This is a genomic window from Peterkaempfera griseoplana, assembly GCF_001418575.1.
Lineage (GTDB): Bacteria > Actinomycetota > Actinomycetes > Streptomycetales > Streptomycetaceae > Peterkaempfera > Peterkaempfera griseoplana.
The window spans coordinates 1-43,251 of sequence record NZ_LIQR01000259.1 but is presented as its reverse complement, the minus strand read 5'-3'; the positions used below and the strand labels follow the sequence as shown (position 1 = coordinate 43,251).

Here is a 43,251-nt window from a genome sequence, read left to right as displayed (position 1 = left end):
TCCCCCCACAAGCCCCCCGACAAGCCCGACGAGTGACAAGAGAGAGCACCCCATGAGCGAGCAGTATCCGAACTACGAGGACGTCTTCAAGGCGGCCGACAACCGCTACGAATCCCTGCCCTACCGCCGCACCGGGCGGTCCGGGCTCGACCTGCCGGCCATCTCCCTCGGTCTGTGGCAGAAGTTCGGCGCCGACTACGCCTACGACACCCAGCGTGACATCATCCTGCACGCGTTCGACCTGGGCATCACCCACATCGACAACGCCAACCGCTACGGCCCGCCGCACCGTGCCGCCGAGCAGACCTTCGGTCGTGTGCTGCGCCGGGAGCTGGCGCCCTACCGCCACGAGCTGATCCTGTCCAGCAAGGCCGGTGGCATCTTCGGGCCCAACCCGAACCTGCGCGGCGGCAGTCGCAAGGCGCTGCTGACCTCGCTGGAGCTGAGCCTGCGCGACCTCGGCACCGACTACATCGACATCTTCTACCACCACACCCCGGACGAGACGACGCCGCTGGAGGAGACCGCCGGCGCGCTCGCCACGGCCGTCAAGACGGGCAAGGCCCTGTACGTCGGCATCTCCAACTACAAGACCGACCGCGCCGAGGCCATCGCCCAGCTGCTCAGGGCCGAGGGCGTACCACTGCTCATCCACCAGCCGCGCTACTCCGTCTACGACCGCAGCATCGACCGGAACGGCCTCGCCGACCTGGCCGTCAAGGAAGGTTTTGGTCTCATCGTCTACTCGCCGCTGGCCCAGGGCCTGCTCACCAACAAGTACCTCGAGACCATCCCGGACGGCGCCCGCGCCCAGAACAGCGACTTCCTCAAGCCCGACCAGATCGACGAGACCTACCGGCAGCGCACGGCGCAGCTGAACAAGCTCGCCGAGAACCGCGGCCAGTCGCTGGCCCAGCTCGCCCTCCAGTGGGTGCTGCGCAACCCCGCCGTGACCTCGGCGCTGATAGGCGCCAGCTCCACGGAGCAGCTCGACCACAACGTGCGTGCCCTGAACGGCCCGGAGTTCACCGACGAGGATCTCGCCCTCATCGACGAGTACGGCGTGCACGGAACGGGTCAGCGCAGCTGACACCGCCGGGGAGATCGCCGCCGGGGTGGAGGGCGGCCGGCCGTTTCGGCTGCACTTCCTCCTCCGTCTCGACGACGATCTCCCGCCGGGGGCTGCCTCGCCAGGGATCCCTGTCCGATCCGGGGCGGCTCTGAACATCCGCACGGGAGCCCGGGAGGCGTCTCAGCCCCGGGCTCCCGCAGGGCGCAGGGCCAGGAACTACAGCACCGTCAGGTCGCGGGGACACCGCGCCTCCGCAGCCCGGTGTCAACCGTCGTGAGTGAGCACGTCGGGATTCCCGTTCACAGAACAGTTGAGGCACGATGAAGCCACGTGACCCGTCCCCGTCTGCCATGGTCGTGGGAGCCGCTCGGCTGCTGGTGCGCGGATGAGCGTGCGCACGGCCCGCGAGGCCCAGCGGCAGGCCCTCCGTCCCGACAAGCCGGACGGCCGGCGGCTCGTGATCATCTTCGCGGTCACCCAGACCCTGGGCTACGGGTGTCTCTCGCAGGGCTTCTCGGTGCTTCTGATTCCGATGTCCCACGACCTGCACAGCTCGCGCACCGCCATCGCGGTGGCCTCGACCCTCTCCACGCTCATCGGCGCCTTCGCGGCCTACCCGGTGGGGCGGGTCATGGACCGGTACGGCGGACGGGCCCTGATGACCGCCGGTTCCGCGAGCGGCGCGATGGGCGTCTTCCTGTGGTCGCGGTCAACCGGACTGCCCGGACTGTACGCGGCGTTCGTGCTCATCGGCCTGGCTCTCGCCATGTCCACGTACGATGCCGCGTTCGCCGTCCTGGTGGTCGCGACCGGGAAGGACCGCCGCGACGGCGCCATCGTGACCATCACCATGATCACGGGTTTTCTGACGAGCTTCTTCTATCCGCTCATCGGGTGGCTGCAGGGCGGGCTCGGGTGGCGCACCACACTCGGCGTGCTGGCGGTCGCCATGGTGCTCATCGTCGTTCCCGCGCACCTGTGGGCCGTACCGGGGCGCGCCACGCACCACAGCCGGATCACCAGGCGCACCGGGTTCCAGCTGGGCGACGCGATCAGGACAGTGCGATTCTGGCTGCTGCTGGTCTCATTCGTCGCTCAGGCCGGCACCACGTCCGGCTTCCTGGTCATGATGGTGACCTACTTCCAGAACGTCGGTTTCAGCGCGCACACCGCCTCGACACTGCCGCTTGCCGTCGGTGTCCTGCAGCTCACCTCACGCCTGGCGCTGGCGCCCCTGTCAGCGCGATTCGGCATGCTGCCCGTGACGACGTTCTCCTTCGCCGCGCAAGCACTCGGGTTGCTCCTCCTGCCGCTTGCGGGTGTGTCCGTCCTGCCCACGGTGCTGTGCATCATGGCCTTCGGACTCGGCTACGGGATCAGTGTGGTGGCTCGGCCGTCGGTCGTGGCCGGTACCTTCGGGGTCACCCGGTTCGCGAGCATCATGGCGGTCACCGCGGTGCCGATGGCATTCGCCCGTGCCGGGACGCCGCTGGCTGCCGCATGGCTGGAGAACTGGCGGTTCCTGATCCTGCTGGGCTCGATCACCGCTGTCGCGGCCGTCGCGCTCCTGCCGCTCGTGCGCTATCAACGCCGAGCGGCTGAGGGCCCCGCGTAGGGCGGCACGGCCGAACTCGGCCGGACGACTCGGCGGGCGTCCGTGCGGCCTTTGCATCCTCCTCGTCGAAGGTCGGAAGCAGTGCACTCGCAGGGTTTCTGAGCACCCACCGGGCGCCCTGTCTCGGCGGTCGCTTGCCACTGACCAAGCGCTACGGTCGTCGAAGTCCTCACGTCGAAAGATCAAGGGTTGCGGACGAACGTCGCGCATTCCAGGCACTCCTCGAGGTACCGATGGCGACACTCGAGGGTGTGCTGGAGGAAGGTGATGGCTTGCTGTCTGCTGTGGACCTCCGCTTCGAGCGCAGCGATCTTCGCGCGCACGACCTCCTGCGCTGCGGACTTCTTCGGGGACATCGCGGCGGTGACCTCCGGCAGCGAGAGCCCTATGTGCCGCAGTTTCAGCACGGTTCGTGCCTGCTCCAGGACGTCGCGGTCGTAGAGGCGGTAACCGTTCGCGTCCCGGGGCACCGTGAGTGCCCCGACGTGCTCCCAGTGCCGTAGCACATGCGCCTCGACTCCAAGCTGCGCAGCCGCCTCGCCGATCGTTATCGCCATTCCGCCCTTGCCTTGATGTCGACCTGAACCTTTAGCGTCGTCAGCATGCCTGACAGTTCTCCCACCCCGCCTACTCCCGCTTGTTCCCGATCGGTCCTGGTCACCGGCGCGACGGGCAACCTCGGCCGTGAGCTCCTCGCCAGGCTGCACGGGCGCGCAACCTCTGTGCGGTGCCTTGACCGTCGCCGCGTCGGCCCGCGACCCGGCGTCGCATCGGTGCGCGGTGACCTGACCGATGCCGACTCCGTCCGTGCGGCGCTTGACGACATCGACACCGTCTTCCTCCTATGGCCGCTGCTGGACTCCGCACCCGCCGAACCACTCATCGCAGAACTCGCCGCAGCAGCGCCGCGCGTCGTCTACCTCTCCTCAACCGCGGTCGATGACGCCTCTGTTCGCCAGAGCGACCCGATCGTGCAGGTACACGCGGACATGGAACGCCGGCTCCGCGACGCCGGCCTGCATCCCACCGTGCTGCGCAGTGACACGCTGGCGTCCAACACCCGGGGCTGGGCGGCACAACTGCGCGCAGGCGACGTGGTCGAAGGCCCGGACACAGCGCGTACAGCAGTCGTGGACGAGCGTGATGTCGCGGCCTCGGCTGCGGAGGTGCTTCTTCGACGCCGGAACGATACGGATCGCACCTACCTGCTGACCGGGCCCGAGCCGCTCAGCAGGGCCGACCAGGTCGGAATCCTCGGTGCCGCGCTCGGCCGAAACCTGCGCTTCGAGCCGGTTCCCGGGGAAGTCGCCCGCGCACGGATGCTCGCGGACGGCCGCCCCGAACAGCTGGTCGATGCCCTCCTCGCGGCTTCAGCGCGGCGACCGGAATCACGCCTTGTCACCGATGACGTGGAGCGCCTGACCGGTCTGCCGGCCCGCTCCTTCGCACAGTGGGCCATCGACCACAGCCCCGAGTTCAGCCGACAGCCGTAACCGCACACATCTGCCGGTCTCCAGCCGGTGTGACGGCCATCGAACCGGAACGGCGAACCGAACCGGGAGCCCCGCAGGATCAACGTCAGGTGGCCAGGTCACATGGTCCACGTCGATGTGAAGAAGGCCGGCCGGATCCCCGAGGATCGTCACGGACCACGAGGCGTGTTACCGCGCCGATGCATTCACCCGAGCACTACTCGAGTCACGCCACCAGCGCATCACGCGTGGAGCGCCACAACCGGATCTCGGCAGAGGAGTTCCCCCACGCCCGCGAGTGGAACTTGGAAGACGAACGGGCCACCGCCCTTGGCGTGGGGAACAACCACGTCGACCACCACCGGCCCCACGGCACTGCTGGAGGCCGGACACCAGCACTGCGCCTCCAAAGCGTTGTCACCGATGTGCCGGCCTCCCACAGCCACTATCCGCGCCCGACTGCTCGCCAGAGACGGCCGACGTAGAACTGCAGGAACGGATCCTCGGTGCTGTCGTCCGGCGTCTTTCCAGCAGCGGATGCCGGCGGCAGCGTTGCGTCTTCGGCGAACAAGGCTGCGCCGACCGCATCGACGAGCCGCGGGATGCCGGTTGGCAGCGACTGCGTATCGCCGACGGGTATGCCGAAGCTCATGGCGGCGCCGGCCGAGAACACATGGATGCGGGTCACCCACGGAGCCGTGCCCGGCTCACGCTCCTGGAACTCGTAACCGTCGCCCAGGTACGGCCAGCGGCCCAGGCCGACGTTCTCCAGTTCGGCCGGCGGCTGGTAACGGTGCTCCCAGAGGGCGACCTGGTCGGCTATCGGCGCGAGTTCGGGCTGGGTGTTCGGGTCGTACTGGTAGCCCGTACCGGCGATCAGGAAGTCGAACCGGTGGGTGCCGTCGTCGGCCTCGACCTGCACGCCGTCCGCGGTGGCGACGGCCTTGTTCCAGCCGGCCGAGAGGTGCACCGCGAAGCCGTCGAACGCGGCCGCCCGCCTGACTGAGGCCAAGGTGCAACTGCGGCCTGCACGAGCCGCGGTGACCTTGAGCTTCCATCGCTCGGCGTCGGAGCGCCGGTGGAAGTTCTCGCGGGCGCCGACATTCGCAGGGCCCTGGGGAGCTTCGCCCTGAATGAGCAGCTTCTCGTGCCGGGTGAACACGTGTGCCTCAGCGGCGCCGGCCTCCAGCGCGGTGGCCGCGGCATCCAGTGCGGATGCGCCCGCGCCGAGGACACCGATCTTCCTGCCGATGAGGTTCTTGAACTCGATGGGCTCGCCGGTGTGGGCGTACAGCTCGCGCGGCAGACCCTCGAAGGCATCGGGGAAGAAGAAGCCGCCGGTTCCCTCGACGCCGTTGGCGAAGATCAGTCGGCGGGTGACCTCGGTGCGGCGTTCCTGGCTGCCGTCCTCATCGGTGACGACGAGTTCCAGGGCGAGTCCGTGCTCGTGCGGCGCGACGCTCATCAGGCGGGTGCGGTGCCGTACGGGTACCCGCAGGGTCTGCTCGATCCAGTCGATGTAGGCCGCCCACGGAAGGCGCGGGATGCGGTCGAGCGCCTCGTAGGCAGCCAGCCCGTGGCGTTCCTCGTACCAAGCGCGGAAGCTCAGCTCCGGGTGACCGAACTCGGGCTCCGGCCAGATCTTCGGCGTCCGTAGCGTGTGCATGCGAGCGACGGTCTTCCAGACGCCGGTCTCACCCGGGGGCGCCGCGTCGATCACGGCTACGCGGCCGATGCCGGCGCGCCGCAGGGCGAAGCCGATGCCCAGTCCGGCCTGCCCGCCGCCCACGACGACGACGTCATGATCGGCCCCGGTGTTGCGCACCCAGTTCACCGGGTCGGGTCCGAAGTGTCTCAGGAAGCGGTCGCCACGAGACTCCAGCGCTCGCGTGGCTCTCTCGCCGCCTTCCTCCAGCCGACGCCGCTTGTCTGCGCCCGTCCTGGTGATGGCTTCTTCCAGGTCCGGTGAGTCCGGCGTGGGCAGACGCCTGAGTACCGGGTTTTCACGACCTTCGGCCGCAGCCACAGCGCCCGGCTCGATCGGGGGCGCATCGGAAGAGCTGCTCATCTCTCGCTCCTTGGTCTCGTCATGCCGTCGTCCGGTGCGGCGGGGTCCATCCGGACGTGGCCTTGTCATCGCTGTGCGGGCCCCTCCGACGCTCTGTTCACCACTGGCGGTCTGAGCGCGCCAGTGAGCGTCGCGGTGCTGGGATCGGCTCTGTCCTGAAGAGCCGGTTGCCGGATTGTCCGGCCGTCTGCGCTGGTGAGCGGGCGCAGACGGCCGGACAATCCGGCTCCTGACCGGTCCGCATGACCGAGGGACTGTGCGTGGGTGCCAGTCAGCTCCAAGGTTCCGGGGCGCCGGCCAGGCTTGAGGGGGCGACTGTCCGGCTCCGGCCGGAGCTTGGCTGCGCCATCGGCGTTGAGTACGACGGCGCCGTACGCCTGGTGGCTCGACTTGGAGCAGCCGTTGTACGAGGTCGGTCCAGGCCGAGGTGGCTCGGAGAATCACGACGTCGCGCTGTGATGCTCAGGACCGAGGAGCTGGCACCGCCGAACGGGACGTTGAGCCTGGCAGGACCAGAGCTCTGCAGGAGAGGCCGGCTGCAGAGCCGGCCGCGGTCGCCGGCAACGCCGTTGACCGGGCCGGCCCGGGGAATCAGGCGGCGGCGAGGATGCGGTGGCGGGCGGTGAGCGCGGCGGAGAAGGCGTCGGAGACCCGGTAGACCTCGCGGGCGGTCTCCTCCTGGACGGTGACGGTGCCGTCCAGGGCGACGGTGATGTGCTTGTCGACCACGAACCAGCCGGGCAGCACATGGTCGGCTCCCATGGAGGTGAGCACCGGCCGCAGTGCGTAGTCCACGGAGAGGACATGGGCGGGGCTGCCGCCGGTGGCCAGTGGGAGCACCGCCTTGCCGGCGAGGGCGTACTGGGGCAGCAGGTCCAGGAGGGTCTTGAGCAGACCGGAGTAGGCGGCCTTGTAGACGGGTGTCCCTATCACTATGCCGTCGGCCTTCTCGAACAGTCGGGCCGCGTCCTGGATCGCGGGGTGCCCGGGGTCGGCCCCCAGCAGCGCCTCGGCGGGCAGGGTGCGTACGTCGAGCGGGATCACATGGTGTCCCTGCTCGGCCAGGCGCGCGTCGAGGTGGCGCAGCAGGCGACCGGTGCGGGAGGTCGCGGACGGGCTTCCCGAGACGGAGAGCACGGTGGGCATGGAAACTCCTTCGCAGCGGCGGGACGGCGGCCCGGGCCGGGAAACCGGCCACGCGCTTGTGTCCCGTCGCGGACAAGTCAGCAGAAACGGAGAGATGACGGTCGGCCGGGGGAGAGACGCCGGGCCGACGAGGTGTCAGGAGGGACGCCGCCCGGATACGGGCAGGCGAAACCTGAGGGTCACGGCGGGCAAGCGCGCGAAGAGGGCCCGCTCAGCGGGCGGCGCGAGGCGAACAGAGGCCGCTGGACACGCGCACGAGATCGACGTGGCGTCGACGCGTGAGGTCCTGGCAGTGGCACATGCATGGCATTTAATCAGCTGATGGGCCGATCGGTCGAGGCCGCTCCTGGTCAAGGGCCGGTGACGCCCCGACAAGGTCCTCCTTTTTCGGCACGAACGTCTGGGCGCATCCTTCAGGAGCTCGAACTCGCCGCGTGACCTGCACGGAGATGGTTCCCGGCAAGCGCACCGGAGGCACTCTGCGAGGTCGGGGGCCTCGCGACCGCTCTGGAGAAGGAGTACTGCTTCCACCCACGCCGCAGCCCTGGATGTTCCGAGTCGAACACTTGCGCATCGCGCAAATGCCCATCCATGACCGGGTGTTCGCGCTTCAAGACGACGGTTGACAAGGAATGTCGGTCCACCACAGACTCTGTCCCCATGAGCCTCCTGGACCCGCTGTTGACCAGTGAGCGCTGTGTCGACCTGTTGAGGGTTTCCAGCGCGCGGTGTTGACGACCCGCGTGGCGTGAACCACATTCCGGACTTTCGGTCCTCGATCGTCCGACCCGTCCTGAGCATCGACCCGTCCTGAGCATCGACGCGGCCGTGGCCCTGGCAGGCCGGCCGGCGGCACTTCTTCCCGAACGACAGCGTCGGAGCGGTCGGTGTGCTCACCACCGCCACGATGACCACGGCGTGTGCGGTCCGCCGCGGACGCGGCTGTCGTGATCCGGCGGAAGACCGGCACGACCCGATCACCCACATTCCACCGCACCTACGGTCGCCCCTGGCACCGGGCGGGCGTCGACACGCCGAACCTCCATGCCCGGTGGAGCGCCTCGTCAACGGCGTTGTCTCCGAGCCGGCGTATGACCGCGGCCGGTAGTCGCAGGAGACGTCGCAGCCCGGGCCGGCCCTTCACCATTTGAACGGACAGTGATCCATGACATCCCCGACCGAGGCATCGACCAGCACGGCGACCACGGGGCCGATGCCCGCGGCCGAGACAGCAGGCGTGATCGGAGCCGGAGTGGCGGGCGGCCGGCCCTTCCGGCTCGGTTTCCTGCTCCACCTCGACTCCGACCTCACCCCTGCCGCGGCATATCGCCAGGCCATCGACCTGTTCGTGGCCGCCGAGCGACTCGGGTACGACTCGGGCTGGGTCATCCACCGCCACTTCCGCCAAGGGAACGAGCATGTCTCCGCCCCGCTCGTCCTGCTGGCCGCGATCGCCGAGCACACCAGCCGGATCCGGCTCGGTACCGGCGTGTTCGTGCTGCCGCTCGCGGACCCCTTGATCGTCGCCGAGGACGCGGCCGTGCTCGACGAGCTGAGCGGCGGGCGGCTGGAACTCGGTGTCGGCTCGGGGCCGTTCCCGACCGCCTGGGAGGCATTCGGCCGCAGTCTCGACGACAGGTACCGGCTGTTCGACGAGAGCGTGGCGAGACTGCACGGGATTCTCGAAGGGCGTCCGGTCAACAAGGCCGGAGAGGTGCTGCACCCACCAGGTCCCGGTGTGCGGCAGCGGCTGTGGCAGGCCACCACGAGCGAGCCGACGCGGGCCGTCGACGCGGCCGTCGCCGCCGCGAGGGCCGGTGACGGGCTGCAGCTCTCCCGGGCCGGCGACTGGCCCGGCCGGCAGAGCGCCGAGCAGCAGGCGGATATCGTCGCCGCGTACCGCGAGGCCGCGGCCGGGGCGGGGTATGAGCCGCGCGTGCAGATCTCGCGCGCGGTCTATCCGCACCCCGACCGGGCCGGTGCGATCCGCGCCGTCACACCCGGTGTGCGCCGCTGGCAGTCATGGGCTCCCCAGCGCCGTGACGTCGCCGAGCTCGACGTCCAGGAGTACCTGGAGCGCGACCGGTCACTGCTCGGGCCGTCCGAGGCCGTCGCCGAGTCCCTCGCCGCCGACCCGTCCCTTGCCCACGTCACCGATCTGCTCGTCAGTTTCGTCCCCGGCGTACCCGAGTACGACGAGCACCTCCGCCTGCTCGCCACCACCGCCCACGAAGTCGCGCCGCTGCTCGGCTGGCATCCCCTCCAGGACTCGTGAGCAGGCGTCCTCGCATCACTGAGCATCCGCAGGGGAGCGCACCTTTCATGACGGGCTTCACCTCAACCGCCCACTGCTGACTCCCAGGCATTTTCGGCAGGCCGGCGACTGTCCGCCCTCGGTCTCCGGGCCTACGCACAGCGCTCCGCCAGGCCGTCGCGGGGACCGCGACAGCCATCAGGCCCGCACACCGCCGACTGGCCGCCGAGCGTCCTGTCACCCGTCCATTCGTCACGAGGAATGTTGATGTCCGACCTTCGCAGTTCCATCGAACGCGCTGCGCCCAGACGTAAGAAGTGGCCCTGGGTCGCCGGTGTCGTCGCCGTCCTCCTGATCGCGGCGAGCGGGTTCACCCTCACCCGCGGTGGCGGCTCCGGTGACCAGGCCGCCGGCGACGGCGAACCCGTCCGCGGCGGCACACTGCAGTTCGCGCTGATCGACTACCAGCGCAGCCCGGACCCGCAATGGGGCACCAACTACGCCGAGTCGCTCATCGGCAACAACATCACCGACAAGCTCACGTGGCAGGACCCGGACACCGGCAGGATCACGCCGTGGCTGGCGAGGTCGTGGGAGTACAACAAGGACCTGACCGAGTTCACGTTCCACCTGCGTACGGATGTCACCTTCAGTGACGGGACGCCGTTCGACTCGGCGGTGGTCAAGGCCAACTTCGATCAGTACGTGCACGGCGACCAGAAGCTCGGCATCCTCCCCAACGGCGCCACCCTGCTGCCCGGTTACGTCGAGACGCGGACCCCCGACAGGTACACCGCCGTCATCCGCTTCGACAAGCCCCTCGCGAGCTTCCTCCAGGCCTCGTCCTTCACCGCCAACGCCCAGCCAGGCTTCCTGTCGCTCTCGACGCTGAAGCTGAGCGCCGAGCAGCGGACGGATCCGACGAAGGTGATCGGCACCGGACCGTTCGTGTACCAGTCGTGGAAGCCTCAGGTCAGTACCGTCCTGGTCAGGCGCAAGGGCTACAACTGGTCCCCGCCGGCGCTCAAGCACAAGGGCGAGGCGTACCTGGACAAGATCGTGTTCAACACGATCCCGGAGGCCAGTGTGCGGACCGGTTCGCTGGAGTCAGGCGCGATCGACGCCACGCTCGACGTGGGCACCACGGACGAGAAGTCACTGGCCGGCCAGGGTTTCCAGATCATCCACAGGGCGGTGTCCGGCACCTCCATCTTCTTCAACTTCAACTCCCGGTTGTTCCCGACCAACGACATCGCGGTGCGCAAGGCGATCCAGCTCGGCTGGAACCGGGAGGCGCTCAGGAAGACGGTGCTCACCGACTCCTACTCGGTGGCGACCTCGGTCCTCGGGCCGTCGGTCTTCGGATATGCCGACTACAGCGGCTCGGTCCTGAGGTACGACCCGGAGAAGGCCGAGCAGCTGCTCGAGAAGGCCGGCTGGACGAAGGGCCCGGACGGGATCCGGGTGAAGGACGGCAAGAAGCTCGTGGTCAAGCTGCTTGGCATCAACAACCTGGTGGTGAACAAGCCGGCCTATGAGTCGATCCAGCAGGACCTGAAGAAGATCGGCGTCGACCTGCAGCTCACCGTCGTCCCGATCCCGGACTACACGGCGAACGTGGCCAAGGCGAAGACCGACTGGAACATCACCGCGGCCAACCGCTCACGCAACGACCCTGCGGTCCTCAACCTCCAGTACAGCCCGCTGCTGGGCAACGGTTCCTACCTCGGCAAGGACTCGACCGGGGTCGACGTCGACGAGGTCACCAAGACCCTGGGCCGGCTGGAACTCACCCTGGACCCGACCGAGCGCAGGCAGTACGCCAAGGCGGCGCAGGACCTCCTGCTCGACAAGTACGCACTGGTGAACCCGGTCTACAACCCCTCGCAGGTGATCGCCCAGGCGAAGTACGTCCACGGGATCGTCTTCGACGCCCAGTCCCGCAACCACTTCGTGAACGCCTGGAAGAGCAACGGGAGGTGACGGCATGTGGCCGCCGTGCCCCGACGGGTGCGGCGGCCACCGTACCGCCCTCATGGAAGGATCTACGTGCTGCGCTACCTCGCGCTGAAGGCCGGACGGGCCCTGTTCGTGGTCTGGGCCGCGTTCACTCTGACCTTCGTGCTGCTGTTCGTCCTGCCGGCCAACCCGGTGGATCTGCTTTTCGACCCCGCCGAGCTCAACACCGTCACGCCGGAGGTCCGCGCGCAGGTGGCGGAGAGCTACGGCTTCAACAAGCCGGTGGTCCTGCAGTACCTCGCCCGGCTGGGACACGCGCTGACCGGCGACTTCGGTAACTCGGTGCAGTCGGGCCGCTCGGTCACGGCAACGATCCTCGACGTGCTGCCGAGCACCCTCGTCCTCGCGTCCGGCGCTCTCGTGCTGGCCCTGCTCGTCGCCTTCGCGATCGCGCTCGTCGCAACCTCGACCCGCCGGCCATGGGTGCGCAACCTGGTCGAGGCGCTGCCGTCGGGCGCTGTCTCGGTGCCGGTCTTCCTCTCCGGCATCCTCATGCTGCAGATCTTCTCGTTCCAGCTGGGCTGGTTCCCGGCCTTCGGCGACCGCGGCGTGAAGAGCCTCGTGCTGCCCGTGATCACACTGGCCATCCCGGTGGCAGGGCCGATCGCGCAGCTCCTCGTCCGCAGCTTCGCCACCGAGTTCCGCTCCGGCTACGTCACGACGAGCTGGGCGAAGGGGGCCACCCGCAGCGGCATCATCGTCCGCGACGTCTTCCGCAACGCCGGCCTGCCGGCGCTCACCATCGCCGGCATCACCTTCGGCAACCTGATCGCCGGGTCGGTCATCACCGAGACCGTCTTCGCCCGTCAGGGCATCGGTCGGATGACCCAGGCCGCGATCAACACGCTGGACGTCCCGCTGGTGCAGGGGGTCGTGGTGCTCGTGGCGGCCAGCTTCGCGCTGATCAACCTGATCGTCGACCTGATCTACCCGCTGCTGGATCCGCGACTGCGGGCCGCGCTCGCTGTCGGCTCACCCCGGGCGGCCTGAGGAGGAATGTGATGACCGTCCCACTGGACACGCTCGCCGCGCCGGCCCGGCGCGGCTCCGCCCGCCCGCTGCTCGGACGCCTCGGCGGACTCGCGCGACAACCGGTGCTCATGGTCTCGTGGATCATCGTGCTGGTCGTGATCGGCTGGGCCGTCGCCCCCCGGCTGTTCACCTCCTACAGCCCCTATGAGGGCGACAGTGCCGCAAGCTTCGCACCACCGAGCGTGGAGCACTGGTTCGGTACCGATCGGCTGGGCCGCGACCTGTTCGCCCGCACGGTGTACGGCGCGCACACCACCCTGACCGCGACCCTGCTGGCCGTCCTCATCGCCTTCGGCATCGGCACGGTCGCCGGGCTGATCGCCGGCTTCAGCGGAGGGATCGTCGACACCGCCGTCATGCGGCTGGTCGATGTGTTCCTGGCGATCCCCAGCCTGCTGCTCGCGATGGTGGTGGTCTCGGTCCTGGGGTACTCCACGCAGAACATCGCGCTGGCGGTCGGCATCTCCTCCATCGCGTCGTTCGCGCGGGTGATGAGAGCCGAGGTGCTCGCCGTCGTGACCCAGGACTACGTCAGGGCGGCGTACGGCCTCGGGCGCGGCCGGCTGGGCGTGATGCTCCGGCACGTCGTACCCAACTCGCTCAGCTCGGTGGTCGCGCTGGCTGCGCTCGAGGTGGGAACGGCTGTGCTCGCGGTCGCCTCGCTCGGCTTCCTCGGCTACGGCGCACCGCCGCCGCAGCCGGAGTGGGGCCTGCTGGTGGCCGAGGGCCGCGACTACGTGGCGACCCACCCCTGGGCCGCGATCATGCCGGGCCTGGCACTCGCACTCGTCGTCGTCGCCGCCCACCGCATCAGCACCTCGTACCGGAAGGAACACCGCCGATGACGGATGTGCCCGAGAGGGAGGAGGACCCGCTGCTGCGGATCGCCGGCCTCGCGATCGACTACCGCACGGGGCGCCGCCGGTGGACACCGGCTGTCCGCGGCGTGGATCTCCACGTGGATCCTGGCGAGTTCGTCTCGCTCGTGGGGGAGTCCGGATCGGGCAAGAGCACCCTGGTCCAGGGCGCGCTCGGCCTGCTTCCGCCCTCCGCGCGGATCCGGGCCGGATCGATCGCGTACTCGGGTGTCGACGTCACCGGCTGGAGCGACCAGCGCATGGCCCGGGTGCGGGGCAACTACGTGGGCTTCATCCCCCAGGACCCCAACACCTCGCTCAACCCGGTCAAGAAGATCGGGCAGCAGGTGATCGAGTCGGTCCGGTTCAACGCGCCGGACGCCCGCAACGCGGCACAGCACAGGGAGGCCGCGCTGGAGAGCCTGCGCACCGCGGGCCTGAAGGACGCCGAGCGGGTCTTCCACCAGTACCCCCACGAGCTCAGCGGCGGCATGAAGCAGCGTGCGCTCATTGCGATCGCGCTGGCGGGCAGGCCGAGGATCGTGGTGGCCGACGAACCGACCAGCGCGCTCGACGTCACCGTGCAGAAGGTGATCCTCGACCACCTGATGAGGCTGCGCGAGGAACTCGGCATCGGCATCCTCCTGATCACCCACGATCTCGGCGTCGCACTGGACCGCTCGGACCGGATCCTGGTCATGCAGGACGGCCGGATCGTGGAGGAGGGCCCGGTACGCCAGGTGCTGGAGAACACCACCCACGACTACACCCGCCGACTGCTCGACGCGGCCCCCGCGCGGCAGGCCGGCCGGCTCGAGCCGACGTCAGGGCCGCGGGCGCGCCCCACCGACACCTCGCCGGTCCTGCGGGCGCGCGCACTCACCAGGACCTACCAGCTGCGCGGCGGCCGGGGCCGGAGGCGACAACTGCGGGCACTGGACGGCGTTGACCTGGTCGTGCGCAAGGGCACCACCCATGCGATCGTCGGGGAGTCCGGCGCGGGCAAGTCGACGCTGGCGAGCATCCTGGTCCAGTTCACCGCCGCCGACAGCGGCACGGTGCACATCGGCGACCGGGAACTGACCGGCCTGGGCCGCAGAGAGCTGCGGGAGATCCGCCGGGACCTGCAGTTCGTCTTCCAGAACCCGTTCACCTCGCTGGACCCGCGGTTCACGGTCGGCAAGCTCGTCGCCGAGCCGCTGCAGGCCTTCAAACTGGCGACCGGGAAACAGGAACGGACGGCCCGGGTCGTCGAGTTGCTCGGGGCGGTGGCACTGGACGAGAGCCATCTGCACCGGCTGCCCGCCGAGCTCTCCGGCGGGCAGCGGCAGCGGGTCGCGATCGCGCGGGCGCTCGCGCCGAACCCCGGGATCCTCGTGCTCGACGAGGCGGTGAGCGCGCTCGATGTGTCGGTCCAGGCACAGATCCTGCAGCTGCTGGTCGATCTGCAGGCCGAGCTCGGACTCAGCTACGTGTTCGTGACCCACGACCTCGGTGTCGTACGCCTGATCGCTGACGACGTCACGGTGATGAAGGGCGGCGTCGTGGTCGAGACGGGCCCGGTCGAGCAGGTGCTCCGCTCGCCTCGGCACGAGTACACCCGGGAACTGCTCGAGGCCGTTCCGGGAGCCGGGATCAACGGCGCCGGCACAAGCGGAGGAGAGCGAGTCGGCGCGGCGATTGCACACCAGGCGTGACACATGGTCTCGGATGACCAGCGCGGCAAAGGGGACTCGTCGATGCACGGCTTGGCGGCGTTGCAATTCTCGGACCGTGGGGGAGGGGCGTGACCTTTGCGTCGTCGAGGGAAGCAGGCTGAGCTCGGCCTCGGTGACGCCGATGCCGATCGAAATGGGTCGCGTATTCCACCCGGGGCCGCCGCATCTGCACGGCTGTGCGGCCGTATCGGTCCCGGTCTTGCGTATCCGATGCGCCGGGTCAGGTCCGAAGTGTCTCGGGAAGGCGGTCGCCGCGAGAATCGGGCGCGGCGGCAAAGACAATCCTGACAAAAAATATGCCGCGGTAATTATTGAAAGGAGAGGACTCCGCCCATGAGCGACTACCTCAGTCGGAGCGACAAGGCCTACACGAAGGTCTACAAGGAGCACACGCCGGATGTGCTCAAGGCGTTCAGTGAATTCGAGGGAGCTGTTTTCGCGGCCGAGGGCCGGGTGATCCCGCTCAAGTACCGGGAGCTCATTGCTCTCGCTGTGGCGCTCACGACCCAGTGCGCCTACTGCATCGACGGGCACAGCAACCTGGCAGTGAAGGCCGGTGCCGGCGAGGCAGAGCTGGCGGAGGCCGCGTGGGTGGCGGCCGCGCTCAGGGCGGGCGGTGCATTCGCACACGGTCGGCTGGCCTTCAAGCTCACCGACCACGAGCACCAGCACTGAGTCCAGCACGCCGTACGGGCGGTGGTGTCCGCGTGTGTCCCTGCGGTCGCCGCCGCCCGCGCCCTACTTCGACCGCGTGGTGGGCGACCGGGCGGCGCAGGTGGAGAAGAACCTGCTGCTCCAGGCGGTGATCGTGACGGACGACCGGGACGCCGCGATCCGGCAGGTGGCCGCCACCCAGCTGCCGGTGCCGCTGACCGAACGGGAGCAGACGCCGCTGCTGCTGATCGGCAGCGTGCAGGAGATCATCGACCAGGTGAAGGAGCTGCGGGACAGTTTCGGCTTCTCGTACTTCACCGTGATGGACGTCCACCAGGAGGCGTTCGCACCCGTGGTCGAGGCGCTGGCCGGTACCTGATGCCTCCCGTGACAACCAGGGTTGTCAGTCGAACGGCCGGAGCGGCCGCCAGAGCAAGTGACAACCTAGGTTGTCGCAGAGGGTTCCGCCGCCTCGGTGCGCGGCCAGCGTTTACGGGCCGCCTGTCGGCTGATCCCCAGCAGCTGGCCGACCTCGCCGAAGGACGCCCCGGCGGCCAGTGCCTCCCGGGCCAGCCGGTCCACGTCCTCGGCCGCCGCCAGCCGGGCCGACTCGGCGGCGGCGAGTGCGGCCAGCGGGCCGGCGGACCCGGCACCGGCGGCCGGGCCGTCCACCTGATCCACCTCGTCGACATGGTCGACATGGTCGGCCAGCAGTGGCCGCAGGCACGGCCCGAGCAGGTCGACCAGCTGCTCGGCCGGGGCCTGGTCGACCTCGGGAACGCGCAGCAGGTAGCGGGAGACCAGCAGGCCGAGCACCACGGTGCCCACCAGGGCGGCCCGCAGCTCGGCGTCGTCGCCGGTCAGCGCCCGGGCCACCGGGCTGTTGCCGGGGTCGGCGACCGCGCAGCGCACCGCCTCGGCGGCCTGCGGGTGGGTGAGCATCGAGCGCAGTACCGGCATGCTGCGGTCCGGGCGGCCGTCGATGTCGGCCAGCACATGGGCCAGCAGCCGGTCGCCGAGCCGGTCCGCCGGACCGCTGAGCACGGCGCCGAAGCCCAGTCCGATCTCCGAAACGGCCTCGAACAACCGCTCTTTGGAGCCGAAGTACTTCATCACCAGCGCCGGGTCCACCCCGGCACGGTGGGCCACCGCGCGCACCGTGGTCTGCTCGTAGCCGAGTCCGGAGAACAGCTCCCGGGCGGCCGCCAGGATCGCCTGCCGGCTGCGGGTGCGCCGCTCACCGCGACCGGCCGGCACGCCGTCCGGGTCGCTGTCGTCGGTGTGGGGATCTGCCATGCCGGGCCTCCTCTGCGCACGCGCCACCCGGCCAAGCATTCAACGCTCGTTGACCAGAGTTGGATACGTCCCTACCATGAAGCAGTCTACAAGCGTCGACCGCGGCTGTTCCCTCGACGCTGCCTCGTCCTGTGCTCAAGGAGCCGGTCATGACGACCCACGACCAGCCATCGGTGGCCGAGCCGCCCACCCCTGCCGGGCAGACCGAAGCTGCCGGTCCGGTGGACCAGGTCACGCCCTCCACGCCGCCCGCGCCCGCCGCACCGTCGCCGGGACCGGGCCGGGCCGGTTCGCTGGCCCTCGCGGTGATCGTCACCTGCCAGCTCATGGTGGCGGTCGACGGAAACATCGTGAACATCGCGCTGCCCAGTATCCAGTCCGGCCTGAACTTCTCCTCCAGCGGCCTGGCCTGGGTGTTCAGCGCGTACTCACTGGCCTTCGGCGGACTGCTGCTGCTCGGCGGGCGAGCCGGCGACATCCTCGGGCGGCGGCGGATGTTCGTCAGGGGCCTGCTGGTCGTGGTCGCCGCCTCGCTGCTCGGCGGACTCGCCCCGAACCCCGCGCTGCTGATCGCCGCCCGCGCCGCCCAGGGCATCGGCTTCGCCTTCGCCGCACCCGCCGCACTCTCGCTGATCGCCGTCACCTTCCGGGACGGCCCGGAACGCAACCGCGCGCTCGGCGTCTTCTCCACCGTCGCCGGACTCGGCATCACCATCGGACTGATCCTCGGCGGCCTGCTCACCACGCTCTCCTGGCGACTGGTGTTCTTCGTCAACGTACCGATCGGCCTGGCCGCCGTCGTCCTGGCCACCCGTCTGCTCCCGGAGACCGACAAGCACCCCAGCCGCCCCGACGTCATCGGCGCACTCACCTCCACCGCCGGCATGACCGCCGTCGTCTACGGGCTGATCAACGCCTCCTCGGCCGGCTGGAGTTCGGTCACCACCGTGCTCGCCCTGGCGATCGGCGTCCTGCTGCTCATCGCCTTCACGATCACCCAGACCCGGGTCCGTCAGCCGCTGATCCCGCTGCGTCTGTTCGCCCAGCGGGCCCGCCCCGGCGCGTACGCGATCTTCCTGCTGCTGTTCGCCACGATGGGCGGAACCTACTTCCTGCTCTCGCTGTACGTCCAGAACGGCCTGGGCCTGCACCCGCTGGCCACCGGACTGGCCTTTCTGCCGATGGCACTCGCGCAGTTCGCCACGGCCCGCAGCGCTCCCAAGCTGATCCCCAAGTACGGCGCCAAGGCACTGATCGTCACCGGCTCGGCCCTGATGCTCGCCGACAGCCTGTGGCTCACCGCCACCGGACCCCACAGCAGCTACCCGACCGGGCTGCTCGGTCCGCTGGTCCTGCTCGGCGCCGGACTCGGCCTCGGCTTCGTCCCGCTCAACATGACCATCCTCGCCGGACTCGCACCCAAGGAGATCGGTGCCGCCTCCGGGCTGCTCCAGGCCGTCCAGCAGATCGGCCTCTCCCTCGGCGTCGCCGTACTCGCGACCCTCTACAGCAACTCCCTGCACGGCGGCACCCAGCACCCCGACCGAGCCCAGCTCGCCCACGGCCTGGCCGGCGCGGTGGCCGCCGCAGCCGCCTTCAGCGCCCTCGCCGTACTGCTCGGCCACACCCGCGACGACCAGGCCGAGACGGTGCTCCTGGGCCTCGCCCGCGGCTCCGGCGCCCGCTCCCTCGCCGGGATGCCGCCCGCCGCGGGCCGCTACCGCCGGCCGCTGCTGGAGGTCGACCGCGCCGCCACCCGGCAGGCCTGCGCCGCCCAGGGCGTCGCGGTCTGGGACGACCCGCACAACACCGATCCGGCGTTCACCCGCTCCCGGGTCCGCCATGAGGTGCTGCCCGTGCTGGAGAAGCACCTGGGCGGCGGTGTGGTGGAGGCGCTGGCCCGTACCGCCCGGCTGTTCCGTGACGACGCCGACGCCCTGGACGTCTGGGCCGACCAGGTGGAGCGCGAGCTGCGCGACCCGGCCGACCCGGAGGGGCCGCTGGACGCGGGCCGGCTGGCCGAGCTGCCGGCCGCCGTGCGCCGCCGGGTGCTGCGCCGTGCCGCGGTGCGGGCGGGCAGCCCGCCCGGGGACCTCTTCGCCCGGCATGTGGAGGCGGTGGAGCAGCTGGTCACGGGTTGGCGCGGCCAGGGGCCGCTGCACCTGCCCGGGGGCGTCGAGGCCCGCCGCAGGTGTGGCAGTCTGTTCTTCCGGACCCAGACCCCAAACGCTTGAGGAAGTACCGCGCGGTGGACGACAAGGACATGGGCACCGATCTCGCCAAGGTGCTGATCACCAAGGACGAGATCGACTCCAAACTCGCCGAGCTGGCGGGCCGGATCGATCGGGACTACGCGGGCCGGGACCTGCTGATCGTGGGCGTCCTCAAGGGCGCCGTGATGGTGATGGCCGACCTGGCCAGGACCCTGCACTCGCCGGTGACCATGGACTGGATGGCGGTCTCGTCGTACGGCATGGGGACCAAGTCCTCCGGCGTGGTGCGGATCCTCAAGGACCTCGACACCGACATCGCGGGCCGTGACGTGCTGATCGTCGAGGACATCATCGACTCCGGCCTCACGCTCTCCTGGCTGATCGGCAACCTGGGCTCCCGGGGCCCCGCCTCCCTCGAGGTGTGCACCCTGCTGCGCAAGCCCGATGCGGCCAAGGTGGAGATCGACGTCAAGTACGTGGGCTTCGACATCCCCAACGAGTTCGTGGTCGGCTACGGCCTCGACTACGCGGAGAAGTACCGCAACCTGCCGTTCGTCGGCACCCTGGCGCCCCACGTCTACGGCGGCTGAGCCGACCGTCTGCGGGCGGGTGGCGGTGGCTGGGAACAGAGCGCTGCCACCCGCCGTTGAACTTCCAGCGGTCCGCATTCGTCCTTGAGGTGGGTGGCTGCGGTACCGTCCAAGCTGTACTACTTGTTCAAATAACCCGCTCTTAGTACTGCGACTTGGTACCGCGAGCGGGGACCGCATGAGGTCGAAGCACATAACCCGGATGCGCCGGCGGACGAAGAGACCGCCCGGCGCCGTTGAGTGGCAGGAGGGACGGGGCGGCGACGCCCCGCATGGATGGACGTCAAACGATACTTCCGTGCGCCGATCATGTGGATCGTGCTGGCCGTTCTTGCCGTCATCGTACTGATGCAGGTCGTCTCGTCCTCGAACGGCTACAAGACGGTGGACACCGGCGAGGTCGTGGCGGCCATCGATGCCGGCAGGGTGCAGCAGGCGCAGCTGACCACGGGCGACGAGAACACCGTCAAGATCCAGCTCAAGGACAACCAGAAGATCGACGGCAGCAACAAGGTCAAGGCGTCGTACATCGGCGACCAGGGCGTTGCCATCGCCGACAAGCTGCAGTCGGCTCAGGAGAGCAACAAGCTCCCGGACGGCTACACCGTCTCCCCGACCAAGCAGAACGCGTTCCTCAGCATCCTGCTGTCGATGCTGCCGATCGTCTTCATCGTGATCGTCTTCCTGTTCCTGATGAACCAGATGCAGGGCGGCGGCTCCCGGGTGATGAACTTCGGGAAGTCCAAGGCCAAGCTGATCACCAAGGACACCCCGAAGACGACCTTCGCCGACGTGGCGGGTGCGGACGAGGCGGTGGAGGAGCTCCACGAGATCAAGGAGTTCCTGCAGGAGCCGGCCAAGTTCCAGGCCGTCGGCGCCAAGATCCCCAAGGGCGTGCTGCTCTACGGCCCGCCCGGTACCGGCAAGACCCTGCTGGCCCGCGCCGTGGCCGGCGAGGCCGGGGTGCCGTTCTACTCGATCTCCGGTTCCGACTTCGTCGAGATGTTCGTCGGTGTGGGTGCGTCCCGGGTCCGCGACCTCTTCGAGCAGGCCAAGGCCAACGCCCCGGCCATCGTCTTCGTCGACGAGATCGACGCCGTCGGCCGGCACCGTGGTGCGGGCCTGGGCGGCGGCCACGACGAGCGTGAGCAGACCCTCAACCAGCTGCTGGTCGAGATGGACGGCTTCGACGTCAAGGGCGGCGTGATCCTGATCGCGGCCACCAACCGCCCCGACATCCTGGACCCGGCGCTGCTGCGCCCGGGCCGCTTCGACCGGCAGATCGCCGTGGAGCGCCCCGACCTGCAGGGCCGGCTGGAGATCCTCAAGGTCCACCAGAAGGGCAAGCCGATCGCTCCGGACGTCGACCTCCAGGCCGTCGCCCGCCGCACCCCCGGCTTCACCGGTGCCGATCTCTCCAACGTGCTCAACGAGGCCGCGCTGCTGACCGCCCGCTCCGACAAGAAGCTGGTGGACAACGTCACCCTGGACGAGGCGATCGACCGTGTCGTGGCCGGCCCGCAGAAGCGGACCCGGATCATGAGCGACAAGGAGAAGAAGATCACCGCGTACCACGAGGGCGGACACGCCCTGGTCGCGGCGGCCTCTCCCAACAGCGACCCGGTGCACAAGATCACCATCCTGTCGCGCGGCCGGGCCCTGGGCTACACCATGGTCCTGCCGGACGAGGACAAGTACTCCACCACCCGCAACGAGATGCTCGACCAGCTGGCCTACATGCTGGGCGGGCGTGCGGCGGAGGAGCTGGTCTTCCACGACCCGACCACCGGTGCGGCCAACGACATCGAGAAGGCCACCGCCACCGCGCGGGCCATGGTCACCCAGTACGGCATGACCGAGCGCCTCGGGGCCATCAAGTTCGGCTCCGACCAGTCCGAGCCGTTCCTCGGCCGTGAGATGGCGCACCAGCGCGACTACTCCGAAGAGGTCGCCGCGCTGGTCGACGAAGAGGTCAAGAAGCTGATCGAGACCGCGCACAACGAGGCGTGGGAGATCCTGGTCGAGAACCGCGACGTGCTCGACAACCTGGTTCTGGCCCTCCTGGAGAAGGAGACCCTGAACAAGGAGCAGATCGCCGAGATCTTCAAGCCGATCGTCAAGCGCCCGCCGCGGCCGGCCTGGACGGGCTCCACCCGTCGTACGCCGTCCACCCGTCCGCCGGTGCAGTCCCCCAAGGAGCTCGCCCTCACCAACGGCAGCCAGCCGGCCTCCCCGTCGGTGACCGACTCCCCGGTGGACACGGTCAAGCTCCCTCCGCTGGAGGAGCCGCCCTCCGGCGTCTGACCCCCCTCCGGGCCCCGCACCCGGAATGAACGGCCGCATCCCCGGCGCTCTAGCCTGGGGATGCGGCCGTGCCGCTGTCCGGCCGCTCCACCCCGCACCACGGCTTTGGGCCACCAGAGTTGGACCACCAGAGAAGTGACCACCAGAGAAGTGAGGATCGCATGACCGACCCGGTGACTCTCGACGGTGAGCCGACCATCGGTGTGTTCGACCAGAAGCGGGCCGAGAACGCGGTCCGTGAGCTGCTGATCGCCGTCGGCGAGGACCCGGACCGCGAGGGCCTCCGTGAGACCCCCGCCCGGGTCGCCCGCGCCTACCAGGAGATCTTCGCCGGTCTCTGGCAGGAGCCCGAGGACGTCCTCTCCACCACCTTCGACATCGGCCATGACGAGATGGTCCTGGTCAAGGACATCGAGGTGTACTCGACCTGCGAGCACCACCTGGTGCCGTTCCGCGGCGTCGCCCATGTCGGCTACATACCGTCCGAGAGCGGGAAGATCACCGGCCTCTCCAAGCTGGCCCGCCTGGTGGACGTCTACGCCCGCCGTCCCCAGGTCCAGGAGCGGCTGACCACCCAGGTCGCCGACGCGCTGATGCGCATCCTGGAGCCGCGCGGAGTGATCGTGGTCTTCGAGTGCGAGCACATGTGCATGTCGATGCGCGGCATCCGCAAGCCCGGCGCCAAGACCCTCACCTCGGCGGTCCGCGGTCAGCTGCGCGACCCCGCCACCCGGGCCGAGGCGATGAGCCTGATCATAGGCCGCTGACCCCACCGGAGGCCGGAACCGGCCGCCGCTGCGCTACGTCCCAATGCACGAACGGCGGGTGCCGTACAAAGGGGGCGTAGTCATGAGGAACCATCACGTCTCATACTTGAGGGCTACGGGACGTGTGATATCCGCCCCTACGCTGAACAGCTATGAGCGCACCAGTGTCCACTGAGCCCTCCAGCGACCCGGGGCGCCGCCCGGGCCTGCGATCGTTGCGCGACCAGGCCGCGGCGGCACCGCGCGCCTGGGTCCCGTCGGCGGTCGGCTACGCCGCTCTGCTCATCGGCCTGGTCGACATCGCGGGGGCGGTGTTCCCGCGGTTCAGGCACACCCGGATGCACGAGCTGGCCGCGCTGCTGCCCGGAGGCGTCACCACACTGGCGACCGCCGGCTCGCTGATGATCGGCGTGCTGCTGGTGCTGCTGGCGCACGCCCTGCGGCGCCGCAAGCGCCGCGCCTGGCGGGCCGTGATGGTGCTGCTGCCGGTGAGTGCGGTGCTCCATCTGCTGCGCTGGCACGCCACCGTCACGGCGGTGGTCTCCCTGGTGCTGCTGGCCGTGATGCTGGCGCACCGCCGGGAGTTCTACGCCAAGGCCGATCCGCGCACCCGCTGGCGGGCGCTGTGGAGCTTCCTGGGGCTGGGCGCCACCAGTGTCGGACTGGGGCTGATCATCGTCTCCGTCCATCCGCGCAGTGAGATCGGCAACCCGGGCCTGCGCGAGCGGCTGGAGGAGGTCCTCTACGGGCTGGTGGGCTTCAACGGCCCCATCCACTACACCTTCGAGCGCACCTCGGACCTGGTGGGCTACTCGCTGGCCGGCCTCGGCCTGCTGACCGCCACGGTCACCGCCTACCTGGCGCTACGCCCCTCCGAGCCCGCGGCGGTGCTCAGCTCCGAGGACGAGGAGCGGGTCCGGGCGCTGCTCGACCGGCACGGCGCCCGCGACTCGCTGGGCTACTTCGCCCTGCGCCGCGACAAGAGCGTGCTCTTCTCGCCGAGCGGCAAGGCGGCCATCTCCTACCGGGTGGTCTCCGGGGTGATGCTGGCCTCCGGCGACCCCGTGGGCGACGTCGAGGCCTGGCCCGGCGCGATCAGGGTCTTCATGGCGGAGGCCCGCGCCCATGCCTGGGTGCCCGCGGTGATGGGGTGCAGCGAGGTCGGCGGGGAGGTGTGGACGCGCGAGGCCGGGCTGGACGCACTGGAACTGGGCGACGAGGCCATCGTCCACACCGACGACTTCTCGCTCTCCGGACGCGCCATGCGCAATGTGCGCCAGATGGTCAAGCGGATCGAGCGCAACGGCTACAGCTGCCGGGTCCGCAGGGTCGCCGAGCTCTCCGCGGAGGAGCGCAGGCGGGTGGTGCGCGCCGCCGCCCTCTGGCGCGGTACGGACACCGAGCGGGGCTTCTCCATGGCGCTGGGGCGCTTCGGCGACCCCTGCGACGACGCCGGCCTGGTGGTCACCGCGCACCGCGCGGCGGAGCCCGGCCAGTGGGAGGACCCGGCGCTCGGCGACCTCAAGGCGGTGCTGCACTTCGTCCCCTGGGGCACGGACGGCATCTCGCTGGAGCTGATGCGCCGCGACCGGGCGGCCGACCCGGGCCTCAACGAGCTGCTGATCGTGGCCGCGCTGCAGGCCGCGCCGGAGCTCGGGGTGAAGCGGGTCTCGCTGAACTTCGCGATGTTCCGCTCCGCGCTGGCGCGCGGGGAGCGGCTGGGCGCCGGGCCGGTGCTGCGGGCCTGGCGCGGTCTGCTGGTGTTCCTGTCGCGGTGGTTCCAGATCGAGTCGCTGTACAAGTTCAACGCCAAGTTCCAGCCGCAGTGGGAGCCGCGGTTCCTGGTCTACCCCACCGCGCGGGACCTGCCCCGGATCGGTTTCGCCGCGATGCAGGCGGAGGCCTTCATCACGGTGGGCATGCCCCGGTTCGGCCGCCGCAGGCAGCGGACGGGGGACGCACCGGACGCGGACGGCACCCGCCTGGCCGCCTGAGCCGGGCGGCCCGCCGGGCCGATAATGGGTCACATGAGTACTGCCGCCATAGCGCCGCTGCCCGGCCTCGCCCCGCTGGACCGCTGCGCCGTCATGGGCGTCGTCAACGTCACCCCGGACTCCTTCTCCGACGGGGGGCGCTGGCTGGATCCGGCGGCCGCGGTCGCCCACGGACTGGAGCTGGTGGCCCGGGGCGCCGACCTGATCGACGTCGGCGGCGAGTCCACGCGGCCCGGGGCGGCCAGGGTCAGCGAGGAGGAGGAGCTGCGCCGGGTGATCCCAGTGGTCCGCGAACTGGCGGCGGCCGGGGCGGTGGTCAGTGTGGACACCATGCGGGCCGCCGTCGCCGAGCAGTCGGTGGCCGCGGGGGCCGCGGTGCTCAACGACGTCTCCGGCGGCCTCGCCGACCCGGACATGGCCCGGGTCGCGGCGGAGACCGGCGTCCCCTTCGTGGTGATGCACTGGCGGGGACACTCGCTGGAGATGAACCGGCTGGCGGTCTACGACGACGTGGTCACCGATGTGGTCAAGGAGCTCCAGCAGCGGATGGAGGCCGTGGTCGACGCGGGGGTGCGTCCCTCGCAGGTGATCCTGGACCCCGGGCTGGGCTTCGCCAAGAACGCCGCCCAGGACTGGGCGCTGCTGGGCGGTCTGGACGCCCTGGTGGCGCTGGGCCGTCCGGTGCTGGTGGCCGCCTCCCGCAAGCGGTTCCTGGGCGCGCTGCTGGCCGACCCCGCCACGGGTGAGCCGCGCCCGCCCCGGCAGCGGGACGACGCCACCGCCGCGGTGTCGGCGCTCTCCGCGCAGGCCGGCGCCTGGGCGGTACGGGTGCACGACGTCCGGGCGAGCGCCGACGCGGTCCGGGTGGTCGCCGCCTGGCAGCAGGCGGCGGAGTGACCGCGGCCGGCGGGGAGACGGCCGGGCGGGCGGCGGCGGACCGGGAGGCGGTGCTGGCGGTCAACACCGCCCTGTACGAGGCACTGGAGCGCGGTGACGCGGACGCGCTCACCGATGTCTGGCTGTCCGGCGCGGACGCAGACGACACCGGCGGGGTGGTCTGTGTGCACCCCGGGTGGCCGATGCTGCGGGGCCGGGCCAGGGTGCTGCGCTCCTACATGCTGATCATGGCCAACACCGACTACATCCAGTTCTTCCTCACCGATGTCGAGGTCGAGTTGTCCGGTGATGTGGCACTTGTCACCTGCACCGAGAACATCCTCTCCAGCGGTGAGGCGGAGACGGAGGGGGAGCTGGCGCCCCTGGTCGGCGGCAAGGTCGTCGCCAGCAACCTCTTCCGGCGCACCGCGGACGGCTGGCGGCTCTGGTCCCACCATGGCTCACCGGTGCTGACCAGCGTCGACGAGGGCGAAGAGGGCTGAGCGGGGACATCCGCCGCAGCCGCCGCGGAGGGAATGCCGGGCCTCCACCGGATGTTCACCAGGTCCGGGGACGGGGTGAGGCGTGAGCGCCGCACCACCCGGGTAGGACGGCTGCGCCATGCCGGTGACCTGCCGTCCCTGTCACAGGCCGACGGTAGATTCGTCTGACGGCGGGCAACGGGGCCCACCGGTCTTCTGTCTCTGGAGTGATTCGATTGCTGGACCGTGTCGCACTGCGCGGCCTGCGCGCCCGCGGAAACCACGGCGTCTTCGAGCGGGAGCGCGAGGAGGGGCAGACGTTCGTGGTGGACGTCGTGCTCCACATGGACACCCGTCCGGCGGCGGAGACCGACGACCTGTCCCGTACGGCGCACTACGGCATCGTGGCCGAGGAGGTCTGCGCCATCGTCTCCGGCGATCCGGTGGACCTGATCGAGACCCTGGCGCAGCGCATCGCCGACCAGTGCCTGAAGCACGAGCCGGTGCAGGAGGTGGAGGTGACCGTGCACAAGCCGGACGCCCCGATCACCGTGCCGTTCGACGACGTGACCATCACCATCCACCGGAGCCGCGGGTGACCCTCCGCGTCACCGGCCCCCGCGACGAAGCGAGGCAATCCAGATGAGCAGCGACCCGACGACCTCGCCCGTGCCGTCCCGCGTCGAGTACACCGTCGACTCCGCCGACAGCACCCTGCACAATCCGCAGCGGGCGGTGATCGCCCTGGGCAGCAATCTGGGCAACCGCCTGGAGACCCTGCAGGGCGCCGTCGACGCGCTGGAGGACACCCCGGGCATCCGGGTGAAGGCCGTCTCGCCGGTCTACGAGACCGAGGCGGTGGGCGGCCCCGCCGACCAGCCCAGCTACTTCAACGCCGTGGTCGTGGTGCGCACCACCTTGGGCCCGGGCTCCCTGCTGGAGCGGGCCGGCGCGGTGGAGGACGCCTTCAGCCGCACCCGTGAGGTCCGCTGGGGCCCGCGGACGCTGGACGTCGACATCGTCGCCTACGACGGTGTGATCTCCAGGGACCCCGTGCTCACCCTGCCCCACCCCAGGGCCCATGAGCGGGGCTTTGTGCTGGCCCCCTGGCACGACGCCGAGCCCGACGCGGAGCTGCCCGGCCACGGCCGGGTGGCGGACCTGCTGGACGAGGTCGGCGGTGAGGGTGTGCGCCGCCGCGACGACCTGGAGCTGAGGCTCCCCGAGTAGTGCGCCCCGGCGTGGTGCCCGCGGGTCGTGCCCCGGGCCCGGGGGCCGCCCCCGGGTGGGGGACCGCAGGAACGGGCGGCGGGCGGCCGGACGTTGTCGCCCCAGTACGGTGGTGCTGCCGGTGGCGCGCCGCCGACGGGCGGCAATCCGCCGTCCGGACCCTGTCAGGAAGGACGCCTTCCGCGTGAAGCCGCTTCGCCCGGCCCTGCTGGCCGGTATCGCCGTGGTCTCCGGGGTGCTCGCCTGGGCGGGCGCCAAGCTCTGGGACTCGGTGGGAGACCTGCCCGGAGTGCCCACGGCCGCACCGGTGGTGCTGGCGGTGGTCGCCGTGGTGCTGCTGGCCGCGGCGATCTCCATCCGTGGCCGGTTGCGGGCCCAGCGGGACCGGGAGCCCGACGCCAAGGGGGTGGACCCGCTGGTCGCGGCCCGGGTGGTGGTGCTGGGCCAGGCCAGTGCCCTGGTGGCGGCGCTGGCGGTCGGTGTCTACGGCGGCGCGGGCGTCTTTCTGCTCTCCCTGCTGGACCAGCCGGCCCGCAAGACCCAGGCGGTCACGGCGGGCTTCACCGTGCTGGCCGGACTCGCGGTGATCGTGGCGGCGCTGTGGATCCAGCACATCTGCAAGCTTCCCGAGGACCACGACGACCCCACCGCCCCGGCGCCGCGCTGACCCCGGCGCCGCGGTACCGCGGACCGGGCACGCCCTGCCCGGACGGAGCGCATCCGTCCGGGCACGGGGATGTGACGGAGCGGCCGCGTACGGTGAGCGTTTGTCCCTGTCTAGACACGATTCGGCCCGGCGGCTGACACCGCCCGGAACGGCACGCTAGTTTTTGGCCATGCCACGCGGACGCCACCGTCAATCGTCGACCCTGGGCCGGATCCTTCCCGTGCTCACCGTCGCAGCGCTCACCCTTGCGGCCGGGGCGCTGGTCCTGCTCGACGACGACACCGCGGTGACCCGGGCGGTGGGTCTGGCCGCCGTGGCCGCCGCCGGTGCCGCCGCCCTGCTGCTGCGCCGTCGCGACCGGGCGGGCGAGCTGGCGCTGGACGCCGCCGCCCTCGCCCGGCAGCGCGCCGAGGAGCGCCACGAGGAGCAGGTCGCCGAGCTGGAGTACGCCGTCGAGGTGGCGGAGGAGCGGCTGTCGCGGCTGGGCCGCCGACTGGCCGTGGAGAAGTCCCGGCTCGCCCGCGCGGAGACGGAGAACGCCCGGCTGCTGCGTGAGCGTGCCGTGGCGGCCGCCGAACAGGCCGTCAGGGACGCCGAGGCGGCCCGCCGCCGTACCGCGCAGCAGACCGCCCGTCACCCGGTCACCCCGGCCGCTTACGTCAGGGCCGCCGCCGTGCTGCGCACCCTGGAGCGCCGCGCCGCCGTGGAGCACGCCCAGCGGGTCGCCGCCCAGGTGAACGCGGAGAGCGCCCGCCGGCGGGCCGCCGAGGCGGCCGGCCGTACGGTGCCGGCCCTGCCCGCCGTGCGGTCCCAGGCGCCGGCCGAGCACACCCCCAGCACCCCCGCCACCGCGATCGTGCCGCTGGAGCGGCAGCGGCCGCGGCCGGTGGTGGTCGCCCGCAGCGCGGGCTTCAGCTTCTTCGACCGCACCATGCAGGGCGGACTGCCCGTCCTGCCGTCCCAGGCGGTCGGCGACCTCAGCGATGTGGTCGGTGACGAGGCCGTCGCCGCCCAGGCCGCCTATGCGGGCGCCGAGCCGGGTGTGCAGCCCGTGGAGCCGCAGGTGTCCCCGTTGCCGGGTCGGGCCGCGGAGCCGGTGGAGGCCGTGGGTGGGGCTGATGCCGGGGCCGATGTGGTGGATCTGACCGAGCACGACGAGACCGAGCGGATGGATCTGCGGGCGCTGCGCGCGGTCCAGTAGCCGTACGGCCCGGGCCGTCGTGGGCCCGGGCGGCCTACTTGTCGATGTCGCCGACCACGAAGAACATCGAGCCCAGGATCGCCACCATGTCGGCGACCAGGGTGCCGGGCAGCAGCTCGGTCAGGGCCTGGATGTTGTTGTACGAGGCGGACCGCAGCTTCAGCCGCCACGGCGTCTTGTCGCCCCGCGACACCAGGTAGTAGCCGTTGACGCCCAGCGGATTCTCGGTCCAGGTGTAGGTATGCCCCTCCGGGGCCTTGAGCACCTTGGGGAGCCGCTGGTTCACCGGCCCCTGCGGCAGCTCCGCCAGCCGGTCCAGGCAGGCGTCCGCGAGGTCCAGCGAGACATGGGTCTGCTCCAGCAGGCACTCGAAGCGGGCCAGGCAGTCGCCCTCCTCGCGGACCGCCACCCGCAGCACGTCGGAGAGCTCCCCGTACGCCAGGTACGGCTCGTCGCGCCGCAGGTCGAAGTCGACCCCCGAGGCTCGGGCGATCGGCCCGCTCACCCCGTAGGCGTGCACCAGCTCCGGTGCCAGCACCCCGACGCCGGCGGTGCGGCCGCGGAAGATCTCGTTGCCCAGCACCAGGTCGTCGATCCGGCCCAGCTGCGAGCGGACCTGGGCGACGGCGGCCCGGACCCGGCCCAGCCAGCCCGCGGGCAGGTCCTCCTTGAGGCCGCCGACCCGGTTGAACATGTAGTGCATCCGCCCGCCGGAGGCCTCCTCCATGACGTGCTGGAGCGTCTCGCGGCTCTCGAAGGCGTAGAAGACCGGGGTGATGCCGCCCAGCTCCAGCGGGTAGGAGCCGAGGAACATCAGATGGTTGAGCACCCGGTTGAGCTCCGCCAGCAGGGTCCGCGCCCAGACGGCCCGCTCGGGCACCTCCATGCCGAGCATCCGCTCGACGGAGAGCACCACGCCCAGCTCGTTGGCGAACGCCGACAGCCAGTCGTGCCGGTTGGCCAGCATGATGATCTGCCGGTAGTCGCGGGCCTCGAACAGCTTCTCCGCGCCGCGGTGCATATAGCCGATCACGGGCTCCGCAGCCACGATCCGCTCACCGTCCAGCACCAGCTTCAGCCGCAGCACCCCGTGTGTCGACGGGTGCTGGGGGCCGATGTTGAGCACCATGTCGCTGGTGCCGAACTCGGTGACGTTCTCCGCACCGGAGCCGATGCCGACCGTGGTCTCCCTCATGACCGGCAAGTCTGCCACTCCCGGGCGCCCCGTAGGCCCTCCGGTACCGGCATACGGACCGCCTGAACCAGCCAGCCGAAGCCGCCCAGCCCCGCCGGGTCGGTCAACTCGGCGCCCTCACCGGCGGAACCCAGCGCCCGCAGATATGCGGCGGGGTCGGTGGAGGCCAGCGACAGCGGTGGACGGGCGCCGCCCACCCCCAGTGCCCGCAGCGCCTCGCGCTGGGTCGTCCACAGGCTGTGGACGGCGCCGGCCGCCTCCCCGGCGGCGGCGCAGGAGTCCAGCGCCACATGCGCGGTCACATCGCAGGAGCCGTCCGGTACGGGGCGCACCTCACGCCCGGCGCGGAAGCCCGCGAGTGTGCCGAACGGAGGCCTGGCGTCCGCGCCGTGGGCGTAGTCCACGGCCACCGCCAGCCCGCGCTCCAGCGAACGCACCGCGGCCGCCCAGGCGGCGTCGCGGCTGCCGCCCAGCTCCACCCGGAAGCCCTCCTCCAGCGGGCCGGGCCACCAGCGGGCCGCCCACTCGGCGTCCGCACCCGCCAGCGGCCCGCCGGGCTGCTCCGCTCCGCTCGAAGGGTCCACCAGCACCTGCCGCAGCACCCCGTGGGCGTCGGCCTCGGCGATGTCCAGCGGTACGTTGTCCAGCCACTCGTTGGCGAACAGCAGCCCCGTGACCCCGGCCGGCGGCTCCGTGCACCAGACCACCTCCGCCGCCGTCCCCGCGGGACGGTCCGCGACCTCCACGGCGTACGGCCGCAGCCGGTCCGCCACCGCCTGGTAGTCCCTCCGTACCGCGTCCAGCACCCCCTGCAGCAGCTCGCCGCGCCCGGCGCCGACGTCCACCAAGGCGAGTTCCGGGGGCCTGCCCAGTTCCTCGTCCACCTGCGCCAGCAGCCGTGCCACCGCCTCCGCGAACCGCGGCGAGGCGTGCACCGAGGTGCGGAAGTGGCCCGCCGGGCCCTCCGGACGGCGGTAGAAGCCACCGTCCCCGTACAGCGCGTGCTGCATGGCCGCGCGCCAGCCCGTCCAGCTCATGCACGGCACGTTACCGGCCCGGCCGGGCCGTTCTCCGCGCCCCGGCCCCGGGGCCGCTCTGCGGGTTTCCCCGGTGCACCGTCCGTACCGCTCTCCGACTTGCGGAGTAGAGCGGATCGCCCTGCCGGTGGACCAGAGCCCCCGCTGCGGCTGCCTAGGCTGGAAGGGTGCAGCAGCTCTACTCCTGGCTCCGCAGACACCCCACGACGGTGGACACCGCGTGGGCGCTGCTGGTGCTGGGCGTGAGCCTGCTCAGCGGCCCCGGCAACGCCGGGTTCGGCTACTCCGGCGGCACCTACGCCGTCTTCGTGCTGACCCTGGCCGGGCTGATGGCGCTGCGCCGGAGGGTGCCGGACGCGGCCCTGGTGGGTGGTGTGCTGGTCGGGGTGTTCCAGCTGGTGGCCGACTGGACGCCCAATGTCGCCGACGTGGTGCTGCTGGTCCTCGCCTACACCGCGGCGGCCTTCGGCTCCCGCTGGGCCTCCCGGACGGCCATGGCCGCCGGACTGGCCGCCGGTCCGCTCGCCGTGTGGCGGTTCGGGACCTCCGACCCCAACGTCCCGCAGCCCGGCCAGACGGTCCTGGTCAGCGTGCTGCTGTCGGCGCCGTTCGTGCTCTCCTGGGCGCTCGGCCGGCTGACCCGGATCCGGCGGGCGTACTACGCGGAGCTGGAGGACCGGGCCGCCCGGCTGGAACGGGAGCGCGACGCCCGGGCCAAGGTCGCGGTCGCCGCCGAACGCGCCCGGATCGCCCGCGAGCTGCACGACGTGGTGGCCCACAACGTCTCGGTGATGGTGGTCCAGGCCGACGGCGCCGCCTATGTGCTGGACGGCTCCCCGGAACAGGCCAGGGAGGCGCTGGCGACCATCGCCGCCACCGGCCGCCAGGCGCTGGACGAGATGCGGCGGCTGCTGGGCGTGCTGCGCACCGCGGAGCCCGGCGCGGGGGAGTACGTCCCGCAGCCCGGGGTGGAGCAGCTGCCCGATCTGCTGGAGCAGGTCCGCGGCGCGGGGCTGGCCGTGGACTTCACCCTGGAGGGCAGTCCGCGCCCGCTGCCGCGGGGCGTGGAGCTGACCGCCTACCGGATCGTGCAGGAGGCGCTCACCAACGTCCGCAAGCACGGCGGCCCCGACGTCCGCGCCGACGTCCACATCCGCTTCGGCGACGGGACGGTGGACGTCCTGGTCGAGGACGACGGCCGGGGGGCCGCCGCGGAGCTGTACGAGCGGGGCGGCGCCGACGGCCAGGGGCACGGGCTGATCGGCATGAGGGAGCGGGTCGGCATGGTCGGCGGCCGTCTGGACGCCGGGCCGCGACCCGGAGGAGGCTTCCGCATCCGTGCCGTACTGCCGCTCAAAACCGTGACCGCGGTCTGACACCCGGAGGAACCGCCACCCATGACGATCCGCGTGATGCTCGTCGACGACCAGGAGCTGCTGCGCACCGGGTTCCGGATGGTGCTGCAGTCGCAGGGGGACATCGAGATCGCCGCCGAGGCCGGCGACGGCGCCCAGGCGCTGGAGGTGCTGGCCGCGGCGGAGGTCGACGTGATCCTGATGGATGTGCGGATGCCCCGCATGGACGGGGTGGAGGCGACCAGCCGGATCTGCCTCGACCCGGACGGCGCCCCCCGCGCCGGCGCGCCCCGGGTGCTCATCCTCACCACCTTCGACCTGGACGAGTACGCCTTCGCCGCGCTCAAGGCGGGGGCCAGCGGGTTCCTGCTGAAGGACGTGCCGCCGACCGAGCTGGTCGCGGCGATCCGGGCGGTCCACGCCGGTGACGCGGTGGTCGCCCCCACCACCACCCGCCGGATGATCGACCGCTTCGCGGATGTGCTGCCCGGCCCGCAGCCGTCCGCCGGCACCCCTGTGCTGGCCCGGCTCACCGACCGTGAGCGGGAGGTCTTCCTGCTGGTCGCGCAGGGGCTCTCCAACGGGGAGATCGCCTCCCGGCTCACCCTCTCCGAGGCCACCGTGAAGACCCATGTGGGCCGCATTCTGGCCAAGCTGGACCTGCGCGACCGCGTCCAGGCGGTGGTCCTCGCCTACGAGACGGGTCTGGTCCGGGCGGGCGGGCCGGTCTGAGCGGCGGTCGGCGGCCCGCCGACCGGCGAGATCACGCAGGTCGGGGCGGGTGCCGGAGCTAGACTGCGGCTTTCGTCGCCCCTTCGCAGGGAGGCCCCCGCCGGGGGCTCCCCCCACCCGAGAGGTCGGTCACCGGTCCCATGCGCTGGTCCCAGCTGTACGCCCCCACACTTCGCGAGGACCCGGCGGACGCGGACGCGGTCAGCCACCGGCTGCTGGTGCGCGGGGGGTTCGTCCGGCAGCTGATGGCCGGCCACTACTCGCTGCTGCCGCTCGCGGTACGGGTCCGGTCCAAGATCGTCGACATCATCCGGGAGGAGATGACCCGGATCGGGGCGCAGGAGTTCGTCCTGCCCGCCCTGCACCCGGCCGAGATCTGGCAGCGCAGCGGCCGCTGGGAGGTGATGGGCGAGGAGATGTTCCGGCTGCGGGACCGCAAGGGGGCCGACCTGGCGCTCGGTATGACGCACGAGGAGATCTTCACCGTGCTCTCCCAGGAACTGCGGTCCTACCGGGACCTGCCGCAGATCTGGTACCAGTTCCAGACCAAGTTCCGCGACGAGGCCCGCCCCAAGAGCGGCCTGCTGCGGGTGCGCGAGTTCACCATGAAGGACGCCTACAGCTTCGATGTCGAGGCCACCGGCCTCGACCGCGCCTTCGACCTGCACCGGGGCGCCTATGAGCGGATCTTCGCCAGGCTGGGGCTGCCCGCCGTCGCGGTGCAGGCCTCCAGCGGCTCCATGGGGGGCAGCGCCTCGGTGGAGTTCATGTGCCCCTCGGAGGCAGGCGAGGACCTGGTGGTCCGCTGCCCGGAGTGCGGCTACGCCGCCAACACCGAGAAGGCCACCTCCGCCCTGCCCGAGGTGACCGACGGCCCGGGACCGGACACCCCGGAGCGGTTCGCCACCCCCGACGCCCGCACCATCGACGAACTGGCGCGGCTGCACGGCGTCCCGGCGGAGCGCCAGATCAAGACCCTGGTGTACGCGGTGGACGGCCGGCTGACCCTGGTGCTGCTGCGCGGCGACCACACCCTGGTCGAGCAGAAGCTGGTCGACACCCTGGGCGCCACCGCGGTGCGCCCGGCGACCCCCGAGGAGATCCAGGCGGCGCTGGGTGCCTCCCCGGGCAGCCTCGGCGCGGTCGGTGTCCCCGCCGGACTGCCGGTGGTGGCCGACGAGTCGCTGCGCGGCCGTACCAGCATGTCCACCGGCGCCAACACCGACGGTTTCCATCTGCGGGGCGTCGCCGTCGAGCGGGACATCGCGGTGCGGCAGTGGGCGGACCTGCGCGAGGTGTCGACGGGCGAGCCGTGCCCGGACTGCGGCGCCGGGCTGGAGGTGGTCCGCACCATCGAGGTCGGCCATATCTTCAAGCTCGGCCGCAAGTACACCGAGACGCTGGGTGTCTCGGTGCTCGGCCCGGAGGGCGACCGGGTGGTCCCCGTCATGGGCAGCTACGGCATCGGGGTGGAGCGGGCGCTGGCCGCCGTGGTGGAGACGCACCACGACGAGCAGGGCATGGTGTGGCCGGTGGCGATCGCCCCCTTCGAGGTGGCCGTGGTGGTCCTCGGCAAGGGCGACGTCCAGGTCACCGAGGCGGCCGAGACCCTGTACGCGGAGCTGCGGCGGGAGCGGATCGATGTCCTGCTGGACGACCGCGACGAGCGGCCCGGGGTGAAGTTCCGCGACGTGGAGCTGGTCGGCATCCCCTTCCGGGTCACGGTCGGCGCCCGCGGACTGGCCAACGGCACGGTGGAGATCACCACCCGGGCCGGCGGCGAGACCCGCACCGTGCCGCTCTCCGACGCGGTGGGGCACATCCGCGGGCTGGTCACCGCCGCCGGCTGAGGCGGGGCCGCCGGCCGTCCCGGCCGGCGGCGGCCCGTCCGCGGCCTCAGCGGCCGGGCTCGGCGGACAGACGCTCCAGCAGCGCCGCCGCGGCGTCGGCGACCTCGCCGGGCGTCCACTCCAGGGCGGACGAGGCCACCGTGACCTCGGTCATGGACAGCCCCGGGAGCGGGCCGTCCCGCCAGCCGCCGAACAGGGCCCGCCCGGTCTCCTCGGCGAGGCGCAGCCCGGCCGCGGCGAGGGTGTCGGCGGGGTACGGCAGCCAGAGCTGGAACTGGTGGGTGTGCGGCGGCTCGGGATGCACCCGGGCCCCGGGGACGCCCGCGAAGGCCCCGGCCAGGGCGGCCGCCACCGGCCCCGCGTGGGCGACGTACTCCGCCAGCCGGGGCAGCTCCCGGTCCAGCCCCAGCTGCGCGGCCAGGGCGGTCGGCCACTGCTGGTACAGCTGGCCGCCGTAGCGGTGCCGCCAGGCGCGGCACTGGCCCGCCAGATCGGCGGAGCAGGCCACCGCGGCGCCGGAGAGACCGCCCAGGGACTTGTAGAAGGAGACATAGACCGAGTCGGCCAGTCCGGCGATCTCCGGCAGGGTGCGCCCGAACCAGGCCGGGGTCTCCCACAGCCGGGCCCCGTCGAAGTGGACCACGGCCTCCCGTTCGCGTGCCGCGTCCACCGCCCCGCACAGCTCGTCCCAGGTGGGCAGCACAAAACCGGCGTCGCGCAGCGGCAGTTCCAGCATCAGCGTGCCGAAGGGCTCCCCCAGCGCATGCACCTCGGCCGCGGTGGGCAGCCGGGGCGCGGTGGTGGGCCAGACGCTGCGCAGGCCGGTCAGCTGCGCGTAGGCGTGCCGCTCGTGCACCTCCGGGTGGGAGAGCGGGTGCATCGCCACGGTGCCGTTGCCGGTGCGCTCCGCCCAGCAGCGCAGGACGACCTGCTGGGCCATGGTGCCGGTGGGGAAGAAGACCGCGTCCTCGAAGCCCAGCAGCTCGGCCACCCGCTGCTCCAGCCGGGCCACCGGTCCGTCGCCGTAGACGTCGGGCAGGCCGTCCAGCTGGTAGGGGTCACCCTCCGCCGCGGCCAGCTCCGCCAGTCGCTCCCGCATCGTCCGGGTGGGTTGCTGGGACAGCACCCTGGTGCAGCCGCGCAGCACCGCGGCCCGTCTCTCGCGCTCCTCGTCCATGCGGCAGATCATCCCCCACCAGCGGGCCTGTGGGGCCCGACACAGGCGGCGGGGGTGCCCGGGCGGCGGTACTTCCGTACGATGACGGGGTACGTCCGGTACCCGAAGCGGACTGGAACGGATTGAAGGTCGACGCAGAGCGATGAACGCACCCGACGACGGGACGGGCGCCACGGGGCTGCCCGAATTCGAGTTCGGCGACCCCGCCGATCCCGGCAACCGGCCGGCCCGGCTGGCCGTGGGCGTGGTCGGCACCGGACGGGTGGGCCCGGCGCTGGGCGCCGCGCTCCAGCTGGCCGGGCACCGGGTGGTCGCGGCCTCCGGGGTCTCCGCCGCGTCCCGCCGCCGTGCCGAGAACCTGCTCCCCGGTGTGCGGATGGTGACGCCTCCTCAGGTGATGGCCGCCGCGGACCTGGTGCTGCTCACCGTCCCCGACGACGCACTGGCCGACCTGGTGTCCGGACTGGCCGCCACCGGCGCGGTACGCCCCGGACAGCTGCTGGTGCACAGCTCGGGCGCGCACGGTGTGGCGGTACTGGAGCCGGCGACCAGGGCCGGGGCGCTGCCGCTGGCGCTGCACCCCGCGATGACGTTCACCGGCACCACCGTGGACGTGGCCCGGCTGGCCGGATGCCCGTTCGGAGTGACGGCGCCGGAGGAGCTGCGGCCGGTCGCGGAGGCGCTGGTGGTGGAGATGGGCGGGGAGCCGGAGTGGGTGCCGGAGGAGGTGCGGCCGCTCTACCACACCGCTCTCGCCCATGGCTCCAACCACCTGGTCACCCTGGTCGCCCAGGCTCAGGAGCTGCTGGCCGCCGCCGGGGTGGCCGAGCCGGGCCGGATGCTGGGCCCGCTGCTGGGGGCCGCCCTGGACAACGCCCTGCGCAGCGGCGACGCGGCGCTCACCGGACCCGTCGCCCGGGGCGACGCCGGCACCGTACGGCGTCATCTGCAGCAGTTGCGGCGGGTCTCCCCGCAGGCGCTGGAGGCGTACCGGGCGATGGCGCGGGCCACCGCCGACCGGGCGCTGGCTGCAGGGATGCTCAAGGCGGACGCGGCGGAGGCGCTGCTGGATGTGCTGGCCGACGACCGGAAGGACGGATGATGACGGAGCTGCTGCACACCGGCGGGGAGCTGCGCCGCAGGCTCGCGGCGAGCACGGGCGGCCGTGGCGTGGTGATGACCATGGGCGCGCTGCACCAGGGCCATGCGACGCTGGTCCGCGCCGCCCGGGAGCGGCTGGGTCCCGAGGGCACCGTGGTGGTCACCGTCTTCGTCAACCCGCTGCAGTTCGGCGCGGGCGAGGATCTGGACCGTTATCCGCGCACCCTGGACGCCGACCTGCAGCTCGCCGCGGAGGCCGGCGCCGACGTGGTCTTCGCCCCCTCCGTGGAGGAGGTCTACCCGGGCGGTGAGCCGCAGGTGCGGATAGCCGCCGGGCCGATGGGGGAGCGGTACGAGGGCGCCTCCCGCCCGGGGCACTTCGACGGCGTCTGCACGGTGGTGGCGAAGCTGCTCCACCTCACCTCGCCCGATGTGGCGTTCTTCGGGGAGAAGGACGCCCAGCAGCTGGCGGTCGTCCGGCGGATGGCCACCGACCTCAACTTCCCGGTGGAGATCGTGGGGGTGCCCACCGTCCGGGAGGCCGACCAGGTCGCCCTCTCCAGCCGCAACCGCTATCTCTCCGAGGCGGAGCGGATCTCCGCGCGGGAGCTGTCGCGGGCGCTGCTGACCGGCGCCGAGGCCGCGCCGAAGGGGCCCGCGGAGGTACGCCGGGCGGCCCAGGCGGTGCTGGACGCCGCCGCCGGGGCGGAACCCCCCGTGGTGCTGGACTACCTCGCGCTGATCGACCCGGCGGACTTCACCGAGGCGGCCGAGGGCCACGCCGGTGAGGCGGTGCTGGCGGTCGCCGCCAGGGTGGGCACCACCCGGCTGATCGACAACGTACGGATCCACTTCTAGCCAGAGCCGTCCCAGGCATGCACTCACTTCAGGAGGCGTGACCCATGCTCCGCACCATGCTCAAGTCCAAGATCCACCGCGCCACGGTCACCCAGGCCGACCTGCACTACGTCGGCTCGGTCACCGTCGACCAGGACCTGCTGGACGCCGCCGACCTGCTCCCCGGCGAGCTGGTCCACATCGTCGACATCGACAACGGCGCCCGGCTGGAGACCTACACCATCGCCGGGCCGCGCGGCACCGGGGTGATCGGTATCAACGGCGCGGCGGCCCGGCTGGTGCACCCCGGCGACCTGGTGATCCTCATCGGCTACGGCCAGATGGAGGACGCCGAGGCGCGCGCCTACGTGCCCCGTGTGGTCTTCGTGGACGCCGACAACCGGATCACGGGAATGGGCGGCGACCCCGCGGAGGCTGTCCCCGGGAGCGACACCGTGCGCGGCGACACCTTGCGCGGCGGTACCGCACGGCCGGCCGCCGCCCGGGGCACCGCCGCGCACGCCGCCGCCCACATCCCGGCCCCCGGATCCCCGGCGGACCACGAGGCGTACGGTGACCTGGAACACGGCGCGGTACGCACCGCCCACTGACACGGAGCCACCCATGCCAGCGACCCACAGACTGACCGCCCCGGCCCCGGGCTGGACCGCCACGACCGATGTCGTGGTGGTCGGCTCCGGAGTGGCCGGCCTCACGGCCGCGCTGCGTGCGCGCGCCCTGGTGGGCCGGGTGATGGTGGTCACCAAGGCGATGCTCGACGACGGCTCCACCCGCTGGGCGCAGGGCGGCATCGCCGCCGCCCTGGGCGAGGGGGACACCCCGGAGCAGCACCTGGACGACACCCTGGTGGCCGGGGCCGGGCTCTGCGACGAGGAGGCCGTGCGCGTCCTGGTCACCGAGGGTCCGGACGCGGTCCGCAGGCTGATCGCCACCGGAGCCGCCTTCGACACCGGCACCGACGGCGAGATCCTGCTGACCCGCGAGGGCGGCCACCACCGCCGCAGGATCGCCCACGCGGGCGGCGACGCCACCGGCGCCGAGATATCCCGCGCCCTGGTCGCCGCCGTCCGCCGGGACCCCGCCATCGAGGTGGTGGAGCACGCCCTGGTGCTGGACCTGCTCACCGACGCCGACGGCCATGCGGCCGGCCTCACCCTGCATGTGATGGGCGAGGGGCAGCGCGACGGCGTGGGCGCGATCCGTGCCCGTGCGGTGGTGCTGGCGACCGGCGGCATGGGGCAGGTGTTCTCCGCCACCACCAACCCGGCGGTCTCCACCGGCGACGGTGTGGCGCTGGCGCTGCGCGCCGGCGCCGAGGTGGCCGACCTGGAGTTCGTGCAGTTCCACCCCACCGTGCTCTGGCTGGGGCCGGACGCCGAGGGCCAGCAGCCGCTGGTCTCCGAGGCGGTACGCGGGGAGGGCGCCCACCTGGTCGACGCGGACGGGGTCCGCTTCATGGTCGGGCAGCACGAGCTGGCCGAGCTGGCGCCGCGGGACATCGTCGCCAAGGGCATCACCCGCCGGATGCAGCAGACCGGCGCCGAGCACATGTACCTGGACGGGCGGCACTTCGGCGCCGAGATGTGGGAGCAGCGTTTCCCCACCATCCTGGCCTCCTGCCGCTTGCACGGCATCGACCCCGTCACCGGGCTGATCCCGGTGGCCCCGGCCGCGCACTACGCCTCCGGCGGGGTCCGTACCGACCTGCGCGGCCGTACCACCGTCCCCGGTCTGTACGCCTGCGGCGAGGTGGCCTGCACGGGCGTGCAGGGCGCCAACCGGCTGGCCTCCAACTCCCTGCTGGAGGGCCTGGTCTTCGCCGAGCGGATCACCGCCGACCTGGCGGCCCGCAAGGCGGCGGGCGACCTGCCGGAGCGGACCCCGGTCGCCGCCGGAACGCCCGTGGTGCCGCTGCCGGCCCCGGAGGCCCGCGCCGAGATCCAGCGGCTGATGACCTCGGGCGCCGGCGTGCTGCGCTCGGCCGCCTCCATGCGGCACGCCGCCGAGGGCCTGGCCGCACTGGCCGCCCAGGCCCGGGACCGGCTGGCCGAGGAGAAGCCCGCCGACCCCCGGGTGGAGACCTGGGAGGCCGCCAACCTCCACCTGGTGGCCACCGCCCTGGTCAACGCCGCGGCGATGCGCGAGGAGACCCGCGGCTGCCACTGGCGCGAGGACTTCCCCGACCGTGACGACGCCCACTGGCGGCGCCACCTCATCACCACCCTGGATGCCGCCACCGGCGCCCCCGTCACCGCCCCCGAGGAGCAGTGAGCACTGTGTCGCACGACCATCACTTCGAAGAGCTGCCCATGGCCGGAGGCTGCGGGGAGGGCTGCGCCTGCGGCGACGGGGAGGCGTACGAGAGCGGCCTGGACCCGGCGCTGGCCCAGCTGCTCGCCGACGCGGGCCTGGACCCGGTGGAGGTGGAGGACATCGCCACGCTGGCCCTCGCCGAGGACCTGGCCGGCGGCGAGGACGTCACCTCCACCGCCACGGTGCCCGCCGACGCCGTCGCCACCGCCGACTTCACCGCCCGCACCGCGGGCACCGTGGCCGGGCTGCGGGTCGCCGAGGCGCTGATCTCGCTGGTCTGCGAGGACGAGTTCGAGGTCGAGCGGCATGTGGAGGACGGCGCCCGGGTCGAGGGCGGCCAGGTGCTGCTGTCGGTGCGCGGCCGCACCCGCGACCTGCTCACCGCCGAGCGCAGCGCCCTCAACCTGCTCTGCCACCTCTCCGGCATCGCCACCGCCACCCGTGCCTGGGCCGACGCGGTGGAGGGCACCGGTGCCGCGGTGCGCGACACCCGCAAGACCACGCCGGGGCTGCGTGCCCTGGAGAAGTACGCGGTGCGCTGCGGCGGCGGGGTCAACCACCGGATGTCGCTCTCCGACGCCGCGCTGGTGAAGGACAACCACGTGGTGGCGGCAGGCGGGGTCGCCGAGGCGTTCCGTGCGGTCCGTGAGGCCTACCCGGACCTGGCGGTGGAGGTGGAGGTGGACACCCTGGAGCAGATCCCGCCGGTGCTGGAGGCCGGCGCCGACCTGATCCTGCTGGACAACTTCACCATGGGCGAGCTGAAGGAGGCCGTCCAGCTGGTGGCCGGCCGGGCCCGGCTGGAGGCCTCCGGCGGGCTGACCCTGGCCGACGCCCGCGAGGTGGCGCAGACCGGCGTGGACTACCTCGCCGTCGGCGCGCTCACCCACTCCGCACCGGTGCTGGACATCGGCCTGGACCTGCGTTCCTGACCCGCCCGACCATCCCGGCCCATCAGCACCGGCCCATCAGCACCGGCCCATCAGCACCGGCCCATCAGCCCCGAGCCTTCAGGACCGACCCCATGCTGCTCACCATCGACGTCGGCAACACCCACACCGTGCTCGGCCTCTTCGACGGTGAGGACATCGTCGAGCACTGGCGGGTCTCCACCGATCCGCGCCGCACCGCCGACGAGATGGCCGTGCTGATGCAGGGGCTGATGGGTGCTCACCCGGTGCTGGGCGAGGACGCGGTGGACGGGCTGGCGATCTGCTCCACCGTGCCGTCGGTGCTGCACGAGCTGCGCGAGGTGACGCGGCGTTACTACGGCGACGTCCCCGCGGTGCTGGTGGAGCCGGGGGTGAAGACCGGGGTGCACGTCCTGATGGACAACCCCAAGGAGGTCGGCGCCGACCGGATCGTCAACGCCCTTGCCGCCAACCATCTCTACGGCGGCCCCTGCATCGTGGTGGACTTCGGCACCGCGACGACCTTTGACGCGGTGAACCAGCGGGGCGACTACGTCGGCGGTGCCATCGCCCCCGGTATCGAGATCTCGGTGGACGCCCTGGGGGTGCGCGGCGCCCAGCTGCGCAAGATCGAGCTGGCCCGGCCGCGCAGCGTGATCGGCAAGAACACCGTGGAGGCGATGCAGGCCGGCATCCTCTACGGATTCGCCGGCCAGGTGGACGGTGTGGTGGGCCGGATGGCCGCCGAGCTGGCGGACGACCCGGACGACGTCCAGGTGATCGCCACCGGCGGTCTGGCGCCGCTGGTGCTGGGGGAGGCGCACTCGATCGACGAGCACGAGCCCTGGCTCACCCTGATCGGGCTCCGGCTGATCTACGAGCGCAACAAGACGGCGTCCTGATGTGCCGTCAATAAGGGCCGCTAAAGGGCCGGATAGCCGGTCGTATCACCGCACTATCCGCCAATCGGGACACAACTCGCGTCATTGCCACTGAAACCGGCAAATCCGACGTAGTGTCAAGTCATGCCTACGCCACACGGGTCGCGCGGCGGCATGGCCTTCAGCGCCGACGAACTGCGGGTGCTGCGCCATGCCCTCGCCCAGGTCCTGCACCCCGCCGCCCCGTCGCGGATCGGCGGGCTCGGGACATCCTGGGCCGCCGACGTGTGGACCGAGGACGTCCAGGACTTCCT

At 71.6% G+C, this 43,251-nt stretch carries 37 protein-coding genes and 2 pseudogenes; 31 read left to right on the top strand and 8 right to left on the bottom strand.

Annotation, left to right across the window (positions count from 1 at the left end):
• The first annotated feature begins 52 nt into the window (after positions 1-52).
• A complete protein-coding gene (locus AOK09_RS19600; RefSeq protein WP_063796011.1) occupies positions 53-1,090 on the top strand; it encodes an aldo/keto reductase in 1,038 nt (345 codons plus the stop codon).
• A gap of 367 nt (positions 1,091-1,457) precedes the next feature.
• The gene (locus tag AOK09_RS19595; RefSeq protein WP_079063235.1) at positions 1,458-2,687 is read left to right on the top strand and encodes an MFS transporter; all 1,230 of its coding nucleotides are present in this window, start codon (positions 1,458-1,460) and stop codon (positions 2,685-2,687) included.
• A gap of 182 nt (positions 2,688-2,869) precedes the next feature.
• Here AOK09_RS19595 and AOK09_RS19590 read toward each other — a convergent pair whose 3' ends face one another.
• Positions 2,870-3,244 (bottom strand): MerR family transcriptional regulator, encoded by a 375-nt coding sequence (locus AOK09_RS19590; protein ID WP_055588506.1) that lies wholly within the window; start codon positions 3,242-3,244, stop codon positions 2,870-2,872.
• Positions 3,245-3,289: 45 nt separating this feature from the next.
• Between AOK09_RS19590 and AOK09_RS19585 the strand changes: the two genes are divergently transcribed.
• Positions 3,290-4,180, top strand: a complete 891-nt coding sequence (locus AOK09_RS19585) for an NmrA family NAD(P)-binding protein (RefSeq protein WP_055588505.1) — start codon at positions 3,290-3,292, stop codon at positions 4,178-4,180.
• A gap of 48 nt (positions 4,181-4,228) precedes the next feature.
• Positions 4,229-4,644, top strand: a pseudogene (locus tag AOK09_RS42260) (hypothetical protein); the annotation flags it as partial.
• On the opposite strand, the gene AOK09_RS19580 reads toward AOK09_RS42260, so the two are convergent.
• The 3 genes from AOK09_RS19580 to AOK09_RS43700 form a co-directional block, all read right to left on the bottom strand.
• Positions 4,605-6,227 carry an NAD(P)-binding domain-containing protein gene (locus AOK09_RS19580; protein ID WP_157875956.1) on the bottom strand — a complete coding sequence of 541 codons (1,623 nt, stop codon included), beginning with the start codon at positions 6,225-6,227 and terminating at the stop codon, positions 4,605-4,607. The pseudogene AOK09_RS42260 and the gene AOK09_RS19580 sit on opposite strands and share 40 nt — an antisense overlap.
• Before the next feature lie 591 nt (positions 6,228-6,818).
• Positions 6,819-7,373 carry an NADPH-dependent FMN reductase gene (gene ssuE, locus AOK09_RS19575; RefSeq protein ID WP_055588503.1) on the bottom strand — a complete coding sequence of 185 codons (555 nt, stop codon included), beginning with the start codon at positions 7,371-7,373 and terminating at the stop codon, positions 6,819-6,821.
• Positions 7,374-7,584: 211 nt separating this feature from the next.
• Positions 7,585-7,674, bottom strand: coding sequence for a putative leader peptide (locus tag AOK09_RS43700; RefSeq protein ID WP_407675421.1), 90 nt, complete (start codon positions 7,672-7,674; stop codon positions 7,585-7,587).
• Positions 7,675-8,538: 864 nt separating this feature from the next.
• Here AOK09_RS43700 and AOK09_RS19570 point away from each other — a divergent pair.
• The 7 genes from AOK09_RS19570 to AOK09_RS19540 all read left to right on the top strand — a co-directional run bounded on the left by AOK09_RS19570 (position 8,539) and on the right by AOK09_RS19540 (position 16,286).
• The gene (locus AOK09_RS19570) at positions 8,539-9,648 is read left to right on the top strand and encodes an LLM class flavin-dependent oxidoreductase (RefSeq protein WP_217698453.1); all 1,110 of its coding nucleotides are present in this window, start codon (positions 8,539-8,541) and stop codon (positions 9,646-9,648) included.
• Between the two features lie 246 nt (positions 9,649-9,894).
• A complete protein-coding gene (locus AOK09_RS19565; RefSeq protein WP_055588502.1) occupies positions 9,895-11,610 on the top strand; it encodes an ABC transporter substrate-binding protein in 1,716 nt (571 codons plus the stop codon).
• Between the two features lie 66 nt (positions 11,611-11,676).
• Positions 11,677-12,636, top strand: a complete 960-nt coding sequence (locus AOK09_RS19560; protein WP_055588501.1) for an ABC transporter permease — start codon at positions 11,677-11,679, stop codon at positions 12,634-12,636.
• A gap of 11 nt (positions 12,637-12,647) precedes the next feature.
• Positions 12,648-13,523: an ABC transporter permease gene (locus AOK09_RS19555; RefSeq protein ID WP_079063233.1), complete on the top strand. Its 876-nt coding sequence runs from the start codon at positions 12,648-12,650 to the stop codon at positions 13,521-13,523.
• Positions 13,520-15,232, top strand: a complete 1,713-nt coding sequence (locus AOK09_RS19550; RefSeq protein WP_055588499.1) for a dipeptide ABC transporter ATP-binding protein — start codon at positions 13,520-13,522, stop codon at positions 15,230-15,232. The genes AOK09_RS19555 and AOK09_RS19550 overlap by 4 nt, the downstream gene beginning before the upstream one ends.
• A 354-nt stretch (positions 15,233-15,586) precedes the next feature.
• Entirely contained in the window at positions 15,587-15,928 is a 342-nt protein-coding gene (locus AOK09_RS19545; protein WP_055588498.1) for a carboxymuconolactone decarboxylase family protein, read from the top strand.
• Positions 15,929-15,962: 34 nt separating this feature from the next.
• Positions 15,963-16,286 carry an LLM class oxidoreductase gene (locus AOK09_RS19540; protein ID WP_055588497.1) on the top strand — a complete coding sequence of 108 codons (324 nt, stop codon included), beginning with the start codon at positions 15,963-15,965 and terminating at the stop codon, positions 16,284-16,286.
• Between the two features lie 65 nt (positions 16,287-16,351).
• Here the strand turns inward: AOK09_RS19540 and AOK09_RS19535 are convergent, their stop codons facing one another.
• Positions 16,352-17,203, bottom strand: a complete 852-nt coding sequence (locus tag AOK09_RS19535; RefSeq protein WP_055588496.1) for a TetR/AcrR family transcriptional regulator — start codon at positions 17,201-17,203, stop codon at positions 16,352-16,354.
• Between the two features lie 149 nt (positions 17,204-17,352).
• Here AOK09_RS19535 and AOK09_RS19530 point away from each other — a divergent pair, with 149 nt between their 5' ends.
• The 11 genes from AOK09_RS19530 (at position 17,353) to AOK09_RS19480 (ending at position 29,527) form a co-directional block, all read left to right on the top strand.
• A complete protein-coding gene (locus AOK09_RS19530) occupies positions 17,353-19,437 on the top strand; it encodes an MFS transporter (protein ID WP_079063231.1) in 2,085 nt (694 codons plus the stop codon).
• A gap of 14 nt (positions 19,438-19,451) precedes the next feature.
• Positions 19,452-20,006 (top strand): hypoxanthine phosphoribosyltransferase, encoded by a 555-nt coding sequence (gene hpt, locus AOK09_RS19525; protein WP_055588495.1) that lies wholly within the window; start codon positions 19,452-19,454, stop codon positions 20,004-20,006.
• A 276-nt stretch (positions 20,007-20,282) separates the two neighbouring features.
• On the top strand, positions 20,283-22,310 hold the full coding sequence (gene ftsH, locus AOK09_RS19520) for an ATP-dependent zinc metalloprotease FtsH (protein WP_055588494.1): 2,028 nt from the start codon (positions 20,283-20,285) through the stop codon (positions 22,308-22,310).
• Positions 22,311-22,471: 161 nt separating this feature from the next.
• Entirely contained in the window at positions 22,472-23,077 is a 606-nt protein-coding gene (gene folE, locus AOK09_RS19515; RefSeq protein WP_055588493.1) for a GTP cyclohydrolase I FolE, read from the top strand.
• A 152-nt stretch (positions 23,078-23,229) separates the two neighbouring features.
• Positions 23,230-25,071 (top strand): phosphatidylglycerol lysyltransferase domain-containing protein, encoded by a 1,842-nt coding sequence (locus AOK09_RS19510; protein ID WP_079063230.1) that lies wholly within the window; start codon positions 23,230-23,232, stop codon positions 25,069-25,071.
• 33 nt (positions 25,072-25,104) lie between these two features.
• Positions 25,105-25,968: a dihydropteroate synthase gene (folP, locus tag AOK09_RS19505; protein WP_055588491.1), complete on the top strand. Its 864-nt coding sequence runs from the start codon at positions 25,105-25,107 to the stop codon at positions 25,966-25,968.
• Positions 25,965-26,450: a nuclear transport factor 2 family protein gene (locus AOK09_RS19500; protein WP_055588490.1), complete on the top strand. Its 486-nt coding sequence runs from the start codon at positions 25,965-25,967 to the stop codon at positions 26,448-26,450. The genes folP and AOK09_RS19500 overlap by 4 nt, the downstream gene beginning before the upstream one ends.
• A gap of 218 nt (positions 26,451-26,668) precedes the next feature.
• A complete protein-coding gene (gene folB / locus AOK09_RS19495; RefSeq protein ID WP_055588508.1) occupies positions 26,669-27,028 on the top strand; it encodes a dihydroneopterin aldolase in 360 nt (119 codons plus the stop codon).
• 43 nt (positions 27,029-27,071) lie between these two features.
• Positions 27,072-27,659, top strand: coding sequence for a 2-amino-4-hydroxy-6-hydroxymethyldihydropteridine diphosphokinase (gene folK, locus AOK09_RS19490; protein WP_055588489.1), 588 nt, complete (start codon positions 27,072-27,074; stop codon positions 27,657-27,659).
• A gap of 184 nt (positions 27,660-27,843) precedes the next feature.
• Positions 27,844-28,326, top strand: a complete 483-nt coding sequence (locus tag AOK09_RS19485) for a DUF3180 domain-containing protein (protein ID WP_055588488.1) — start codon at positions 27,844-27,846, stop codon at positions 28,324-28,326.
• 169 nt (positions 28,327-28,495) lie between these two features.
• A complete protein-coding gene (locus AOK09_RS19480; protein WP_157875955.1) occupies positions 28,496-29,527 on the top strand; it encodes a hypothetical protein in 1,032 nt (343 codons plus the stop codon).
• A gap of 34 nt (positions 29,528-29,561) precedes the next feature.
• Here the strand turns inward: AOK09_RS19480 and AOK09_RS19475 are convergent, their stop codons facing one another.
• The gene (locus AOK09_RS19475) at positions 29,562-30,722 is read right to left on the bottom strand and encodes an NADH-quinone oxidoreductase subunit D (RefSeq protein WP_055588486.1); all 1,161 of its coding nucleotides are present in this window, start codon (positions 30,720-30,722) and stop codon (positions 29,562-29,564) included.
• Positions 30,719-31,759, bottom strand: coding sequence for an SAM-dependent methyltransferase (locus tag AOK09_RS19470; RefSeq protein WP_055588485.1), 1,041 nt, complete (start codon positions 31,757-31,759; stop codon positions 30,719-30,721). The genes AOK09_RS19475 and AOK09_RS19470 overlap by 4 nt, the downstream gene beginning before the upstream one ends.
• 167 nt (positions 31,760-31,926) lie before the next feature.
• Between AOK09_RS19470 and AOK09_RS19465 the strand changes: the two genes are divergently transcribed.
• From AOK09_RS19465 to AOK09_RS19455, 3 genes are all read left to right on the top strand, one after another.
• The gene (locus AOK09_RS19465) at positions 31,927-33,135 is read left to right on the top strand and encodes a sensor histidine kinase (protein WP_055588484.1); all 1,209 of its coding nucleotides are present in this window, start codon (positions 31,927-31,929) and stop codon (positions 33,133-33,135) included.
• A gap of 21 nt (positions 33,136-33,156) precedes the next feature.
• Positions 33,157-33,846: a response regulator gene (locus AOK09_RS19460; RefSeq protein ID WP_055588483.1), complete on the top strand. Its 690-nt coding sequence runs from the start codon at positions 33,157-33,159 to the stop codon at positions 33,844-33,846.
• Between the two features lie 140 nt (positions 33,847-33,986).
• Entirely contained in the window at positions 33,987-35,696 is a 1,710-nt protein-coding gene (locus AOK09_RS19455; RefSeq protein ID WP_055588482.1) for a proline--tRNA ligase, read from the top strand.
• 46 nt (positions 35,697-35,742) lie between these two features.
• Here AOK09_RS19455 and AOK09_RS19450 read toward each other — a convergent pair whose 3' ends face one another.
• Positions 35,743-36,873: a threonine aldolase family protein gene (locus AOK09_RS19450; protein ID WP_055588481.1), complete on the bottom strand. Its 1,131-nt coding sequence runs from the start codon at positions 36,871-36,873 to the stop codon at positions 35,743-35,745.
• Positions 36,874-37,015: 142 nt separating this feature from the next.
• Between AOK09_RS19450 and AOK09_RS19445 the strand changes: the two genes are divergently transcribed.
• The 6 genes and pseudogenes from AOK09_RS19445 (at position 37,016) to AOK09_RS19420 (ending at position 42,958) form a co-directional block, all read left to right on the top strand.
• Positions 37,016-37,975, top strand: a complete 960-nt coding sequence (locus tag AOK09_RS19445) for a Rossmann-like and DUF2520 domain-containing protein (protein ID WP_055588480.1) — start codon at positions 37,016-37,018, stop codon at positions 37,973-37,975.
• Complete coding sequence (panC, locus tag AOK09_RS19440; protein ID WP_063796010.1) at positions 37,972-38,832, top strand: pantoate--beta-alanine ligase; 861 nt, start codon at positions 37,972-37,974, stop codon at positions 38,830-38,832. The genes AOK09_RS19445 and panC overlap by 4 nt, the downstream gene beginning before the upstream one ends.
• A 44-nt stretch (positions 38,833-38,876) precedes the next feature.
• Positions 38,877-39,272, top strand: a pseudogene (panD, locus tag AOK09_RS19435) (aspartate 1-decarboxylase); the annotation flags it as partial.
• A gap of 163 nt (positions 39,273-39,435) precedes the next feature.
• On the top strand, positions 39,436-41,103 hold the full coding sequence (locus AOK09_RS19430; protein WP_055588478.1) for an L-aspartate oxidase: 1,668 nt from the start codon (positions 39,436-39,438) through the stop codon (positions 41,101-41,103).
• A 38-nt stretch (positions 41,104-41,141) separates the two neighbouring features.
• Complete coding sequence (gene nadC / locus AOK09_RS19425) at positions 41,142-42,077, top strand: carboxylating nicotinate-nucleotide diphosphorylase (protein WP_055588507.1); 936 nt, start codon at positions 41,142-41,144, stop codon at positions 42,075-42,077.
• 92 nt (positions 42,078-42,169) lie between these two features.
• On the top strand, positions 42,170-42,958 hold the full coding sequence (locus AOK09_RS19420; RefSeq protein ID WP_055588477.1) for a type III pantothenate kinase: 789 nt from the start codon (positions 42,170-42,172) through the stop codon (positions 42,956-42,958).
• The last annotated feature ends 293 nt before the right edge of the window (positions 42,959-43,251 follow it).

Bases quoted from the DNA above. Each gene is read 5' to 3' on its own strand.
- AOK09_RS19590 (WP_055588506.1), bottom strand. From the start codon at position 3,244: ATGGCGATAACGATCGGCGAGGCGGCTGCGCAGCTTGGAGTCGAGGCG.
- AOK09_RS19470 (WP_055588485.1), bottom strand. From the start codon at position 31,759: ATGAGCTGGACGGGCTGGCGCGCGGCCATGCAGCACGCGCTGTACGGG.
- AOK09_RS19475 (WP_055588486.1), bottom strand. From the start codon at position 30,722: ATGAGGGAGACCACGGTCGGCATCGGCTCCGGTGCGGAGAACGTCACC.
- AOK09_RS19430 (WP_055588478.1), top strand. From the start codon at position 39,436: ATGCCAGCGACCCACAGACTGACCGCCCCGGCCCCGGGCTGGACCGCC.
- AOK09_RS19550 (WP_055588499.1), top strand. From the start codon at position 13,520: ATGACGGATGTGCCCGAGAGGGAGGAGGACCCGCTGCTGCGGATCGCC.
- nadC (WP_055588507.1), top strand. From the start codon at position 41,142: ATGGCCGGAGGCTGCGGGGAGGGCTGCGCCTGCGGCGACGGGGAGGCG.
- AOK09_RS19455 (WP_055588482.1), top strand. From the start codon at position 33,987: ATGCGCTGGTCCCAGCTGTACGCCCCCACACTTCGCGAGGACCCGGCG.
- AOK09_RS19480 (WP_157875955.1), top strand. From the start codon at position 28,496: ATGCCACGCGGACGCCACCGTCAATCGTCGACCCTGGGCCGGATCCTT.
- AOK09_RS19445 (WP_055588480.1), top strand. From the start codon at position 37,016: ATGAACGCACCCGACGACGGGACGGGCGCCACGGGGCTGCCCGAATTC.
- AOK09_RS43700 (WP_407675421.1), bottom strand. From the start codon at position 7,674: ATGTGCCACTGCCAGGACCTCACGCGTCGACGCCACGTCGATCTCGTG.
- AOK09_RS19570 (WP_217698453.1), top strand. From the start codon at position 8,539: ATGACATCCCCGACCGAGGCATCGACCAGCACGGCGACCACGGGGCCG.
- AOK09_RS19565 (WP_055588502.1), top strand. From the start codon at position 9,895: ATGTCCGACCTTCGCAGTTCCATCGAACGCGCTGCGCCCAGACGTAAG.
- AOK09_RS19510 (WP_079063230.1), top strand. From the start codon at position 23,230: ATGAGCGCACCAGTGTCCACTGAGCCCTCCAGCGACCCGGGGCGCCGC.
- AOK09_RS19545 (WP_055588498.1), top strand. From the start codon at position 15,587: ATGAGCGACTACCTCAGTCGGAGCGACAAGGCCTACACGAAGGTCTAC.
- folE (WP_055588493.1), top strand. From the start codon at position 22,472: ATGACCGACCCGGTGACTCTCGACGGTGAGCCGACCATCGGTGTGTTC.
- folK (WP_055588489.1), top strand. From the start codon at position 27,072: ATGAGCAGCGACCCGACGACCTCGCCCGTGCCGTCCCGCGTCGAGTAC.
- AOK09_RS19555 (WP_079063233.1), top strand. From the start codon at position 12,648: ATGACCGTCCCACTGGACACGCTCGCCGCGCCGGCCCGGCGCGGCTCC.
- AOK09_RS19460 (WP_055588483.1), top strand. From the start codon at position 33,157: ATGACGATCCGCGTGATGCTCGTCGACGACCAGGAGCTGCTGCGCACC.
- AOK09_RS19535 (WP_055588496.1), bottom strand. From the start codon at position 17,203: ATGGCAGATCCCCACACCGACGACAGCGACCCGGACGGCGTGCCGGCC.
- AOK09_RS19450 (WP_055588481.1), bottom strand. From the start codon at position 36,873: ATGGACGAGGAGCGCGAGAGACGGGCCGCGGTGCTGCGCGGCTGCACC.
- AOK09_RS19530 (WP_079063231.1), top strand. From the start codon at position 17,353: ATGACGACCCACGACCAGCCATCGGTGGCCGAGCCGCCCACCCCTGCC.
- AOK09_RS19585 (WP_055588505.1), top strand. From the start codon at position 3,290: ATGCCTGACAGTTCTCCCACCCCGCCTACTCCCGCTTGTTCCCGATCG.
- ftsH (WP_055588494.1), top strand. From the start codon at position 20,283: ATGGACGTCAAACGATACTTCCGTGCGCCGATCATGTGGATCGTGCTG.
- AOK09_RS19600 (WP_063796011.1), top strand. From the start codon at position 53: ATGAGCGAGCAGTATCCGAACTACGAGGACGTCTTCAAGGCGGCCGAC.
- folP (WP_055588491.1), top strand. From the start codon at position 25,105: ATGAGTACTGCCGCCATAGCGCCGCTGCCCGGCCTCGCCCCGCTGGAC.
- AOK09_RS19420 (WP_055588477.1), top strand. From the start codon at position 42,170: ATGCTGCTCACCATCGACGTCGGCAACACCCACACCGTGCTCGGCCTC.
- AOK09_RS19580 (WP_157875956.1), bottom strand. From the start codon at position 6,227: ATGAGCAGCTCTTCCGATGCGCCCCCGATCGAGCCGGGCGCTGTGGCT.
- ssuE (WP_055588503.1), bottom strand. From the start codon at position 7,373: ATGCCCACCGTGCTCTCCGTCTCGGGAAGCCCGTCCGCGACCTCCCGC.
- AOK09_RS19595 (WP_079063235.1), top strand. From the start codon at position 1,458: ATGAGCGTGCGCACGGCCCGCGAGGCCCAGCGGCAGGCCCTCCGTCCC.
- panC (WP_063796010.1), top strand. From the start codon at position 37,972: ATGATGACGGAGCTGCTGCACACCGGCGGGGAGCTGCGCCGCAGGCTC.